Genomic DNA, 56,060 nt, shown 5'->3' on the forward strand with positions numbered 1-56,060 from the left:
CAAGCCGCTCGCGAACGCGATCTCATCCACCTGGGTGCCGCTGATGCGCGTGTACACGGACGCGTTCGTGAACAACAGCATCTACGAGGGAGCCGCGACCTCGTTCATCCTCATCATCATGACGGTCGCGGCCACCGTGCTCGTCAACGTCATCGGCCGGCGCATCGCCCGGAGGGAAACCAAATGACCACGCTCACCCAGGCGACCGGCGCATCCGCTGCCAGGGATGCCGGCCCCCGCCGCACCAGGAGCGGCCTGCACATCGTGCCCACCCTCATCCTGATCGTCGGCGCCCTCTACTGCGTGCTCCCCGTGCTGTGGATCGTGATCGCCGCCACCAAGACCAACGACGAGCTGTTCTCCACCCCGCCGTTCCTGCCGGAGTTCAACGGCGGCTTCTGGACGAACATGCAGGCGCTGTTCGCGTACAACAACGGCATCTTCGGCCGCTGGGCACTCAACTCGGTGATCTACGCGATCGGCGGCGGCATCCTCTCGACGGCGGTCGCCGGGGCCGCAGGGTACGCGCTCGGGAAGTACCGGTTCGCCGGGTCGAAGTGGATCTTCCGCCTGATCGTCGCGGCCGTGCTGCTCCCGCAGATCATGCTCGCGATCCCGCAGTTCCTGCTGCTCGCCAAGTTCGGGATGACCAACAACTACGCGTCGGTGATCCTTCCCCAGCTGGTGTCGCCGTTCGCGATCTACCTCTGCAAGATCTACGCGGAGGCGTCGGTGCCGGACGAGATCATGGAGGCGGCGCGGATCGACGGCGGCAGCGAGTGGCGCATCTTCTGGTCGGTGGGCTCCCGTCTCATGATGCCGGCGCTGGTGACGGTGTTCCTGCTTCAGTTCATCGGCATCTGGAACAACTTCCTGCTGCCGTTCGTGATGATCAACAACGACCAGCTCTACCCGCTGACCCTCGGCCTGTACGGGCTGATGATCACCACGGGAGGGCAGGCGGCGCAGTACTCGATCGTGATCGCCGGCGTGCTGGTGTCGATCGTCCCGCTGGCGATCCTGTTCCTGTCGCTCCAGCGCTACTGGAAGATCGACCTGATCTCGGGCGGGGTGAAGATCTAGCGCGTGCCCTCCAGGTGTGCCGTGCTATGGCGTGGATGCCCGGACGATCACGGTGCCGGCGACGGGTTCGGCGAGGGTCGCATCCTGGTCGTCGGCGAGCGCGAGTTCGAGCGCACGGGCGCCGATGGATGCGAGGGGCAGCGCCACCGTGGTCAGCGACGGTGTGACGTCGCGCACCAGGGGGATGTCGTCGAAGCCGGCGACGGCGATGTCCGTGCCGGGAGCGATGCCGCGGTCGCGCATCGCCGCCATCGCGCCGACGGCCATGACGTCGGTGACGGCGAAGACGCAGACACGGCGGGTTGTGCCGGCCTGGCCGTTCGGCTGGGCGGCGGTGAGGTCGCCTGACGCGAGCAGCGCATCCATCGTCTCGTAGCCGCCGTCGCGCGAGAACGCGCCGTGCACCACGCGCGCGCCGGGCGCGACGTCGAGGAACCCGGTGGTGCGCTCGCGCGCCGTGAGCAGGTCGTCCGGACCGGCGAGCACGACGAAGTCCGTGTATCCACGCTCGGTGAGCGCGGTCGCGAGGGCTGCCGCGCCCTCCCTGTTCTGCACGGGGACCGACCGCAGCCCAGGCACGGCGGCACCGATCAGCGCGACCTTCGCCCCTCCGCGCTCGATCGCGGCGAGTTCCGCCGCCGCGTCGCCGTCCGCGGCACCGAGGCGCCTGCTGCCCGCGACGATGACCGCACGCGGCCGCTGGCCTTTGACCGCGACGAGGGTGGCGCCCTCGCGGGCGGCGTCCGCTTCCGTCGCGGTGATCGTGACGATCAGCCCGCGCTCGTCCGCCACCCGGATGATCCCGGACGCGATGCTCGAGAAGTACGGGTCTGCGATGTCTCCGACGACGACCGCGACGGTATTGGTCGTCCCCCTGGCGACCGCCTGCGCCTGCACATTCGCGCTGTAGCCGAGGGCGGTGGCGGATGCGAGCACCCGCGCCTGCAGCTCGGGGTTGACCTTGCGCGCACTGCCGTTCAAAGCCCTGGATGCGGTGGCGAGCGAGACCCCGGCGTGCGCCGCGACCTGCGTGAGGGTGGCCGCGGTGTCGTTCACGGGTCCACCATACCCGTGCGGTGCCGGCACTATCCGGCGGGTGCGGGGAGCGGTGGGGTGCTCGCGCGGATCACCGGATACGCGGGCACCGTGCGGGTCGGCCCGTCCGTCTCGATGGCGCGGGCGATGGCCTCGGACGCGACCGTGTCGAGGGCGACGTGCACCGTGGTCAGCGGAGGGACCACATCCCGCAGCGTGGTGATGTCGTCGAAACCGGCGACCGCGATGTCGTCCGGGATGCGCAGCCCGCGCGCCCGGAGGCCGGCGATCGCACCGAGCGCCATGTCGTCGGTGATCGCGAAGACCAGCTGCAACCGGCGCAGCTCCGCGTCGTCGAGGCCGAGGACGAGGTCGCGCGCGCCCTCCCAGCTGAACTCCGGAAAGTGAACCGTCGTCTCCGCGCCGTCCGCCGACTCTGTGAAACCCGCCACGAACCCGTCGACGCGCTGCCGCATCGAGAGCAGCGGCGTGCCGCTGCCGAGCACCAGCGCACGCCGGTAGCCCAGGCCGGAGAGCTGGACCGCGAGCTGGCGGGCGCCGTCGTGGTTGTCGAAGGTGACCGTCTCGAACGGCAGGTCGGTGCGGCTGATGAGCACCACCCGGCCTCCTGTCTCCTCGTAGCGCTGCAGCTCGGCGACGAGCTGATCGACAGACGGCGGATCGACGTACCCTGTGCCGGCGAGGATGATCGCCCTCGGCTGCTGCCCACGGAGCTCGCGCACCAGGTCGAGCTCACGGTCCACCTTGCGCTCGGTGACCGCGATCGACACCCGCAGACCGGCGGCCTCCGCCTGCCGCATGATGGCGGCGGCCATCGCGGAGAAGTACGGGTCGGAGATCCCGCTGATCACGAGAGCGACCGTGCGGGACGTGCCGCGCGCCATGTTCTGTGCGGCCAGGTTGGGGGCGTATCCGAGCTCGCGCGCCGCATCCAGCACCCGCTTGCGGTAGCTCTCCGCGACCTTGCGGTCACTGCCGTTGAGCACCCGGGATGCGGTGGGCTGCGACACCCCCGCGTGCCGCGCGACGTCGTCGAGGGTGGCCGGCCTGCGCGGCCCTGCGTCGCTCTGCGTCTCGCTCACCGCCCCAGCCTACCGGGACTCCCGGCTCTCGGGAATGCGCATCCCGAGCCGTGTTCGCGACTAGGCGAGCAGCATCCAGGCGAGGCACGCTCCGCAGCCGACGAGCGACACGAGCGAGTGGATGCGCCAGCCCCGCCTGGCGAGGACGGCGCGGGCGATGAGCCACGCGAGCAGGATGGCGGTGGTGGTGATGGTGAGGGTGAGGGAGGCCGCGGTGGTAGCGGTGGTCGACGCGGTGGCGGTCGACACCGCCGCGGTGGCGACGGCGGTGGCGCCCAGTCCGTGTCCGGCCATCCCGGTTGTCCCCGCCATCCCGGCCATCCCGCCCACTCCTGCCGCGCCGGACGCCCCAGCCCCCACCGCCTGCGCGATCATCACCAGCACCATCGCCCACAGATCGACGACGTGCTCGCGCGCCCACGCCCGCGTGCGCGCCAGCGGCGCATACCCGAACGACAGCGCCGCGAACACGAGCGCCGCCCCCAGCATCGGCGCCGTTCCGTGCCCCGCGAGCGCCGCGGCGCCCATCACCGCCACCATCACGGCGAGCATCGCCCCTTCGCGCACGAACGCCCACGCCGACGCCCACGCCGACGCCGACGCCGACGCCTCGTGCGAAACCTGCGGTGCCCCATCGCGCGACCGCACGCTTCGCACGAGTCGTGCGGTCGCGGGCACCGTCACGCGCGCCAGACGGTCTTCACGTTCGTGAACTCGCGGATGCCGAGCGCCGAGAGTTCACGACCGTATCCGGAGTCCTTCACGCCGCCGAAGGGGAGCTGCGGGAACGACGCCGTGAGGCCGTTGACGAAAACGCCGCCCGCCTCGATGCCGTTCTGGAACAGGTCCCCTTCCGCGTCGTCGTTCGTCCACACGCTGGAGCTCAGGCCGAACTCGCTGTCGTTGGAGCGCTCGATCGCCTCCTCGGCGCTGGACACCTTGTAGAGGCAGGCGACAGGACCGAAGCACTCTTCGCGGTAGATCCGCATCTCCGGCGTCACGCCGGTCAGCACCGTTGCGGGGTAGAACCAGCCAGGGCCGTCAGGCACCTCGCCGCCCGCGAGCACGTTCGCGCCCTTCGCACGTGCGTCCTCGACCAGCGCGTGCGCGTCGCGGCGGCCCTGCTCCGTGGCGAGCGGGCCGAACGACGTCGCAGGGTCGAACGGGTCGCCTGCGATCTGGGCGCGCATCCCGGCCACGAAGGCGTCCTCGAAGGCGTCGTAGACGTCCTCGTGCACGTAGTAGCGCTTGGCGGCGATGCAGCTCTGACCGGAGTTCTGCACGCGCGCGTTCACGCCCGCCGTCGCTGCGGCCGCCACGTCCGCGGACGGCATGACCACGAACACGTCCGTCCCGCCCAGCTCGAGCACCGACTTCTTGATGTTGCGTCCAGCAGCCTCCGCCACCGCGGAACCGGCGCCGACCGATCCGGTGAGAGTGACCGCCCGGATGCGCGGGTCGTCCAGCAGCGGAGCCACGGCGCCGCCCTCGACGAGCAGCGTCTGGAACGCGCCGTCAGGGAAGCCGCCGCGTGCGAACAGCGTGCCGAGGTACAGCGCGCTCTGCGGCACGCTCGACGCGTGCTTCAGGATGCCGGTGTTCCCCGCCATCAGCGCGGGGGCCGCGAAGCGGATGACCTGCCAGAACGGGTAGTTCCACGGCATCACCGCGAGCACCGCGCCGATCGGCTGGTAGCGCACGCTCACCGCCGATGCGCCGACGTCGCCCGGCTGAACGGGGTGCTCGTCCGCCAGGTACTCCTCGGCGTGGTCGGCGTACCAGCGCATCCCTCGGGCGGACTTCGACACCTCGTACTTAGCCGTGCCGATGGTCTTGCCCATCTCGGTGGAGACCAGGGAGGCGACCTCGTCGAGTTCGGCGTCGAGGATGTCGGCGGCCGCGCGCATCCACGTGGCGCGCTGGGCGAACGTGGTGGCTGCGAGCTCGCGGTATGTGTCGTGGGCGGAGGCGACGATGCGCTCGATCTCGGCGGCCGTATGCGGCTCGAAGGTCTTGAGCGTCTCACCCGTGGACGGGTTGATGGTGGCGATGGCCATGCTGACTCCTTTGTTCTGTGGCTGTGGCTGTGGCTGTGGCTGTGGCTGTGGCTGTGGCTCTTGCTGTTGCTCTGGCTGTGGCTCGTGGAATCGAGTCCGGAGTCATACCCCGGTGACCCCGGCGTGTCGCATGAACAACTCCGGGCTCGATCGCTGGTGGACGTGGCGGGCGATGGCGACGCCTCCCGCGACGGGCGCGTCGCCGAGGAGCACGACGGTGAGCTGTGGATGCGCGGCCGCGATCCGCGCGGACAGCGCGGCGAACAGCCGGGGCTGGTGCACGATCACGCTGCCGCTCGTGACGACGGCGCCGCCGACCGCTCCGCGGCGGACGAGCTGCCCGACGAGCCTGGCGAGATGGTCGGCCGCCGCGCCGATCACGTCGACAGCGAGCGCGGACCCCGCGTCGGCGGCGGCGAACACGGCCACGGCCCTCGGCCCCCAGTTCTCCGGGGTCGGGGTGTCGTTGACCGCCCTGGCCAGCGCCGGCGCGGAGGCGACGCCGAACGCGCGCAGCAGCGCGGCCAGCAGGCCGTCGTCCTGTGCGCCGTCGTCGTGCGCCGCGAGGGCTGCGATGGTGGCCTCGCGCACGATCGCGGGAGCCCCTCCGTCGTCGCCGAGCACCCAGCCCCAGCCCCCGGCGAACAGCGGACTCCCGTCGGCGTCCTGGCCGACGGCGATCGACCCCGTCCCCGCGATCACGCCGATCCCCGCATCCAGGCCGGCGGCAGGCACGAGGAGCGCGGCGTCGTTCACGACCAGCGCCGGGTAGCCGAGCGCGGCGAGCGCTTCTTCCAGCTCGCGGCAGTGCTCTGCGGTGTCGCAGCCCTGCGCGCCGACGCCGACGGCGACCACCCGATGGTCGGCGGCGCCTCCCAGCACGCGTTCCATCCGGTCGACGAGCCACCGGGCTGCGCTCTCCGCGGGCGTCGCACTCCAGTCCTCCGCCGGCAGGGACACGTCGGCGATGCGCGTGCCATCCAGCGTCTCGACGCGCACCCCGAGCTTGGTGCCGCCCGCATCCAGTCCGACGACGACGTCCGTCATGCGGCACCGCCGGCGTCCACCGGCACCTTGGTGTCGGCGTTGTGGAAGACGAACTCCTCGATCTCGACACCGCGCACGGCAGCCACGGCCCCGACCAGGATCTGCATCACCAGCGCTTCGAGCACCGCTCGCTGCGACGCACGCAGCTTCGGCAGCTGCACCACGTGCAGCGTCTCCGTGGATGCGACAGGCTCGCCGGAGATCAGGATGACGTGGTGGCCGGCCTCGGAGAGGGTCGTGGCCAGGTCCAGCTCGCGGCTGTCGCCGAAAACGACGTGAACGCCGTCGCCCGCAGACTCCATCGAGCCGTGCAGGTACTGCCGCGTGCTCATGCCGGTCGCGGGGATGCGCGCGACCTCGCGGAACAGCAGCGCCCCGGCCTCCGCGGAACCGACCGCCGGTCCTGCGCCGACGAAGTCGCTCGACCGGACCGTGCGGAACAGCTCGGCCAGGGCGCTCACGCGCCCGGTGAGGTCGGCCTCCACCGCGGCGAACGTCTCGTGCAGCGTGAACCAGCCCTGGTCGATGCGGCCGCCGTCCCAGGCATCGGCGAGCATCCCGAGGGCGGCGACGGTGGCCGTGTATCCGAGCGTGGAGGCGTAGCTGTCGGCGAGGCTGCCGAGCGAGATGGTGGATGCGAGCTGGGCGATCGGCGACGGCTCGGTGTTGACGACGGCGAGGCGGAGCTGCGGCGGCGTCGACTCGAGCACGGCGAGCGTCTCTGCGCTGCGGCCGCTCTGCGAGATGCCGACGATGGGATGCGCGCTCTCCGGGAACGGGATCGGTAAGTCGCCGGCGCCGAGCCGCCACGAGTGGATGCCGCGCGAGCGCAGCTCCCAGACGGGAGCGCACGCAGCGGCGAGACTTGCGCCGATGCCGACGAACACCGGCCCGGGACCCTCCAGCTCTCCCGCCTCCTGGCGCTCGGTGAGCTGCGCCGCGATCAGCGGGATCGCCCTGCCGAGCTCCTCCGCCTGGGTCGCGCGCGCCTCCGCGAAAGTGATGTAGCCGTTCATGCTGGTCCCCTCAGTGCTGTTGTCGTCTCCGCTGTTGTCGTCTCCGCTGTCGGCTCCCCAGAGGCGGTGCGCGCCGCGGGGTCCCAGTCGACCGGGAGCGGTTCGACGGCGGCGGCCGTGCTGGCGATGCGCACCGGCCCTCCCGTCTCGATGGACTCCTCGATCGCGAGCATCACGTCGAGCGCGTGGTACGCGAGCTCCCCGCTCGCCCGCGGCGTGCGGCCGTCCCGGATGGCACGTGCCATCTCCAGCACGCCGACGCCGCGTTCGCGGTGCGCGCCCGGCGGAGGCAGCTCCACCCAGTCGGTCTCTCGATCGTCGCCGGCGAGCAGCCTGGTCGGGCCGTCGAAGCCGCTGACCGGGACCTCGAGCACACCGTCTGAGCCCGTGATCTCGAAGGCCTGCCGCCGAAGTGCGGAGTCGAAACTATAGATGGACGTGCCGACAGCGCCGGAACGGAACCGGGTGAGCACGCTCACGTGCGTGCTGACCTCCACCGGGAACGACTGACCTGCGTCCGGGCCGGAGCCGATCACGCGCTCGGCGCGCGGACGCTGGCCGATCGCCTCGACCGACTCGACCGGCCCGAGGAGCTGGACCATCGTGCTCACGTAGTACGGACCGATGTCGAACAGCGGGCCCGCGCCGCGCGCGAAGAGGAATTGCGGCCGAGGGTGCCAGGAGTCCGGGCCAGGGCCCTGCATCAGAGTGAGCAGCGTCTGCGGGGTGCCGATGGCGCCGTCCGCGAGCAGGCGGTGGGCGTTCTGGATGCCCTCGCCCAGGATGGTGTCCGGCGCGTTCGCGACCACGACACCGGCGGCCTCCGCCGCATCCAGCAGCGCGCTGGCGCTTGCGAGGTCGAGCGTGAGCGGCTTCTCGCCCCAGACGTGCTTGCCTGCCGCGACGGCCTTCAGGCCGACCTCGGCGTGCGCGGCGGGGATGGTCAGGTTGACGACGATCTCGACCTCGGGGAGCGCGAGCAGCGCATCCACTGTCCCGGCGAACGGGATGCCGTACGTCGCGGCCTGCGCCTCCGCCCGGGGAACGTCGAGGTCGGCGATGCCGACGACCAGCACATCCGGGTATGTGGTGAGCGAGCGCAGGTACTCGTCGGAGATATTGCCGGCGCCGATGATCCCGACGCCGGTGGGCCGGCCGGTCACGCGTTCACCAGCCCGAGGAAGTAGCGCGCGTTCTCCTCGATCAGCGGGAAGACGTCGCCTTCGTGCACGACGACCTCGACCACCGGCAGCTCGAGGCTGCTCGCACGGGGGATCACGTCGGCGATGTCGAACGGGTTGGCGTCGTCGTGCTTCACGTGCAGGAAGCGCACGCGGTCGCCGAGGCGAGGGAGGAGCTCTGTCACATCCGCGCCTCCGACCGCGGCCCAGTACGTGTCGAGCTCCAGCACGACGGCCGGGTCGAGCAGGCCGACCAGCAGCTCGTAGGCGGGAACGCCGTCGATGTGCTGCGCGAACTCGAAATCATGGTTGTGGTAGCCGACCCGGATACCGTGCGCTGCCGCTGCGGCCGACGCCTCGTTGATCGCCGCGGCGAGCGCTTCGACGCCATCGCGCGTGGCGATGGACTCCGGGCGCACCCACGGCACGATGACCGTCTCGACGCCCAGGCGCACGGCGGCGGCGAGTACCGCATCCCTGTCCAGCTCGGTGATCTTGGCGTGCGCGGTGGTGGCACGCAGCCCGGCGGCGTCGAGCGCGGCGGCGAGCCCCTCTGTGTCGCTCAGGATGTCGTACGGTTCGGCGTGCGTGAAGCCGAGGGCGGCGAGGCGCGCGAGCGTGGCGGGGAGCGCATCCTGGCCGATGTCGTCGCGGACGCTGTAGAGCTGGACGCCGAGCGGGGTGGTCATCAGTGCTGTCCTTCGTGATCGCTGTTGTCGTGGTGCTCGTGGTGCTCGTGCTGCTCGTGCGTGCCCTCGTGCCCTGCCGCCGCGTGCTCCGGCTCGTGCTGCTCGTGGTGGGCGTGCCCTGCGCCTGGGGCGCAGTGATCGCTCACCGTCGCCGGGATGTCGAGCGTTGGATTCCTGCCGAAGAAGCCGTGCGGCTTCAGCACGAAGCCCGCGGAGTCGACCGGCATGATCGGCCAGTCCTCGATGCGAGGGAAGTGGGTGAGGCCGAAGGTGTGCCAGAGCACGATGTCGGTGTCGTCCACGCTCCGGTCGGCGGCCGTCCAGGCCGGAAGACCTGCCCATCCGGGGTGCATGTTCACGAAGTCGCCCGCCGGGTACAGCTCGTTCGGCTCGTACGGCGTGACCCAGAGGTGCTTGGCCGCGTACGTCGCGCGGGCGTAGATGTCCGATTGCTCGTCCGCGAGCAGCACCGGCTTGCCTTCCGGGAAGAGCACGTAGCCGACGCTTCCGCCGAGCCGGTTCTTCACGCCGGGGTTCGACACCAGCCAGACCCGGTTCTTGGCGTTGTCGGCGAGCCGCTGCGCCTCCGACTCCGTGTGCAGGCGGGTGACCGTCTGCGTGATGCCCGTGCCTGTCGGGTTGCTCTCGCCGCGCGGCACGAGCACCGCCTCCAGCTCGTCCACCGCGTTGTCCTGGCCGTCCACCATCATGTCGAGGCGTGCGCTGAACAGGTGCTGGTGGTACGGGGCGCCGAGGCCGGGCGCGAGCTCCGAGGCGTAGAGGTAGCCATCGCCCGGGTATGCGGAGGTGAACACGACCCCGGTCGCCTTTACCTCCAGCTCGATGCTGCCGTCGAGCGAGAAGTACCAGTAGAAGCCGTAGTCGTAGTTGCCGACCGTGACGAAGAAGGAGACCACCAGTCGGCGGTTGCGGCGGGAGTCGCTCGACCCGTTCCAGTTGTCGAAGTGCTTCCAGAGGATCCCGGTGTCCTCCTCGTGGATGCAGATGGCCTGCGGGATGACGCGGACGTTCCCCGCGTTGTCGGCGAGCGTCGCATCCAGGTAGGTGATGTCGCCGACGCAGTCGCAGCCCAGCTCAAGCGAATTGGCGAAACCGCCGAGCAGATACTCTCCGCAGTCGAAGAAGTTCTGGAACCAGCGCTGCGGGCTCGGGTCGCCGTACGGCACCATCATCTCGGCGATGGATGCGCGGTACACGACCGGCCGCTGCACCCCTGCGTCGTCGATCGAGATGTTGTGGAAGACCAGGCCCTCGCGCTGGTCGAACGACACCTGCAGGTTCCAGCCCGCCCAGGAGAGCACGCCGTCGTCGTCGAGCGTGAAGCTCGGGCCTTCCGGCTGAGTGATCTCGATCGGCTTGAGGCCCTGCCGGTCGGGCCGCCCGACCCACTCGGGGAGGTGGAAGTTGCCGTCCTCCTGCGGGACGGGCAGCTCGACGTAGTCGATCACGTCGAGCACCTCGCGGGTGACGACGTCGACCATCACGGTCACGCCGTCCACCGGGTGCGCCCAGCCGAGATCGTCCGGCGTCTTCTGCACGAAGGTGAAGCAGCGCTGGATGCGGCGGCCCTGTTCGTCCGGCGCGAGCACCCCGGCGGAGAGCGGGTTGACCCGCAGCGTGCTGAGGTCGGTGAGGCCGCGCTTGGCCATCGCGTCGCGCCAGCGCTCGTCCTGGTGCACGATCTCCTCGACCAGGCCGAACTCGGCGAGCACGACCGGCACCTGACCGTCTGCGAGGTCGAGTTCGACGGCGGAGACGATGCGGTCCTCTGCCGGGCAGACGACCACGTCGTGCGACGCGCCGGAGGAGAGGTCGACGAGCATCGCGCGGAAGCGACGCGCCTCCGGAACGGTGCCGGGGGCGAGCAGCGAGCGCTTGTCCTGTTCGAGCAGCCCGAAGTACGAGACGTGCGTGTTCTCGCCGAGCAGGCGTTCACGCACCAGGATGCCGCGGGACGCCTCGATCTCCTCTGCGCGGAGCGAGCCGAGGGCGGCGGCCACGGGGGATGCGGCGCCGGCGGATGCCGGCACGGTGCGGGGGACGGCGGTGTCGGTCACAGGAGCTCCGTTCGGTTGTGGCGGGCGAAGTACGTCCGCAGGCGGTAGCGGTCGCCCGCGTACTGGATGGTGGAGGCGAGGACCGGTCGCTCGGTGCGGCCGCTCACGAGCTGGTGCATGACGAGCGTCGGCGAGCCAGGCGCGACATCCAGCTGCTCGGCGATCTCGGCGGACGCCTCGCGGGCCTCGATCGTGGTCTCCGCGTTCGCGAGCTGATGGCCGGCCTCGGCGAGCGCCTGGTACAGCGAGTGGATGCGGAAGTCGTGGCGCGCAGGATCGGGCAGCAGCGAAGCGGGCACGAGCGACAGGTCGACCGCGATCGCCACCTCGTTGAGCATCCGGACCCTGCCGAGCCGGAACAGCGGTGTGCCGGGAGCGATGGCCAGCTGCTCCGCTTCGTCGATGGTCGCGGCGGTGACCTCGGAGCGCAGCACGCGGCTGGAGGCGACGAGCCCCATCCTGTCCGCCGTCTCGCTGAACGACTCCAGGCTGTTCGGCCACTCGTTGCGGTCCTCCGCCGCCCCCGCCACGTACCAGCCGCGACCGTGCGACGGCGTGAGAACGCCGTCCTCCACCAGGGCCTGCAGCGCCTTGCGCAGGGTGACCCTGCTGATGCCGAGGTTCTGGCAGAGTTCGCGCTCCGGTGGGAGCCGCGATCCGGGGCGCAGCCCCTCCGAGGCGAGCTGCTCGCGCAGCGCGTCCGTGGCCTGCACCCAGAGCGGCTCCGGGTAGTCGACGCGGATGCCCGCATCCCCGAGGCTCAACTGCTGGTTGGCGCTCATCGTTCGAAGCTCACCTTCTCCCACACCCCGGAGGCCATCGACGCGTAGCAGGCGTCGAGGATGCAGTTGACGATGAAGCCGTCGCCGAACGTCTCGATCGGCTCCTCACCGGCGGCGAAGCGGTCGACGAAGTGGCGCATCTCCTGGCTGAAGCCGTACGCGCGCGCCTCCTCGGGCACCGGGTACACCCAGCCGGTCTCCGCATCCGCCTTCTCGACGAGGTAGCCTGCCGGGTTCTCGATGAAGCCCCAGACCGGAGTCTGCGAGGTGTCGGTGACGATGCGGCCTGCGCTGCCGACGAGTTCGTGGCGGAGCTGCATCCCGCCCTTCTCGATCCAGGAGGACTCGATCTGGGCGAGCTGGCCTCCCGCGAACTTGAGCAGGGCGATGGCGGTGTCCTCGCCGGTGGTCTTGTCAGCGTGGGCCATGGTGGCACCCCACGCGAACACCTCGGTGACGGGATTGTCCTTGCCGAAGAAGTGACGGGCGGATTCGACGGTGTGGCAGCCCATGTCGAGGAGTGCGCCGCCTCCTGCGGTCTCCGCGTCCCAGAAGTGCGGGGCGTGCGGGCCGGAGTGCGCTTCGCGGGCGCGCATCGTGAGCACGTCGCCGATCGCTCCTGCGGCCACCATCTGGTGCGCCTTGGCGATGTTCGGCGAGAACACCGAGCTCTCCGCATAGCCGTGCCAGACCCCCGCCTCCGTGACGATCCGCAGGATCTCGGCCGCCTCGGCGCCGGTGCGGGCGAGCGGCTTGGTGCAGACGATGCCCTTGCCCGCCGCGGCAGCGATCCGCACCGCCTCGACGTGCACCTCGTTGGGGAGGGCGATCACCACGAGGTCGACGTCCCGGTTGGCGCAGAGCGCCTCGATCGAGTCGTACTGGTCCGGGATGGGACCCCACTTCTCCGCGAACGCCACGGCGCGGGAGAGGTCGCGCGAATAGTTGGCGACGATCTCCGCGTTGCGCACGTCCTGTAGCGCGTCGGCATAGGTGTCACTGATGAACCCGGAACCGAGCAGACCGACACGAATCACATTTCCTCCTTCAGAAGCGTGTTCCACATAGTAACCAGGTGGTACGCGATTGGTCTACATAATCAGAGTTAATCTTCCAGAAACAAATACCTCTTGCTACCTCTTGGTCTAGCAATGTACTCTCTCGTCAACACACGGTCTGCATCGGGGCATTCGTCACTGCCGGCCACATGAACCACCCACAGCACACCCATCGGGCAATTCAGAGGAGAAGTGAAGTGCAACCACGCAAACCGTTACGGATGCGCGTCGCAGCGGCGATCGCGACCGTGGCCGCCGCCACGCTCATCATCACGGGCTGTTCCGGCTCCGGCGCCAGCAGCTCGTCGAGCTCGCGGTACATCAACGTCTATTCCGGGAGCCCCGGCAACCTCACCGACAACTTCAACCCCTTCGTGAGCGACGTGGCTTACGGGGCGAACGGTGCGGTCCTCGGCGCGGTCTACGAGCCGCTGTTCTACTTCAACTCGGCCAAGAACGAGAAGCCGCAGCCCTGGCTCGGCTCCAAATACTCGGTCAGCCCGGACGGCCTCACGTACTCGATCACGCTCAAGAGCGGCGTGAAGTGGCAGGACGGCAAGCCGTTCACCGCCGCCGATGTCGCATACACGTACAACCTGCTGAAGTCGAAGCCGTCGCTCAACCTCTACGGTCTCAAGATCGCGGACGCGAAGGCCGTCGACGACACGCACGCCACCATCACCCTCACCCAGGCCGACTACCCCAACGAGTACCGCCTGCTCGGCCTGACCTTCATCGTGCCTGAGCACATCTGGAAGTCGATCGCCGACCCGGAGAAGACCACCAACACCAAGCCGATCGGCACCGGAGCGTTCTCGTTCGGCGCGTTCACGCCGCAGTCGGTCACGCTCGTCGCCAACAAGGACTACTACGAGAAGGGCGAGCCGGCCATCCCCGGCATCCGTCTCGTCACCTCCACCGGAAACGCGGCGGCGCTCAACTCCCTCAACGCCGGTCAGATCGACTGGGCGGGCATCGCCCTGCAGGATGTGCAGAAGTCGTTCGTCGACAAGGACCCGAAGCACAACAAGTACACGTCCATCCCCGCCGACATCAAGGCGCTGATGCCCAACCTGACCAAGGCGCCGTTCAACGACGTGGCCTTCCGTCAGGCGCTCAGCCTCTCGATCGACCGCGACTCGATCATCAAGCAGGCCTTCGGCGGCACCGACACCCCCGGCAATCCGACCAGCCTGCTGCAGCCGCGTGACGAGGCGTACATCCCGGATGCGTACAAGGGCAAGACCCTGGACCAGAACATCGACCAGGCGAAGAAGATCCTGACAGGCGCCGGATACACGTACTCCGGTGACAAGCTCATCGGCAAGGACGGCAAGCCGGTGGCGTTCAAGATCACGACCGTGACCGGGTACACGGACACGATCACCGCCAACCAGCTCCTGGTGCAGGACTTCGCCAAGATCGGTGTCACGGCGACGCCGGAGGAGCTGTCGCTCGGCGCGTACTCGACCGCTCGCCAGAACGGGACGTTCGACCTGCTCGACGACCGCATCCCGACCGGGCCCAACCCGTTCCAGCAGTTCAGCGACAGCCTGGACTCCGCCAAGTCCGCTCCGGTCGGCCAGGCGGCGAACGCGAACTTCGTCCGCTTCGACAACCCGGACGTCGACAAGCTGATCGCCGAAGCGGGAAGCACCAACGACCCGGCCAAGCTCACCGCGGCGTACCAGGCCCTCGGCACGTACTTCGCCGAGAACCAGCCGTACATCATCCTGAGCCAGAACGGCGCGGTCACCACCTACCGCGACCAGTACTTCACCGGGATGCCCACCACCGACAACCTGTGGGCGACGCCCTCCAACTGGCTGTCCGGAAACATCGGCTTCATCGCCAAGAAGCTGAAACCAGTCAAGTAACTCGCGTGCGGGAGGCGGCCGGTCCAGGTCGCCTCCCGCCCCGGACACCGGCGGAAAGCACCCCCCATGCGCTATTACCTCAACAAGCTCGGCTTCTATCTGATCGCGGCCTGGATCGCGATCACCCTCAACTTCTTGCTGCCGCGACTCGTCAAAGGCAGCCCTGTCGACGTGATCCTCGCCAAGACGCAGGGCGTCGCCCCCATGCCGCCAGAGGCGCGGCACGCGCTCGAACTGCAGTTCGGCGTCACGCACGACCCGCTGATCGTGCAGTACGTGCACTACCTCGGCAACCTCTTCACCGGCAACTTCGGCCTCTCGGTCAGCTACTACCCGACCCCCGCGATCGACGTCGTGATGCAGGCGCTGCCCTGGACCGTCGGCCTGGTCGGACTCGCCACCGTGATCAGCTACCTGATCGGCATCGTCTTCGGCTCCTGGCTCGGCTGGCGCCGCGGCACCTGGACGGACGCGATCCTCCCCGCTTCGACCTTCTTCTCCGCCATCCCGTACTTCTGGCTCGCGCTCGTGCTCGTCTACGTGTTCGGCTCGATCCTGCACTGGTTCCCGGTGAGCGGAGGGTACGACTTCACCATCACCCCCGGCTTCACGCCCGAGTTCATCGGCTCCGTGCTCCTCTACGGGATGCTCCCCGCCATCACGATCGTGCTCGCCTCGGTCTCCGGACAGCTTCTCGGCACCCGCAACATGATGGTGTCGACGATGGCGGAGGACTACGTGGTCACCGCACGCGCCAAGGGTCTCCGCCCGCGCCGGGTGTTCGGCTCGTACGCGATGCGCAACGCCCTGCTGCCGTCTGTCGCCGGGTTCGCGATGTCACTCGGCTTCATCGTCAACGGCTCCGTCGTCACGGAGAGCGTCTTCGGCTACCCCGGCGTCGGCTTCACCCTGCTGACCGCCGTCCAGAACAACGACTACCCCCTGATGCAGGCCCTGTTCCTCGTCATCACCCTCGCCGTCCTCGGGGCGAACCTCGTCGTGGACCTGGTCTACGGCTTCATCGACCCGCGCACGCGGCTGGCCAACTGACGAGCGACGGACTAGGAGAGCACCATGAGCTTCACGCAACAAGAACTCGCCGACCCCGAGCTGTCCGGCTCAGAGCCGGACCTCGCCGACGATGGAGCGCCCCGCACCGGCTTCTTCCGGGCCGCCGGCCGCAGCACGGGCAGGAGCCGCACATCCCGTGGCTGGAAGTTCTGGGTGGGCATCAGCGTCTGCGCGTTCTTCGCGCTGCTCGCGATCGTCGCCCCGTTCCTCGTGCCCAACCCGAACCAGTCGAGCCCCGTCGGCCTGCAGCCGCCATCGCTCGACCACCTGTTCGGTACCACCAACATCGGCCAGGATGTGCTCGGCCAGGTGATCGCCGGCACCACCGGCTCGGTGGTCATCGGCGTCGTGGCCGGGGCGATCACGGTCGTCCTCTCGATGATCTTCGGCGTCGGCGGCGCGTTCCTCGGCGGGTTCTGGGACAACGCGTCCTCACTCGTCAGCAACGTCTTCCTGGTGATCCCCGGCCTTCCGCTGCTGATCATCGTCACGGACTACGTCGAGTCGCGCGACATCATCGTGATCTCGGTCGTCATCGCCCTCGTCTCCTGGGCGGGAGCGGCGCGCGTCCTCCGGGCGCAGACGCTCTCCGTCCGCTCGCGCGACTATGTGGACGCTGCCCGCGTCGCCAGCGAGTCGAACTGGCGCATCATGCTGCGCGAGATCCTGCCGAACCTCATGCCGATCATCGCGGCGCAGTTCGTGTTCGGCGCCCTCGGCGCGATCCTGGCCGAGGCGGGACTGTCGTTCCTCGGACTCGGAGCGCCAGGCGGCAAGTCGTGGGGAAGCATCCTGTTCTTCGCGCAGAACGCTCAGGCGATCACGCTCGGCGCCTGGTGGTGGTTCGTTCCGCCCGGCCTCTGCATCGCGATCCTGGGTGCGGCGCTCGGCCTCATCAACTTCAGCATCGACGAGCGGATCAACCCGCGCCTGCGCACGGCCGCCATCGTCAAGCACGCACGCAAGGCGAAAGGCGCCAACTGATGACCGACACCGCAGCATCGTCAGCGAGCCCGCTGCTGAGCATCCGCGACCTCACGGTCGACTACCAGACCGCATCCCCCGTCCGGGCCGTGAACGCGGTGTCCCTGGACATCCACCCCGGCGAGATCGTCGGACTGGCCGGTGAGTCCGGCTGCGGCAAGTCGACGCTGGCGTACACGATCACCCGGCTGCTCCAGGCGCCGGCCGAGATCACCGGCGGCTCCATCGAGTGGCAGCGAGAAGACGGAGGAAGCACCGACATCCTCACGCTCGACGGTCCAGCGCTGCGCGCGTTCCGCTGGCAGGAGATCTCGATGGTCTTCCAGGGCGCGATGAACGCCCTCAACCCCGTGCACCGCATCGGCTCGCAGATCGAGGACGTCTTCATCGACCACAAGAGCGGCCTCAGCAAGAAGCAGCGCCGCGAACGCGCGGCCGAGCTGCTGCAGACCGTCGGCATCCCTGCCGACCGGCTGCGCAGCTACCCGCACGAGCTCTCCGGCGGGATGCGCCAGCGCGTCATGATCGCGATGGCTCTCGCCCTCCGCCCCCGCCTGATCATCATGGACGAGCCCACCACCGCCCTCGACGTGGTGGTGCAGCGCAACATCCTCGAGGAGATCAACCGCCTCCGCCACGAGTTCGGCTTCGCTGTGCTCTTCATCACCCACGACCTCGGCCTGCTGCTGGAGATCAGCGACAGGGTCGGGGTGATGCTCTCCGGCCGCCTGGTCGAGCAGGACACCCCTGACGTGCTGCTGGAGAACCCGTCGCACGAGTACACCAGGCACCTGCTGCGCTCGTTCCCCAGCCTCCGCGGCGACGTGCCGCTCACCGGCACCCGCTACATCGACAGGGAAGAAGAGGTCACAGCATGACCACCCTCGAAGCGCTGCACCTGCGCAAGAACTACGACATCCGCGGCACCGGCCTGCGCAACAAGGTCCTCAAGGCGGTCGACGACGTCTCGATCGTGGTGCGGCCTGGCGAGTCCGTCGCGCTGGTCGGCGAGAGCGGCAGCGGCAAGTCCACCATCGCGAAGATGCTGATCAGGCTCGTGGAGCCGACCGCAGGAGACATCACGCTCGACGGCGAGGCCATCGGGAAGGGGCGCAGGGCGACCAAGCAGTACCGCTCGCGCGTGCAGATGGTGTTCCAGGACCCGTTCTCGTCGCTGAACCCGTCGCTTCCGATCCGGCACCAGCTCGCCAGGCCCCTGCGCATCCACGGGATCGTGAAGAACCGGGCGGAGGAGGAGCGCGAGCTGCGGCGCCTGCTCGACTCGGTGAACCTCGGCCCTGCCGACGCGATGCTCGCCAAGTACCCGCACGAACTCTCCGGCGGCCAGCGGCAGCGCATCGCCATCGCGCGGGCGCTCGCCCCTCGGCCGGAGGTGCTGATCGCCGACGAGCCGGTGTCGATGCTGGACGTGTCGATCCGCCTGGAGATCCTGCAGCTCCTCGACGACCTCAAGAAGGAGCGCAACCTCGCCGTGCTGTACATCACGCACGACCTCGCGACGGCGCGACACTTCTCGTCGCAGATCGTGGTGATGCGCAACGGCCGCGTTGTGGAGCGCGGCGGATCGAGCGAGGTCATCCTGAACCCGGTGCATCCGTACACCCAGCTGCTCGTGCGGGCCGCGCCCGACCCGAAGTCGGAGCCGTTCGTGGTCGACCCTGAGCGCTACCTGGATGCGCCGCATGTGCTCGTGACGGAGAGCGACCCAGGGCCGAGCGCCGACGGGGCGCACTGGGCGCGCTCGTGGGAGGGCGATGCCGCGGTGACGGCGCTGCTGGGGACGCTGACGCCGGCGTGACGCCGCGTGCCCCCGCTCAGCGGGAGCGTGCGAAGAACGTCCGGAGGCGGTATCGGTCGCCCGCGTAGGTGATCGTCGACACGAACAGGGGACGCTCCGAGCGGTCGACCGCGACCTGACGCATCACCAGCACCGGCTTGCCCTCCACGAGATCCAGGTGCTCCGCGACGGTCGCATCCGCCTCGCGCGCCTCGATCGTCGCGTCCGCCCGCAGCGGTTCGATGCCCGCCTCCGCCAGCTTCTCGTAGAGGGAGTCCTCTGCGAAGTCGGCCTCGGTGAGGGACGGCGCCATCTGCGCGGGGATGCGCGTGACGTCGAGCGCGATCGGCACATTGTCGAGCAGGCGCACGCGCTCCAGGTGGAACAGCGGCGTTCCCGGCGCGATGGACAGCTCCTCCGCCTGGTCGAGCGTGGCAGGCCGCGTCTCCGCGCGCAGCACGAGAGAACCGGCGGACAGCCCCATCCTGGCGGCCGTCTCCGTGAACGATTCGAGACTGTTCGGGAACTCGGTCCCCGACGTGCCGGCAGCACGCGCGGTCTCCGCCACGTACCAGCCGCGGCCGTGGGATGCGCTGAGCACGCCGTCCTCGACCAGCTTGGTGAGCGCCTTCCGCAGTGTGACGCGCGAGATGCTGAGCTGCTGGCAGAGCTCGCGCTCCGGCGGCAGGCGCATCCCCGGCTTGAGGATGCCCGCGGCGATCTCCCTGTTGATCAGGTTGACGGCCTGGATCCAGAGCGGCTCAGGGTAGTCGGGACGGATGACGGCGACTGCTGCCGCCGTGTCCTCGGCTTCATCGATCACAGGCGACACCCTCCGCTGGCCCAACGCACGCCTCATTCATACCACTCGTGGACTTTCAGAAATTGCTTAACCAATGGCAGACCAAAGGTGTACATTCTCGGTAAACGCTTTCCCACATCGATACGAGTGAACGCAACGAAGGGAACACCCGTGACCCGCACCTCCAGCCAAGCCGGCGCAGCAGCAGCCGGTTCCGCATCCACGCCTCGCCTCAAGCGCGCCCTCGGCACACCGGCCCTCCTGTTGTTCGGGCTCGCGTACATGCTGCCGCTCGCCGTCTTCACGACGTACGGCCTCGTCACGGACACGACGGGCGGCCACCTCGCTGGCGCATACCTCGTGACGACGATCGCCATGCTCTTCACCGCGTACAGCTACGCCAACATGGTGCGTGCGTACCCTGTCGCCGGGTCGGCGTACACGTACACGCAGCGGTCGTTCGGTCGCCACCTCGGCTTCCTCACCGGCTGGACGCTCCTGCTCGACTACCTCGCCCTCCCGCTGCTCAACTACCTGGTGATCGGCATCTACCTCAATGCGGCGTTCCCCGTCGTGCCCGCGTGGGCCTTCGTCGTGGCGTCGGTGGTGCTCGTGACCGTGCTGAACGTGATCGGGATCAACCTGGTCTCCGGAGCGAACCTCGCCCTGGTGGGCGTGCAGATCGTCTTCATCGTGGTGTTCGTCGTCACCGGCATCGCCTACCTCACCGGCGCAGCGCAGGTCCCCGACCTCCTCTCGCCGTTCTTCTCCGCAGACACCCCGCTCTCCTCCATCGCGGCAGGCTCGGCCATCCTCGCCCTCGCCTTCCTCGGCTTCGACGCGGTGTCCACCCTGTCCGAGGAGGCCAAGGACGCCAGGAAGTCCATCCCGAGGGCGATCCTGCTGTGCACGCTCGCCGGCGGCCTGCTCTTCATCGTCACCGCATACGTGGCCGGGCTGGTCTTCCCCGACTACAAGAACTTCACCGACCTCGACTCCGCACCACTGGATGTGATGACCCGCATCGGAGGAACGGCGCTGTTCACCTTCTTCACGGCGGCATACATCGCCGGCAGCTTCGCCTCGGCGATGACGTCCCAGGCGAGCGTGGCCCGCATCCTGTACGCGATGGGACGCGACGGCCAGCTCCCCCGCCGCGTGTTCGGGGTGGTGCATGCCCGCTTCAAGACGCCGTGGCTCGCGGTGATCGTCGTCGGCGTCGTCGGGCTCGGCGGAGCACTGTTCCTCCCGCTCGACATCGCCGCGTCCGTGATCTCGTTCGGCGCGCTCGTCGCGTTCAGCTTCGTGAACCTCGCGGTGATCAAGCACTACGTCATCGACCGCAAGGAGCGCGGCACGCGAGCTGTGCTCGCATACATCGTCGCCCCGGCGATCGGCTTCGTGCTCACGGTCTGGCTGTGGACCAGCCTCTCGACCACGACCTTCATCGCCGGCGGCATCTGGGTGCTGGTGGGCGTGCTGATCCTCGCGATCATCACCGGCGGATTCCGCCGCAAGCCGCCGGTGATGGACTTCTCCGAAGAGGACCCGGCGCCGCTGCTCGATGAATCGGCGCCCGCAGCAGCCCCCGCTCCGGCCCCGTAGTCAGCGCTGCGCGCAGACGGCCAGCAGGAACCACGCCGAGTGCGGGATCCACTGCTCGGCCCAGCGCCACTCGTTGCCGTCCGATGCGTCGGCGGGGAGGAACGCGATGTCGTCCTCGTCCGTCCAGCCGCCGGTGATCCCGTTGACGATGCCGCCAGGACTGTTCTGGTAGACGCCGGAGTATTCGACGGTGTTGCGGCCTCGCCCCTGGATCATGCACGAGTCGAACGGGTTCAGGCCGCCGACCCACGATGTGAGGTCGGCGGCCAGGCGGCGCAGCCGCTCACGGGTGGCGTCGTCGCACTCGGGGACGATGGATGCTCGGCTCGCCGCATACGCGACGGACGAGATCCCGGCGTTCTCACCCTGCCACCAGTAGCCGGTCTCGTTCTCGTGCGGGAAGAAGAAGGCGTCCCGAGGTTCCCCGCCCACCGGCTGGACCCGCTGCCGCAGGTAGCCGAACGGGTTGGGGACCGCATCCACTCGGGCGATGGTGCCGCGGATGAGGTCGATGGCGGTGGCGCGGGCGGCGGCTGCGGTCGCGTCCGTGGCCGTTGTCGTGGCGGCGGCGCCTGCTCGCTGTTCGATCACGTCGGCGTAGCGGAGGAGGGCGACCACCGGCAGGCCGGACTCCGCCGCGTGGAAGTACGGGCGCCCATCCACATCGCCCACCAGGTAGGCAGCGCCGCTTCCGTCGCGGCGCACGCGGGCGGTCAACGCGTCGGCGCGACGGGCGGCCGCGTCCAGGAACGCGCCGGCGTCCGCGCCGCGCGCCGCGGCGGCGTCCGCCAGCTCGGCCGCGGCGAGCAGGGCGCAGTAGTCGTCGAGCGCCGACTCCTGGCCGTCGAACAGGTACTCCGCGTTGTGCGCCTCGAGGTGCTCGAAGCCGCGCACGGCCGAGGCGAAATAGGTGTCGGCGTCGACGTCGCCTGACGCATCCTGGGTCGACGCCAGCGCGAGCGCGGCGATGGCGAGCCCTCCGCCGTGGCGGTACGCCGCCTGCCACCGCTGGGTACGGACGCTATCTTGCAGGGGCGCGTTGATCACACGCTCGTCGAGGTCCTTGGTGAGCGCGTCGAAGATGCCGGTGTAGAAATAGCCATCGTCGGACTGGAACCGCACGAGGAAGTCGGCCCCGAACAGGCCCTCGTCGCGGAGGCGCGGGTACTGGCTGGTCTCAAAGGCCTGGTGCGCCTCGCGCAACTCCCGCCCAGCGGTCAGCAGCGCCCACGCGCACAGCGGGATCTGCTGCGGGCTCATCATGCGCGTGTACGTCAGGTGGCTGAGGAACTTGCTGTAGTCGCCGGACGCATCCAGCCAGCCGCCGCGCGCGTCGACGGTGCGGCCGGAGTCGTCGCCGTAGAAGCGCGCCGCTGCGTCTTTGCGGTCGATCTCGCCGCTCGACCGCTGCGACCGGAAGTACGCGGTGACGTCGGAGACCACCAGCGACGGGATGCGGTGCTCGGCCACCACGAACGGCGCACTGCGCACCTCGACGCCGTCGACCGTCGCGACGGCGCGGTAGCTGCCCTGCTGCGTGAGCTCGGAGAAGTCGAACCTGGCGTATGCGGCGGATCGCCAGCCGGGGACCTGCTCCGGCGTGGATGCGGTGGGGAACGCATCCACTGTGGCCCGCTCGTCGCCCTGAGCGGAGACGATGCGCAGCCGCTCGACCACGGCACCGGCAGGGGCCGCCACGATCGCGGCCTTCGGCGCGGCGCTGTCGTAGCCGAGATGGTTCACGAGCACGACTGGGCTCGATCCGACCGCTTCCATGACGCCTCCCGGCCGCTAGACACGCGCTGTACCACGCAGTACCAATAACGTACCATCGAGCATGGAAGCTGCCGCACGGCTCGTGCAAAACATGCGGTCGCGACCGCGTCGAGCGCATGTTCGGCACGAGCCGACCCGCGCCGGTCGGCACGAGTCGTGCGCGCCGTGCGCGCCGCGCGTGCCGGTCAGGCGCGGAAGTAGTACCCCGCCGCGAGGTCGTCGAGGAGGCCGGGATGCGTCGGCGTCCAGCCGAGCAACTCCTGCGTGATCGCGCTCGACGCCGGGACGTCGACGCCGAAGAAGCGGGCAAGCCAGCCGAAGTGCTCCGGTGCGTCCTCCGGCGAGACGGAGACCACGGGCAGGTCCAGCCCCGCTCCGATGGCCGCGGCGATGTCGCGGGCCGGCACGCCCTCCTCTCCGACCGCGTGCACCACGCTGCCCGCCGGGGCGCCGTCGAGCGCGAGACGCACCAGGTGCGCGGCGTCGAGGCGGTGCACCGCCGGCCAGCGGTTCGCTCCGTCGCCGATGTAGCCGGCGACGCCCGTGCGCCGGGCGATGTCGACGAGCGCGGCCGTGAAGCCGTGATCGCCGTCGCCGTGCACGGTCGGGGCGAAACGCAGGCTCACCGGGCGGACGCCGCGCTCTGCATAGCTCAGCGCGAGCGGCTCTGCACCCCCGCGCGGCGCATCCGGACCGTCGTACGGCGACACGTCGCGTTCCGTCGCCAGGCGGCCCGGCGCGAGCAGGGCGACGCCGGAGGCGAACAGGAACGGCCGATCGGAGCCTTCGAGCTCGCCGGCGAGCGTCTCGATGGCGGCGCGCTCCGTGCGGCCGGCGCCCTGGTAGTCGGAGAAATCGTGGTTGAACGCGAGGTGGACGACCGCGTCGGCCTCGGCGGCGCCGGAACGCAGACTGTCGAGGTCGTCGAGTCCGCCGCGGCGCACATCGGCCCCCGCGGCCTCGATGGCGGCGGCCGACGCGTCCGAGCGGGCGAGGCCGACGACGTGGTGGCCGGCGTCGAGGAGTTCGGGGACGACAGCGGAGCCGATCCAACCGGATGCTCCTGTGACGAAAACGCGCATGAGATGCCTTCTTCCGGTCCTGCGATCAGCGCAGGACCATTGATGTCAGTGCCTGTCATCACACGATAGCACTTCATGTCAGCGACTGTCATCAGTAGACTCGACTCCGTGGCACGATGGGAACCGGATGCGCGCGGGCGCCTCGCCGTCGCCGCGCTCGAGCTGTACGCGGAGCGCGGCTACGACCGGACGACGGTCGCGGACATCGCCGAACGCGCCGGGGTGACGGAGCGCACGTTCTTCCGCCAGTTCGCCGACAAGCGCGAGGCGCTGTTCGACGGGTCGAACGCGCTTCAGAACGCTGTCGTGCAGAACATCGCTGACGCGAGCGACGGTTCGCCCGTCGACATCGCGGCGGAGGCCATCGCGCGCGCAGCGACGATGCTGGACGAGCGCCGCCCGTACGCGCAGCTGCGCGCACAGGTCATCGCCGCCAACGCCAGCCTGCAGGAGCGCGAGCTGCTCAAGATGGCGACGCTCGGCACCGCGGCAGCCGACGCGCTGCGGGCGCGCGGCGTCGCCGACCCGGCCGCAACGCTCGCCGCGGAGACGGCCGTCACCGTTTTCAAGGTCGGCTTCGAGCACTGGATCGCCGCCGACCTCGCCACTCCCGGCATCGCCGACAGCGTCCGCGCCGCCCTCGCCTCCCTGAAATCCCTCACCGCTTGAGCCCGAGAGGGCGATCAGGCCTCGACGGGCGCGAACTCCTGCACGAACTCCAGGGCGATGTCTGCGACCTCGCGCCAGCCGCTGTCGATCGTGAGCGAGTGACCACGGTTGGGGACCGTCGCCAGGCGCGTGACGCCCTCGTTGCGCGACTGGATCTTGTAGCTCGCATCCACGATCGCCGTCGGCACGGTGTTGTCGCCCTCGCCCGAGATCAGCAGGAGCGGGCCGCGCTCGGGGTTCTTCGAGTCGACCTTCGTCTCCGCGAACGGGTTGAAGTTGGCCGTCGCCGCCTGGAACAGCGGCACCCCGGAGGTGGGCACGTGATAGGTCTCGTAGAGTTCGTGCGCCTCGGCCTCGTCCACGTGGTTCGCCCAGCCGTAGCGGAACTGCTCGAAGGTGAGCGACACCGCCTTGCCGATGTTGGTCGGGTTGGTGAGCACGGGCGCAGCGGACTTCAGCGATGACGCCGGGAGCTGCAGCACCCCCTGGAACGGCGCGTTGTCGATGGACACCGTCACTGCTGCGACACCTTCGCCCGCGATCTTCTGAGCGATCAGACCGCCGAACGAGTGGCCGATCACCGCTGGCTCGTGCTCGAGGGCGTCGATCGCCTCGAGGTAGTGCTCTGTGACCTGTTTGACCATCTTCTTGGCGAAGACCTCAGGGTCGCGCCGCGCCTCCTCGACGCTGTCCGGGTCGTCCGGCCAGCCGGGTGCGATCGTCGAGTACCCCTGGGCCTCGAACAGCGCCCTCCACTTGTCCCAACTGCTCGACAGCAGCCACAGCCCGTGGACGAACACCACCGGCCGCTTCCCGCTCTCGTTCGCTTTCGCGACTTCGTCCTGTTCCCATTGCGTCAAAGTGCTCATCAAACACCCCTGCTCTCGGGTCGGCGCCCGGCGGCGCGGACTGGTCTGAGCGTAGCGACCGACGCACCGTCACGGGAAGAGCGGAGGCGACTACTTCTTCTTCCGTTTCTCCTGCTGCAATGTGGACTTCGCCCCGTGCTCGACCAGCACGGCGATGTAGTCCCTGAGACGCGCGTTCTTGAAGGAGTCGTAGTTCTCCTCGACCAGCTTCTCGATGTGCTTGCCTGACGCATCCGGGTACTTCTTCTTGAGCCGGGTGATCACGTCGTCGATCGCTGCGCGTTCGGTCTTCTTCTCGGGCATGTTCGAAGCGTGGCGTGAGCAGGTGACCAAAAGCTGTGAATCCCGTGGCACACTGGGCGCGTGCGCACCGGCGACCTGCTCCTCCGACGCGGCGCCGCCGTCGACGGCCGCGCCATGCTGCGCACCCTGGTGGCAGAGCTGGCGGCCGTCGCGCCCGAGGACGTGCGGATCGTGGCGCGCTGCCCCGATTGCGGCGGGGAGCACGGCCGCCCCGTCGTGATGGCTCCGGATGCAGCGACGGAGGTCCGCGTCTCGCTCGCGCACAGCGGTGACATCACCGTGGCGGCTGCGCTGGTGGGCGGCTCGGTGGGGGTGGATGCGGAACAGCGCACGCCAGGGGAGAGCACGGCGATGACGGACGCCGGCGACTCCGCGCCCGCCCCGCACACCGCAGACGAGCTGCGCCAGTGGACCCGCATCGAGGCCGTGCTGAAGGCAGACGGCCGCGGCCTGCGTGTCGACCCTGCCACCGTCGTGTTCGAACAGACCGACGACCTGCTCCTCGCCGCCGTGCCTGGCGATCCGCGCCGCTACCTGGTGCGGGATGCGCACCTCGGCGACGACCTGTTCGTCACCGTCGCGCTCGAACGGTGACGCCGGTCGCCGGGAGGGCAGGGAGCGCGACGCCGTCCAGCCAGGCGTCGAAGAACGCATCCAGGTCGGCCCCTGTCGCCTCGGCGGCGAAGGCGCGGAAGTCGTCCGTCGTCACCGTGGCGTACCGGTAGCGCTCCGTCCAGCCGCGCAGCAGTGCGAAGAACCGTTCGTCGCCGACCGTGAGGCGCAGCGCGTGGAGCGTCAGCGCTCCGCGCTTGTACACGCGGTCGTCGAACATGCCGGCCGCTCCTGGGTCGCTGAGCACAATGTTCTGCGGAAGCCGGAGCAGCCCGGCGTGGAACCGGCGGGCCAGGGTGTCTGCGTGCTCCCTGCCCGCCCGCTCCGACCACAGCCACTCCGCATAGCAGGCGAACCCCTCGTTGAGCCAGATGTGCTTCCACGCCGCCAGCCCGACGCTGTTGCCGAACCACTGGTGCGCGAGCTCGTGCGCGATGAGTCGCTCCGAGCCTCCCGCTCCGTCCGCATGGTTGGCGCCGAAGATCGCCGCGGCCTGCGCTTCCAGCGGGATCTCGAGGTCGTCGGCGGTGACCACCACCGTGTACGCGTCGAATGGGTACGGCCCGAACGCGTCGGAGAAGTAGGACAGCATCTCCGGCAGCGGCGCGAAGTCCGCCGCGACGCGCTGCTCCAGCTCGGCCGGGTACGCGAAGCCGACCGTCGCGGCGGCCGTCTCTCGCTCGACCAGCTGATACCGCCCCACCTGCACCGTGGCGAGGTAGGTGGCCGTGGGAACGTCGCAGGCGTACGTCCAGGTCGCGCGGCCGGACGACACCGTGCGCTCGACCAGCTCGCCCGTCGCGACGACGGCGTACGTCTGCTCCGCCGACACCCGGATGCGGTACCGCGCCCTGTCGGACGGGTGGTCGTTGCAGGGGAACCAGGTCGGCGCTCCCGACGGCTGGGCGGCCACGATCACGCCGTCCGTCAGCTCCTCCCAGCCGACGAGGCCCCACGGGCTGCGGCGCGGCGCGGGAGTTCCGGCGTACTCGACGTCCACCGTGAACGTCTGCCCGGCCGCGATCGGCCGCTCCGGGGTGACGACCAGCTTCGACGCCGCCTGCCTGAACCTGGTGCGACGGCCGCCGTCGACGGTGACCTTGCCCGCCTTCAGGCGCACCAGGTCGAGGCTGAACGATGTCAGCTCCTGGCTCGCCGTCGCGGTGATGACGGCGCGTGCATCCAGCCGGTTGGTCGCCACGCGGTATCGCAGGTCGAGATCGTAGAGGTCGACGCCGTATCCGCCGTTGCCGGAGTGCGGCAGGTAGTCGTCGCCGACGCCGCGCGAGCCCGCTGTCGCGGAGGTCATGACACGGTGGCGTGGTAGTCGGCGACCTTGACCTCGCGCCACGGGCCGATCGGGTTGCCGCTCCAGCGGCTGCGATCCGGCACGAGCTCCCCGCGCATCACGAGCGACGCGGGCCCGACCGTCGCGTGCGCTCCGATCCTGGCCGCTGGGAGGATGACGCTGTGCGGCCCGAGGGTGCCGCCGGTCTCCAAGGTCACCGTGTCCATGCTCATGATTCGATCATGGAACAGGTGCGTTTGCACCACGCAGCCCCGATTCACCGTGGATGCGTCGCCCAGCCGCACCAGGTCGGCCTCGGGCAGCCAGTAGCTCTCGCACCACACCCCGCGCCCGATCCGCGCGCCGAGGCTGCGCAGCCACCAGACCAGCGCGGGCGTGCCGGACGCCGCCTGCGCGAACCACGGTGCAGCGACCATCTCGACGAACGCATCCGACACCTCGCTGCGCCACACGAACGACGACCACAGGGGATGCTCGGCCACCCGGATGCGCTGCACGAGCATCCACTTGGCGGCCGTGCTGACCGCGGCGGCCACGGCTCCGAACGCCAGCATCACGACACCGCTCAGCAGCACGGCCGCCCACACGCCCCACGCTTCGGCGAGCGCCGTCAGCGTGAACAGCACGCCGAGCCCGATGGCGCAGGTGACGAACACGGGGACGATGCGGCACAGCTCCCACAGCGTGCGCGCGACGCGCAGCCACGGAGACGGGCTGTACGTGCGGTTCACGTCGCCGCTTGCGGCGGTGCGCCGCAGCCGCACCGGCGGGGAGCCGAGCCAGGACGACCCTGGCTTGGACTTGCGCGGCGCCGCGGACAGCACGGCCACCAGGCCGTCCTTCGGCACGCGGTGGCCCGCGGCGGCCATGCCGGAGTTGCCGAGGAACGCTCGCGCCCCGATGTCCGAGCGGGCGACCCTCACCCGGCCGCCGCCCAGCTCGTACGACGCGACCAGGGTGTCATCGGCGAGGAACGCGCCGTCTCTCACCCGCGTCATCGCCGGGATCAGCAGCACCGTGGATGCTTCGACGTCCCGCCCGATCTCCGCCCCGAGCATCCGGAGCCAGACGGGCGTGAACAGCGAGGCATAGAGCGGGAACAGCAGCGTGCGGGCGAGGTCGAGCACGCGCTCAGTGGCCCAGACCGCCCAGCCGACCGCGCTGCGGACGGGGTGGACGCCCTCCTTCAGCACCAGGCCGAGCAGCCGCACGATCGCCAGGATGAGCCCGGCGAGCACCACGCCAGCCACCAGCGTCGAGGGCACGAGAGCGGCAGCGGCGCGCAGCGCGGCCTCCCCGATGGATGCGGACCCCGCGATCCCCAGGGCAACGATCACGCCGCCTGCCGCGAACGCCACGATCGGCAGCAGAGCGACCACCACGCCGCCGACCGCGTATGCGACCAGCCAGCGCTTGCGCAGCGGGGGGCGCTCCGCCTCCCACCACGGCTCGCTCGCTCCGACGCGCACCGCGGGCGAACCAGCCCAGCGCTCACCGGAGCGCACGCGGCCGAAGACCGACGAACCAGGGTCGATCTGCGCGTTCTTGCCGATGCGCGTGCCGGGCAGCAGCGTGCTCCGCGCACCGACCGTGCTGTTCGCTCCGATCCGCACCGCGCCGATGCGCAGCAGGTCGCCGTCGATCCAGTAGCCGGAGAGGTCCACCTCCGGTTCGATCGCCGCACCCTCGCCGACGCGGAGCATCCCGGTGACGGGAGGGAGGGCGTGCAGGTCGACGTTCGGGCCGATGCGTGCGCCGAGCGCGCGGGCGTAGTACGAGATCCAGGGCGCTCCGGCTAGGCTGACCGCTCCCACCTGGTGCGCGACCTGCTCGGCCAGCCACAGTCGAAGGTGCACGCCGCCGCCGCGCGGGTAGTCTCCAGCGCGCACACCGGTGAGCAGCAGCCTGGCGCAGACCACCGAGATGGCCATGCGGCCGAACGGGGTCGCGAAGACGAGCAGCCCGACGATGAGGAGCCAGAGCGGCGTCGCCGGGAGGAACCCGAACCCGTCGAAGCCGCGCAGGATGGCGGCCGCGGTGAGCGCGTAGAGCAGCCAGCGCACACCGCTGAGCACGAACAGCGGGACGCCGAGCACGGTCTGCAGCCACTGCATCCTGGCCGGGGTGGGCGGGACAGCATGGGTGGATGCGGTCGCCTCGTGCGCTCCGGTGGCGCGGGAGGCGAGCTCCGCGGCCATCGCGCCGAGCCGGGGATGCGCGTAGATGTCCGCGACCGTGAACTCCGGGTCGCGCTGCCGGATGCGCGTGACCAGCTGGGCGGCCGCGAGCGAGCCACCGCCCAGGTCGAAGAAGTTGTCGTCCTCGCCGGAGACCGGGAGGCCGAGGACGGCCTGCCAGTCGGCGGCGAGCGCGACCACGGCGGGATCGGCGGCGGAGCCGGCGGAGTCGCCTGATGCGCCGGGGGAACCGGGTGCGCCGCCCGAGCCGCGCGCACCGCCGGCGCCATCGGCCGCCCCGAGGTTCGACGGCAGCGGCCACGGCAGGGCAGCCTTGTCCACCTTGCCAGAGGTGCGCGTCGGCAGCTCGCCGAGCACCGCGAGCAGCGGCACCAGAGCGGAGGGCAGCTCCTCGCGCAACCGCGCGAGCGCGGCGGCCCTGTCGAACGCCGCGGGATCGACGGCAGAGAGGTAGCCGACCAGGACCTGATTGCCCGCCTCGGTCGTCCGCACGGCGACGGCAGCAGCGGAGACGCCTGGCAGCTGCTGCAGGGCCGATTCGATCTCTCCCAGTTCGATCCGCCTGCCGCCGACCTTCACCTGGTCGTCGGCGCGACCCTGGAACAGCAGCCCTGCCCTGTCGAATCGGACGAGGTCGCCGCTGCGGTACGCCCGCTCCCAGCCGAGCGTCGGGAACGGCGCGTACTTCTCCGCGTCCTTCGCGGGGTCGAGGTAGCGGGCGAGGCCGACACCGCCGATGATGAGCTCGCCGACCTCGCCGTCGCCGACCGGCTGCCCGTCCGCATCCACCACGGCAAGATCCCAGCCGTCCAGGGGCAGGCCGATCCGCACCGGCTCCCCCGGACGCAGCAGCGATCCGCACGCGACGACGGTGGCCTCTGTCGGCCCGTAGGTGTTCCACACCTCGCGCCCGTCGACCGCGAGCCTGTCCACGAGTTCCGGCGGGCACGCCTCCCCGCCGAAGATCAGGAGCCGCACGTTCTCCAGGGACTCGGCCGGCCAGAGGGCGGCGAGCGTCGGGACGGTCGAGACGATCGTGATGCCGCGCGTCGTCAGCCACGGCCCCAGGTCCATGCCGCTGCGCACCAGCGACCGCGGCGCCGGCACCAGGCAGGCGCCATGCCGCCAGGCCAGCCACATCTCCTCGCAGGAGGCGTCGAACGCGACGGACAGTCCGGCGAGCACCCGATCGCCAGGGCCGATCGGCTCGTCCTGCAGGAACAGCCCGGCCTCCGCATCCACGAAGGCGGCGGCGGACCGGTGGCTGACGGCGACGCCCTTCGGCGTCCCCGTGGAGCCGGAGGTGAAGATGATCCAGGCGTCGTCGGCGGGCGTCGGGGCGGAGATGATGGGGGTGGTGGCGGTGCTGGGATGCGCGGGGGCTCCCTCGAAGAGGTGGGCAGGTGCGTCCGCGTCGTCGTCCGTCTGCGCGTCGGCTACGTCGTTGGCGTCGTCCGGGTCGGCGGGGACGTACTCCGCGTCTCCGGTGATGATGCCGCGCACAGCCGCCTCGCCGAAGACCAGCTCGGCGCGCTCCTCCGGATCGTCCGCATCCACGGGCACGTACGCCGCTCCCGCCGCGATCACGGCCAGGATCGAGATGTAGAGCTCGCGCGTCCCCGACGCCAGCCGGATGCCCACCCGGTCGCCGCGACGCACTCCGGCCAGGGTCAGCCGGGCGGCCACCCGCACCACAGCCGCCATCAGCTCGCGATAGCTGAGCGCTCCGCGCCCGTCCTCCAGCGCTGACGCATCCGGATGCGCGGCCGCTGTCGCGCGCAGGACATCCAGCAGCGTGCGGGGCTCGGCAGCGAACGCGCCGCGCGCCAGGATGCCCGTGCGAGCTTCGGTCACGTGTCACTCCATCCGGAAAGGTGAGGAGACCAGAAACTAGCCGCCCGGAGTAGCCGGGAGGTGAACGACGATCAGCTCACCCCCGACAGCGCCTCCACCAGGCGGACCTTCGTCATCGAGGAGTACCCCACGATGCTGCGGCTGCGCGCCCGCCGTCTCAGCTCGACGACGGTCAGTTCGGAGAGCACCTCGGCGGCCGGGACGGGAGTGACGGTGGTGGATGCGGGAGTCGGCGCGGTGGTGCGCTTGGCGGCGGGCTTCCGTGCGTCGGGCTTCTGTGCGACGGGCTGCTTGGCGGCGGGCTTCTGTGCGACGGGCTTCTGTGCGGGAGCGCTCGCGGGGGCGGCGGCCTTGCGGGCAGCCTTCGCGGGGGCGGCCTTCGCGGGGGCGGCCTTCGACACGGGCTTGCTCGCCGACACGGGCTTGCTCACCGCACCGGGCTTGCTCACCGCGGGCGCCTTCACAGCGGCCTTCTTGCTGGACGGCGTCTTCGCCGCGGCCTTTTTGCCAGCGGGCTCTTTCGCCGTCGCCTTCTTGCCCGTGCCCTTCTGCGCCGGTTTTCCTGCGGACTTCCGCAGGCGCTCGAACTCGTTCGCGAGCTCGTCGACCTTCTTGCGGGCCTTCTTGTCGACCTTCTTGGCCGCGCGTTTCGCGTCGGCGAGCGCCTCCTCTGCTTTCTTGAGAGCGTCGGTCGCGGTCTTCTGGAGCTTGGACTGTTTCGGCATTGCGGGCCTCCTTGGCGGATTTCCTGCTCGGCAGGGTCAGTTTTGCACAGCGGCCGCGCGATTCGGAGATGAAATGTCGCCCACTCTTTGCCTGCGCGTCACACTCGGCGCGTAGCGTGCGGCCAACGGACCAGGAGGTGGACCATGACGTACACAGAGGCATTCGACATCGTCGACGCCGGAGAAGGACGCTGGGACATCCAGCTCCGCGAGACCCTGCTCGTCGCCGGTCAGGTGTGGCGCACCGCCGCCGGCTTCCTGCTCTGGGATTGGGCGGACCGCCAGCTCGGTACCTTCCCCAGCCTCGCCGACGCGCTCCGCACCCTCTGGGCGACGCAGTCCCGCGAGCGCCTCGTCTGACCCGCTGACCTGCGCAGCGCGGAACGTCCGTCAACGCGCTCTCCGCCCAGGGTTCATCCGTCGTTCACCCTGACCGGTGCGGATCGGCGTACTCAGGAGCGTGGGTGCAGTCGCGCCCACCTCCGCCCCGAGAGGACCGACATCATGGACATGCTCCTGACCGTCATCGTCGTCATCGTCGTCGCGCTGATCTTCGACTTCACGAACGGCTTCCACGACACAGCGAACGCGATGGCCACATCCGTCGCCACCGGTGCGCTGAGACCGAGGGTCGCCGTCCTCATCTCGGCGGTCCTCAACCTGGTGGGCGCGTTCCTCTCCACCGAGGTCGCCCAGACCATCTCCAGCGGCATCATCAACGAGGGCAGCTCCGGCGTGGACATCACGCCGACGATGATCTTCGCCGGCCTGGTCGGCGCCGTGCTCTGGAACCTCGCCACCTGGTATCTGGGGCTCCCGTCGAGTTCGACGCACGCACTCCTCGGCGGCCTCATCGGTGCCGCGATCATCGGGTCGGGATTCGACGCCGTCAACTTCAGCGCCGTCCTGACCAAGGTGGTGGTGCCGGCGTTTCTGTCGCCGGTCGTCGCCGGGGCGGTCGCGCTCGTCGCCACCGTCTGCGCCTACCGGATCACCCAGAACGCCCGCACCCGCGGCGCGGAGGCCGGATTCCGGCACGGTCAGACCATCTCGGCGTCGCTCGTGTCGCTCGCCCACGGCACGAACGACGCGCAGAAGACGATGGGGGTCATCACGCTCACCCTCATCGCTGCCGGGTACCAGGGCGCGGACACTCCCCCGCAGTTCTGGGTGATCGCATCCTGCGGGCTCGCGATCGCCCTCGGCACCTACCTCGGCGGCTGGCGCATCATGCGCACCGTCGGCAAGCGCATCACCGACGTGAAGGCGCCTCAGGGCTTCGCGGCGGAGACCAGCTCGGCAGCGACCATCCTCGTGTCATCGCACCTCGGGTTCGCCCTGTCGACGACCCAGGTGACCTCCGGTGCCGTCGTCGGGAGCGGCCTCGGAAAGAAGCTCGCCTCGGTGCGCTGGGGGGTGGTCGGACGGATCGCCACCGCCTGGGTCGTCACGCTTCCCGCCGCCGCGCTGGTCGGCGGTCTGGCCGCCTGGGCGGCATCGACCAGCATCGTCGGCCTCATCGCGGTCGCCGTCGTGGCGACGGCCTGCGGGGCCGGTCTCTTCGTGCTCGCACGTCGGCACCCGGTCACCAGGGAGAACGTGAACGAGGAACCGGCGACGGATCAGGACGACGACCGACGCACCGTGTCGACCACGGTCGCGTCGAAGGAGGGATGACCATGTTCACGCTTGCACGCACCGCCGCCTCCCCGGGGGCCGGCCAGTTCCTCGGGGTCGACTGGGGCTCGTTCGTCGTCGTCTTCCTCGTCGCACTCGTGGCCACGACGGTCATCGTGGTCTTCTACTCGGTCGGCCTGCGCCTGCTCGCGGTCGGCTCACCGGCGGACGGGTCGGACGAGCGCGGGCGACGGGATGCCCCACCGCTCTCCTCGGCGTCCGTCGCGCGCCCGAGACCGGCCGTCGCCACGGTCGGTGCTGTGCTGTGCTTCGCGGTCGGCGTCGCGGCCGTGCTCTACGGCCTGTGGCTGATCGTGCCCCAGTTCCACTGACCGGGAGCGCTCGGCGCGGGTCGGCTCGGTCGGCAGCGGTCACTCGCGGGCCGGGACGCCGGCCACCAGCTCAGCGAACGCGTCGGCGGCGTCGGCGAACCGGGCGAGACTCGCGGCCTGCCCGAGCCAGAGCGATTGCAGCTCCCCGATGCCGCGGCTGCCTGCTTCGGCACGGAAGCGCCCTGTCAGCCAGTTCTGCACGGGGAACGGCGCGATCCTCCCCTCATCCTCGATCTGCCGGACGGCCCTGTTGAGCGCACCCCGCGCCAGCCGGCCGCTCATCGCCCGCGTCAGCACGGTGCGATCGGCGGGAGTCTCGCCGATGGCTCTACGGTGCGCGTCCGTCGCCGCCGACTGACGCGTCGCCAGGAACGCCGTGCCCACCTGCACCCCGCTCGCCCCCAGCGCGAAGGCCGCCGCGACTCCCCGCCTGTCCGCGATGCCGCCGGCCGCAATCACCGGCACGTCCACCGCATCCACCACCTGCGGGATCAGCGCGAACGACCCGACCAGCGACTCCTCCGCCTGGCGCAGGAACGACACTCGGTGGCCTGCCGCCTCCATCCCGGTCGCCACGACAGCATCCACCCCGCCCTCGGCGAGGGCGACGGCCTCATCGACGGTGGTCGCGGTGCCGACTACGGCGATCCCGCGCTGGTGCGCGGCCTCGACCACCTCCGCGGGCGGCACGCCGAACACGAAACTGAGGGCGGCAGGGGATGCGGCGAGCGCCGCCTCCACCTGCTCGTCGAACGACGGTAGATAACGGTCAGGGCGGGCCGGCACAGCAAGGCCGAGCTCGTCGAAGATCGGGCGGAGGGCATCCACTGCCTGGTCGAAGGCGACGTCCGCAGCGTCTGCCGCCTCGCCGGGCTCCTCGAGGGGCAGCCACAGATTCAGCGCGAACGGCCGCGCGGTCTTCGCCCGGAGTTCGGCCGCCGTCTGCTGGATGCGCGCGGCGTCGTACCCGTAGAGGCCATAGCCGCCGAGGCCGCCGAGCTCGCTCACCGTCGCCGTCAGCTCCACCGAGGAGAGTCCCCCGAACGGCCCGAGGAACACGGGGACGTCGATCCCGAGCTTCCCGCTGAGCGACCCGCGCTCCCCGCTCGTCGGTCCTGCGTTCATCGACGCTCCTCCCGCTTTCGACTCGTCCCTCCATCATCGTCCACCGTGCCGTGGATGCGAGACGCACGGCCGTGTCCACACGCTTCTCCCCAACTCGCGCGCCCCGCATAAACGAGATGCCAGTAGCTGCACCACGAATCACGGTATGGCAGCAGTTACTGGTATCTCGTCAGGGCACGGGAAGGACAGCGCGGCACGGCCTGAGTCGGCGGTCGCGTCAGCGCGCCGTCCAGCCCCCGTCCACGAGCAGCGTCTGCCCCGAGATCAGCGACGCCCCCTCCGATGCGAGGAACACCACAGCGTCCGCGACCTCTCGCGGCTCGCCGATGCGATGCAGGGCGGCGATCCGGTCGATCACATCCGCCTCGAACGCGGGGTCGGCCAGCATCTCCTCCGTGCCGTCGGTACGCACGAAGGTCGGGGCGACGCAGTTCACGCGCACGCCGTGCCCACCCCACTCCACGGCGAAGCTCTTGGTGAGCTGAGACACGGCCGCCTTGCTCAGGCAGTAGACCGCCTCCCCCGGCAGCGCCACGGCGCCGGCCTGCGAGCCGATGTTCACGATCGAGCCTCCGCCGTTCGCGATCAGGTGCGCGCCGACATACTGGCTGAGGAAGAACGTCGACTTGACGTTGAGGTCGATCAGCGCGTCGAACACGTCGACCGTGTACGCCTCGATCGGACGGTCCGGCACGCCGCCTCCCGCGTTGTTGACCAGGATGTCGAGCCCGCCGAACTCCTCGATGGCCCTGTCGACGGCCGCATAGCTCTGCGCGAGATCGGTCACATCCATCCGCACGGGAAGCGCCCGCCTGCCGAAGCCTTCGATCTCGGCCACCAGCTCGCCCACCGCATTCTCGTCGCGCACCCCCAGCGCCACATCCGCCCCGGCCTGCGCGCAGGCGACCGCGATCGCCCGCCCGAGCCCGCGCGCGGCACCCGTCACCAGGACCCGACGGCCCTCCAGCACTGTGTTCATTGTGTTTCCTCCGACCAGACCGCGATTGCCGTCCTCGAAAGTCAACCACCTCGGCGGGCGGCCGGTGGCGGCCTCACGCGATCACCCGGATCGCGTGCCACCCATCACACCCCCAGCACCACCAGCCGCTGCGTCGCCCGCGTCATCGCCACGTACCGGTCCACCGCGCCCTCGATCCCGTCGCCGAACCGCTCGGGGTCGAGCAGTACCACGAGGTCGAACTCGAGGCCCTTCGACAGTTCCGGCGTCAGGTACCGGATGCGCGGCGACGGTGTGAACAGTCCGGCGCCGTCCCTGGGCGCTGCCGCCGCCCCGATCACGCACGCGATGCCCTCGCCTTCCTCGTGCTCGGCGAGCCACGCATCCAGGATCGGCTGCAGGTCGACCACCTGGCCGTAGGTCACCGGAACACCGCTGCTCCGGATGGAGGTGGGTACGTTCGCGTCGGGCAGCACGGCGCGGATGACAGGCTCCGCTTCCGTCATCACCTCTTCCGGGGTGCGGTAGTTGATCGTGAGGGAAGCGAGTTCGGCGTGCGGCAGGCCGATCCTGTCGAGGCGTTCCTGCCAGGTCTCGGTGAAGCCGTGCCTGGCCTGCGCGCGGTCGCCGACGATCGTGAGGCTGTGGGACGGGCAGCGGCGCAGCAGCATGTGCCACTCCGCGTCGGACAGTTCCTGCGCCTCGTCCACGATGACGTGCGCGAACGGACCGGCCAGCAGGTCGGGGTCCGCACTGGGCAGAGCGGCCTCGTCGATGAGGCTGTTCTGCGCGTCCGGTCTGCGCAGCATCGACATCACAAGCATTTCGGAGTCGTCGGAGGCGATGAGGTCGTCGATGACTTTCGCCAGCTGCTCCTTCTCCGCCGCGATGGTCGCCGCCCGCCTCCTGGCACGCCGGGACGCCTCAGGGTCGCCGATGCGCTGGCGGGCGGCATCGAGGAACGGGAGGTCGGAGAGCGTCCAGGCCCGCGCATCCACCCGGTGCAGCAGCGCGGCCTGCTCCTGGGTCAGCCACGGCGCGCACACCCGGAGGTAGGCGGGCACCGACCACAGGTCGCCGACCACGCCCACCGGGTCGAGCACCGGCCACGCCTTCGTGAACGTCCTGGTCAGCTCCTCGTTCTGCAGCAGCGCCCTGCGCACCTGGTGCGGGGGCACCTCCTCGTCGTCGAACCCGTCGGTGAGGATGTCGAGCAGCGCCTCCCACACCTGGTCGCGCGCCTCGTTGTGCGGCGTGCCTTGGTCGGCAGCGTCGAACGCCTCCGCCCACTCGGCCGGGCTCAGCAGGAGGTCGGCCCACGGCGTCTCCACCGTCAGAGCAGTGGATGGGGGAGTCTCGTGGTACCGGACCGCCGCCTCCACCGCATCCACCAGCGCGCCGGACGACTTGAGCGCCGCCACCCGCGGATCGCTCTCCGCCACGGCCGCGGCGCCCTCCACCACCAGGTCGCGGATGGTGCAGCTCTGCACGCTCTCCTCGCCGAGGCTCGGCAGGACGTCGTCGACGTAGGCGAGGTAGCCTTGGCTCGGTCCGACGAACAGCACGCCGTCGTCGCCGCGGGAGATGCGCGGGTCGGCGTACAGCAGGTAGGCCGCCCTGTGCAGGGCGACGACGGTCTTGCCCGTGCCAGGTCCGCCGTCGACAACCAGGGCGCCACGCGAGCCTGCCCGGATGATCGCATCCTGATCGGACTGGATGGTGCTGAGCACGTCGCGCATCCTCGGCGACCTGCTGCTGCCGAGGCTGGCGATGAACGCCGACTGGTCGTCGAGCGCCGCGTCGTTCTGCAGACCGTCCTCGGTGAAGACCTCGTCCCAGTAGTCGCTGACCCTGCCGCGGGTCCACCGGTAGCGACGACGACTGGCGAGGCCCTGGGGATGCGCGTGCGTCGCCGCGAAGAACGGCTCGGCCGCCGGGGCGCGCCAGTCGATGAGCAGCCTGCGCCCATCCCTGTCCGACAGGCTCAGGCGCCCGATGTACACCGGCTCCGACCCGTCGTCCGGGACGATCCTGCCGAGGCAGAGGTCGAGGGTGAAGCGGCGCAGTGCCCGCAGCCGCGCGGTGAGCCTGTGGATCTCGATGTCGCGATCGAGGGCGGCCTGCCCCTCGCCGACCGGGGCGAGTCGCTCGTCCGTCAGGCGGCGTTCCAGTTCGGCGATCTGCTCGGCGAGGCTCACGGCGATGGCGGCGAACTGCTCGTCGTCGCGGGCGATCAGGTGGGCGTCGCGCTTGGCTGCGAGACGCTCCGGAAGGGCGAAGGCAGAGGAGAGGAGAGTCACGATGGACGATTCTCCGCCCGACCAGGGGGCTTGTGGCAAGCCCCCTGGTGTGCTATATATTAGAAGTGGCGGAGGGAGTTTTCCCTCCGTTTCGTTCGTTAACGGGCGGCTTGCTGCCCCGCGGATTGCTGCGCCGCGAACTGCCTGGCGTAGAAGCGCTCTGTCTCCTCCACCTCGTACCAGGGCACCTCGTGGTGGCCGCCCTGCGTCGTGTGCAGCGACTTGTCCGCCGAGCCGAACGCATCGAACAGCGCGAGGCCGGATGCGCGGTCGAGCTCCGCATCGCCCCACGGCAGGATGAAGTGCAGCGGGATGGTGACCCGCTTCGCCGCCTCCGTGAGAGCCGGATAGACGAGGACACCGCCGAAGACGGCTGCGGTGATCCTGGGGTCGACGGACGCCAGTGCGATGCCGATCGCGGAGGCGAGCGTCAGCCCACCGAACCCGACCGGCCCGTGCGCGCCGATCTCGGGGAGCGTCTGCAGGGCATCCAATGCTGCCTGCCACTCGGGCACGGCGCGCTCGACGAGCGAGGCGTTGAACTCGGCGACGATGGGCGCGATGGAGTCGCCGTCCGCGCGCGCCCGGAACATCGCGGCGACCCAGCGCTCGTCTTCCGGCGAGCGCGTCCTGTCGCCGTGACCCGGCGCGTCGAGACTCGCGACACGGAAGCCGTAGGTCTCGACCAGGTGGACGGCGCGCGCCACGAGGCCGTCCGCCTTCTTGTGCAGGCCGCCGCCGTGCCCCATCAGCACGAGGGGCGCCGGGGCGGACGTGGATGTGCCTGCTATGGATGCGTCGGCCGGGGTCCAGAGGACGCCGGGGACGGGACCATCACCGGACGCCGCATCCAGTGCGAAGGTGCGCTCCACGACGGAGCCGGACGTTGGGGCGAGGGTTTCAGAGCTGAATTTCATGGGCGTTGCCTTTCGGGAGCCGTGTTCGGTGCTCCCGGCGACGCCTGCGTCGGCCGCCCTATCGTGAAGTGGAGGGGGAGCACCACATGGAAACTGCGTTCATGGGTCTCACCTCCTCAGTGCGTGTCACGGACTCAGGGACCATAGCAGGCACCGCAGGCCCATGTCGAGCATCCGGGTCGAGCATCCCGGGTCGGGGCCGCTCAGTCGAGCAGGTCCGCGACCGCCGGGGCGAGATGCTCCGAGAACGTCGCCGTGAAGTGGTTGGCATCCCGGTACATGATCAGGTTGTACGAAATCACCGGACAGACTGTGGCGGTGCAGAGCAGGGTGGTCGGGTCGATCAGCGTCGCACCTGCCTCGGCGGCGATTCGCGAGCTCAGCTCCTGGAGATCGGCGGAAACGGCCTTTTCCCGAGGCATAGCGCACGCGCTCACATCGAAAACGTGCTCGGGAAGACAGTCGCCTGGAGCGCTGGGCAGAACCGGCTCAGGTCCGAACACCATGACAGGGGCAGCCTTGCCGAGCTCCGCCAGTGTTGAAACGGCAGCGGGCTCCCACTGCTCGGCGAAATTATCGCGGAGGCTCACTTTGGCGCGGTAGCCGGCCGCGTAGTTGTCGACGACGATGAGGTCAGGGTGAAGAGACGCGACTGCATCCACTGCTTCGGCCTGCCAGCGATCACACTCCGGCCACGCGTCGGCTGTCGCGCCGACACTGACGCGCACATCGACGATCGGACAACCGTTCTTGCCGACGATGTAGAGTCGCCAACCCTTCTGCTTGGCGGCGGCGTCGAAGGCAGGCCACCACATTCCCGCGTGGGAGTCACCGGCCAGAACCACCGTCTTGACGCCGCCTGGATCGCCGCCGCTACACACCTGCAGGGTGGCCGCGTAGCAACCGTTTGTGAAGACGGGTGCTAGGTCATCCTCGAGACCCTCGATCGACGGCTTGGCGTTCGACGGCACCCCCTTTGGCAGAAACCCGGGGCCAGAGTCGAAACTGGCGGTTTCTGGAGCGACGGGTGCCGCTTTCCCTGAGTCCAATGGGATGGCGGCGGCGATCCCGGCCGCTCCCGCCGAGAACACGAGTGCGGCGGCGAGGCCCGTCGCGACGACGGTGCGCGCCCTGGCCGCTCTTCTGATGCGTCCGTATCCCTGTTCGATGAAGCGGTAGCTTCCCGCCGCGAGCAGGAAGGCGAGCGCGACGAGCCCAAGCCGGACCGCGACGGCGTCGCCGAACACCATCATTCCGATGACGAGCACCGGCCAATGCCACAGGTAGAGCGAATAGGAGATGTCGCCGACATATCGGCTGATCGGGTTTCCGAGGAACCACGGCAGCGGCGCGCGTCCCCCGGTTCCCGATGCGATGACGAGCGCGGCGCCGACCGTCGGGACCAACGCGGCCCATCCCGGGAACGGCGTGACGACCGAGAACCTCAGCGCTGATGCGAGGATCGCCGCGCCGCCAACCAACAAAAGTGTGGTGCGGAACCACTGAGGCATGTGCGTCAGACGCCCATCGCGCTCAGCGCCCCCGACCGTGAGCGCCGGCCGCGGACGGGTGAACCAGGCGAGCGCACCGCCGATCGCGAGCTCCCACGCACGGGTCGCAAGCGAGTAGTACGCCATCGGGCTGCCAGACGACGTAAGCAGCACGCTGGTGACCAGCGAGCCCACCAGCACGACGACAAGCAATCCGAGGGCGCCTCTCCGCTTCCAGATCAGTGACGCACCGATCAAGAGCACAGGCCACAACAGGTAGTACTGCTCTTCGACAGAGAGCGACCAGAAGTGCAGGAACGGGCTCGGCGCCGTCGTCGTGAAGTACCCATCCGGGTCCATCCCGAAGTTGACGTTCGCCAGCGAGAGCGTCGCCCAGGCCGCATCTCTGAGCACCTGGACAAACCGCAACGGACCGTAAACCATCGCCGCGGCGATCAAAGTCACCAGGGTCACAGTGAGCGCGGCCGGCAGGAGGCGCCGCATTCGTCGCGCATAGAAATGACCGAGCCGGATTCTCCCGGTTCCGTCGAGCTCTCTCAGCAAGAGCCCGGTGATGAGGAAGCCGGAGATCACGAAGAAGACATCGACACCGACGAAGCCGCCTCTGACGACCCCCGGGAAGGCGTGATAGACGACGACGAGAGCGACGGCCACGGCGCGGAGGCCTTGGATGTCGCCTCGGCGGGGGCGCGCAGGTGTCGTCGTCATGGGAACGCGGGTTAGTTTATCGGTTGGCTTCCCCAATGCAGAACGCGCACACGCAGGCCGAGCGCACCCGACTCGCCCCCGAGCGTCACAGGCTGCTTACGCCCTCGCCCACGAGGATGGCGCCGATGATGAGCAGCACCCCGGCGATCAGCACCGAGTTGTTGCGGACCAGCCAGCCGCGCGCGCTGTCGAGCGGCCCGCGGACCCGCTGCTCCGCGACGAGGAACGCCACGATCACGACGAGGAGCGCCAGGCAGGCGACGAGCGCGTAGAGCACGGCGATCAGGATCGTGGGGCCCACGGCGAGGTCGGCGCTCGCGATGGTGAGCCCTGCACCGAAACCGAACGCGAGCTCTTTGACATTCGCCGCCGACAGCAGCAGGCCGAGCCGGGCGGCGGAGGGGACGGTGGAGTTCTCGATCGAGGCCATCCAGCCGGGCATGTCCACATCGTCACCGCGCTTCGGGCGTTTCAGCACCTTGACGACTGCCCAGACCATCAGCGCAAGCCCGACCAGGATGCGCAGCACGGCGAGCGGCAACGAGGAGTCGTCGAACTCCGGAAGGAACTCTGCCGCGAACGCGACGACGCCGGCGACCACCGCCACCACCAGGAAGCGGCTGACCAGGAACGCGACAGACGCAGCGCGCGCGTGCGGGGAGCGGAACAGCAGGAGCACGACGATCAGCGGGAGCGGACTGGTCGCGACAGCGACGGCATACGGGATGAGGTCGCCGAGCACCTGGGTCATGATCACGATCATGGCAGGAGCGGGCGGAAGCATCCATACCGGGGATGCCGGCCGCGCGATGGCGCCTGCGATCACGTGCGCTCGTCAGGCGCTCTCGTCGCCGAACCGCTCCGCAGCGTCGCGCCCCGCACGGGTCGCCCGTTGGAGGAAGTCGCCGATCAGCTCGAGTTGTTCCGTGTCGTAGCCCGCGCAGAGGTCGTCCATCCTGGCGTTCATGCCCGCATAGAGCCGGAACATGTCTCTGCTGCGGTCTGGCAGGGCGCGGAGCAGCACAGAGCGGCGGTCGGCCGGATCACGGTCGCGGGCGATCCAGCCACCCTTCTCGAGGCGGTCGAGGATGCCGGTGAGGGTCGCGGGGTGCAGCCCGGCCAGCCGGGCCAGGGCGCTCGGGCTGAGGGGGCCGTCGTTCGAGATGAGGTCGAGGCAGTCGAGGTCGGTGTCGCGCAGTTCGGCGGCGACGCCCACTTGGTGGTTGAGCGTCGAGAGCTGCACCCTGAGGTCTCTGAGGGACTGCTTCACTGCTGCGGCCGCGCGGCGCTGGAGTCGCCGATCGGGCACCGAGGATGGTCCTGAAGTCATATGGTATCTTTTCCGTATTATATGGTTTTCTAACCCAAGAGTAGCGGAGTCCGTATGCGTATCGTCGTTTTCGGGGCCAACGGCCCGACTGGTCGCCTTCTCGTCGAGCAGGCTCTGGCGGAGGGGCACACCGTGACCGCTGTCACCCGCGACCCGGCGCGATTCCCGCTGGAGCATCCGGCTCTCACCGTTGCAGAGGCCGAGGTGCACGATGCCGCCGCGGTCGCCTCCGTGATCGCGGGCGCCGACGCGGCCCTGTCCGCCCTCGGCGTCCCATACGGCCGGCAGCCGATCACCGTGTACTCCGACGGCGCGACCAACATCCTCGCCGGGATGCGCGCCACGGGCGTCCGGCGCTTCGCCTGCGTGAGCTCCAGCGCCCTCGACCCCGCAGCAGGGCCGCACGGCGGCTTCTTCTTCGAGCGGGTGCTGCAGCCGGTGATCGTCAACGTGTTCGGCAAGCAGCTCTACGCCGACATGCGCCGGATGGAGGCCATCGTCTCGGCGAGCGAGGTCGACTGGACCATCGTGCGCCCGTCCGGACTGTTCGATGCGCCGGGCGTGAGCGAATACGACTACGCAGAGCGCTACACGCCAGGGGCGTTCACCTCCCGCGCCGACCTGGCGAACGTGCTGCTCCGGCAGGCGACAGAGGACGATTACGCCAGGAAGATCGTCGCAGTCTCGACCTCGGCAGGGGCACCGACCGTGCGCGAACTCATCGTCAAGGAGGCTCTGGGGAAGAAGTGACGCGGCCGGGTTCCGCGACCGGCTTCGCCTACCCCCGGTACTCGGGGTTCTCGAAGTCGAACCGCGTCCCCGCCGCCCACTCCTCCGGCTGGTTGCCGTGAGCAGGGAACCCGCCCGGTGCTGTGAGCATGGCAGCCAGGTGAATCAGGTTCCAGGTGGCGAACGTGATCTTGCGGTTGGTGAAGTCGTTCTCGAACCCGGCGCGCGTTCCGTCGTCGAGCTCGTCGCCGTAGCTGGGGCCAGGGCCGACCTCGCCGATCCATCCCGCGTCCGCCTCTGGCGGGATGCTGTACCCGATGTGCTGCAGGCTGTAGAGGACATTGGATGCGCAGTGCTTGATGCCGTCCTCGTTGCCGGTGATGATGCATCCACCTGCCCTGCCGTAGAAGCCGGCCTGCCCGCGGTCGTTCAGCTCGCCGGAGTGGGCGTAGAGCCGTTCGATGATCTTCTTGGTCTCGCTGCTGTTGTCCCCCAGCCAGATCGGCCCGGCGATCACGAGGATGTCAGCGGCCTGCACGCGCGGGAGCAGGTCGGGCCAGGCGTCCTCCTCCCAGCCGTACTCGCGCATGTCCGGGTACACGCCGGACGCGATGGGATAGTCGACCGCGCGGAACTGATCGACCTTCACCCCCTGCTTCGCCATGATGCCCGCGCTGACGTCGATCAGCCGCTGCGTATGGCTGACCCCTGGCGAACGGGTGAGCGTGGTGTTGATGAACAGCGCACTGAGGGCGGAGAAGTCGGTGGGGATCGCATCCATGCGCCGGACGGTAGACGCGATGCGCGGGTGTGGCTAGCTCTGCTTCCCGAGCGCAGCACCCCTGCCGAGCGCAGCACCCCTGCCTAGCGCAGCACCCCGCCTAGCGCAGCACCCCGAGCGAGCGGGCCGTCGACACCGCCGCCGTTCGGGATGCGACCCCGAGCTTCGAGAAGACGTGCACCAGGTGCGACTTGACCGTGGTGTCCGTCACGAAGAGGCGGCGAGCGATCTCGGCGTTCGAAGCGCCGTCCGCGACGAGCTGCAGCACCTCGATCTCGCGGGCAGACAGGCTCACCCTCGGCGAGCGCAGGCGTTCCATCAGGCGGCCAGCGATGGCGGGGGCGAGCGCGCTCTCTCCGGCGGCCGCGCTGCGGATGGCGGCGATCAGATCGCCGGGCGGCGCGTCTTTGAGGAGGTAGCCGCTCGCCCCAGCCTCCACCGCGCCGAGGATGTCGCCGTCGGTGTCGTAGTTGGTGAGCACCAGCACGTATGGCGCCGCATCCAGAGCCCTGATGCGCCTGGTCGCGTCCGCGCCGCTCTCGCCCTCCGCGAACTGCAGGTCCATCAGCACGAGTTCCGGAGCTGTGGACTCCGCCAGTGCGACGGCCTCGTCGGGCGTTCCCGCCTCGCCGATCACCTGGATGTCGTCCTCGCCGTCCAGTAGCGCCCTGATACCCGCGCGGACGACGGGATGGTCGTCCGCGATCACGACCCGGATCACGACGCATCCAATCGGATCGTGACCGTCAGGGTCGTGCCGTCGCCCGGAGCAGTGTCGACGCTGAGGTCGCCGCCGAGCTGTTCGACCCGCTCCGCGATGGCCCGCAGCCCGAACGAGTCGGAGCCCGCGGCGCGAGCGCCGACCAGTTCCGGTTCGAAGCTGAACCCGTCGCCGTCGTCGGACACGGTGAGCGTGACCTCGGTGTCCGTCGCGTCGAGCACGATCCTGGCGTGCGTCGCGTGCGCGTGCTGACGCACGTTCGCCAAGGCGCCCTGCGCGATCCGCAGGAGCGCGGTCTGCACGGTCATCGGCAGGTGGCCCGTCTGCGACGCCTGCACCTCGACGCGCAGCGCGCCGTCCGCGGCCGTCTGCTGCTCGGCGAGGCGGGTGAGCGCCTGCGCGAGGCCGTCGTCGAGCAGCGGGGATGCGAGCTCCCTGATGAAGCGGCGGGTGTCTGCGAGTGCTTCCGCCGCGGTCTCCCGCGCGAGCCGCACATGCTCGGCGCCCGGCCGGTCCCCGTCGGCGCGCTCCGCCGCGTGCAGCAGCAACTGGATGCTCGACAGGCCCTGCGCGACCGTGTCGTGAATCTCGCGGGCCAGCCGGGAACGCTCCGCGAGCATCCCCTGCTCCCGTTCGCTCTCTGCCAGCCGGTCCCTGGTGGCGACCAGCTCGGCGAGCAGCGCCTCCCGCTCGGCGGCCTCGCGGGCGAGCGCCCGGTAGCCGAGGCCGATCAGCAGTGCGACGGCCGCGCCGACGACGGGGCCGATCACGCCACCGATGGTGAAGCCGCTGTGCATCCCGAGAGCGACGATCGCCACGACGGTCGCCGCGACGACAGCCGTCGGACCGAGCAGGCCGGGGAGGACGTGCAGGTAGAGGAAGAACATCGGGAAGACGAGGTACGCCGCCTCGGGGACGAGCACGATCAGCCCGATCCAGATCACCGAGAGCCCGGCGATCCAGCACGCGGCCGCGATCCTTCTGCTCCGCTCCGGCACGAACCGCATCAGCGCGACCAGCGCGTACACGACGGCGAACGCCGCGGTGAGCGCGAGCGACGGCGCGAGCGAGGGGCCGCCGACCACGAACACCCTGGCCAGCACCAGCGTCAGCAGGCCGACCACGAGCAGGTGGAGGCCCGTGCGCAGCCCGACAAAGACGGGAGTGAGCGTGTTGTGCGGCATGACGCTCCCAGCGTATGCACTCGGCGAAGCGGGGGCATCCATCGAAAGTTCGAGCGCAGCATCCACAGGGCTGGCGATGACCGGAGACGACGAGGAAAGGAGGCTGGAAGACGTGCCGGGATGTTCCTCCTCCCGGCCGGAAAGGAATCATCGTGTTCGTCGCATGGCGGGACCTCCGTTTCGCACGGGGCCGCTTCATCCTGATCGGAGCCGTCGTCGCGCTCATCACCGTGCTCGTCGGGTTTCTCGCCGGGCTGACCGGGGGTCTGGCGTTCCAGAACGTGTCCGCCGTGCTCGACCTGCCCGGCAACCGGCTGGTGCTGCAGCAGACGGACGGGAAGGCGAGCTTCTCGGAGTCGGAGCTGTCGGAGAACACCGTGGATGCGTGGCGCAGCGCGCCTGGGGTGGACGCGGCGCTGCCGGTGAGCATCCTGCAGAGCCGCGCACAGGCGGACGGGAAGACGGCGGGGGTCGCGGTGTTCGGGATGCCGAGCGGTGACGATTCCGCGCTCGGCCGGATGACCCCGCACAGCGCCGACGAGATCGGTCTGTCGACGGGCGCCGCCGCCGACCTGGATGCACGCGTCGGCGACCGGGTGAGCATCGCGGGGACCGCATACCGGGTCGCGTCGGTCGGCGGCGACCTCTGGTACAGCCACACTCCCGCGATCGCGATGACCACCGGGGCCGCCCGGGACACCGCTGAGCGGATGGGCGGCAGCGGCGCGGCCACTGTCCTGGCCGTGAGCGGCGACCCGGACTGGGATGCGGTCGCGAAGTCGACGGGCACGGTGGCGTTCGCGCCCCTCGCGAGCCTCACCGCGCTGGAGACCTTCAAGTCGGAGATCGGCTCGCTCGCGCTCATGGTGGTGATGCTGTTCGGCATCTCGGCGCTGGTGGTCGGCGCGTTCTTCACGGTGTGGACCATGCAGCGCTCTGGCGACATCGCCGTGCTGAAAGCACTCGGCGCGACGACGGGCTCGCTGGTGCGGGACGCGCTCGGGCAGGCGCTGGTGGTCCTCGTCGTCGGGATCGGGATCGGCCTCGCGGCGGTCGTCGGCCTCGGTGCGCTCGCGGGCGGCGCCTTGCCGTTCCTCATCAGCCCGCTCACCACGATCGTGCCTGCCCTGGCGATGGCCGTCCTCGGTCTCGCCGGCGCGGCCGTCGCCCTTCGGACCGTCACGTCGGCGGACCCCCTCACCGCACTCGGGAGCAACAGATGATCACCCTCGACAACGTCACCCTCACCTTTCCAGACGGCGCATCCCGCGTCACGGCAGTGGATGCTGTCACCCTGCACGGCCGCGCCGGCCGCGTCACCGGGATCACCGGCCCGTCCGGCTCCGGCAAGTCGAGCATCCTGGCCATCGCAGGAACGCTCATCCGCCCGGACTCCGGCCGCGTGATCATCGACGGCGTGGATGCGGCCGGCCTGTCCCGTGACGAGGCGACGGCTCTCCGCCGCTCCCGCATCGGCATCGTGTTCCAGCAGTCGAACCTGCTGCCGTCCCTCACCGCCCGCGAACAGCTGCAGGTGATGGGCGAGCTCGGCGACCGCGGCGCACGCGGACCCCGCGGGGTGCGGCGTGCGGTGCGCGGACGGGTGGACGAGCTGCTCGATGCCGTCGGGCTCAGCGACCAGGCCGACCGGCGCCCGGCGCAGCTCTCCGGTGGGCAGCGGCAGCGCGTCTCGATCGCGCGCGCCCTGGTGCGGGAGCCACGGGTGCTGCTCGTGGACGAGCCGACCAGCGCCCTCGACCAGGAGCGCGGTGCGGCGATCATGGAGCTGATCGGGCGGCTCAGCAGGGAGCTGGACACGGCGACCCTGCTGGTGACCCACGACCTGGCGCACAGCGCGGCGCTCGACGAACTGGTGACGGTGGTGGACGGCAGGGTGGTGGACGGCGCGGTGGTGCACGGCGCAGTCGTGGACGGCGCGCTAGGGAACCGTTAGCGTCCGCTGGGCGGCCGTCAGGGTTCCGTAATGGCCGCCCCACCCCGTTGCCGCGCGGCGTAGAACTCTTTCGTGACCAACACGAATCAGGCGGGCCTCTCATGACCCTGACGCACATCATCCCCACGCTCAGGGCCTCGGTGCCCAACCCCATCAGCAGGGACCTCTGGCCGGAGTTCACCACCACGACCATCGCGGACGTGACCGTCGCCGGTGTCTCGCTGGTCCGGCTCGCCGAGTGGTGCGGGACGCCGTGCGTCCACACCGCGGCCGCCGTCGTCCCCGGCACGGGCGGGATGCCGTCTGCGACCGAGCTCGCGTCCGTGGTCGTCGCACGGGTGGTGCGGGTGAGCAGAGGGATGGCCGGCGCTCTCGACGTGTGGATCGACGCGCGGCTCGACGACACCGCGCTCGTCAGCGAGACGCGGATGATCGGGCGGGTGTCGACCGCGGCGGACGTCGAGGTGCGGCTGCGCACGATCGGCGCGGCCGGCGACAGCGCCGACCGACTCGTCGTGCCGCAACTGGTCCGGGATGTGCGTGCAGGAGACCTGCTCGCCATCCCGTGCAGAGGGGCGGCACTACTGCGGGAGGTCGACCCGGAACGTCGTCACCTCGCCAGGGACGAGAGCGCGGGGGAGGCTCCCTGGGCGGGGCTCTGCGGCCGCTGACCGGTGGAAGCCGCCGCGCAGCCGCCGCGAAAAAGGAAGGCGGCGGGTTGCCGGCCGTTGGCGCCAGACGCAACCCGCCGATGAAAGAGACTCTATCCGTTCGAATCCATGACGCCGACGACACCGGCGGCGGCGAGCCGTTCGCGAACCGTGTCCAGCGGGATGGCGTGGGCCACGTGGCCGTCGGCGTGCGACTGTGTCGTGGCGGTGAGGATCGAGTTCACCAGGGCTTCCTCGACCGCATCCATCGTCGCCTGGAACAGCGGTGAGAGCACGGCGTCGTCTGGCGGAGTGCTGTGCCCCACCGAGAACGCGATCGCATAGTCGCCGCTGCCCTGGGCGAAGTCGGCTCCGACGCCGCGCATCGCGAAGACCGCGCGCCTGGCGCAGCGCGCGAGCTGACGGGCGTCGAGCGGAGCGTCGGTCGCGACGACGATCATGCACGAGTTGCCGACGGTCTGCGCGGTCGGGCCCGGGACGAGCTCGCTCGACCGCATCGGCACCCCGGCGATCGAGAGCGTGCCGCTGAAGTTGGACTGGACGATCGCTCCGACGGTGTACGCGCCATCCCCGACGGTCACCGTCCTGGACGACGTTCCGATCCCGCCCTTGAATCCGAGCGCGACGGTCCCCGACCCCGCACCGACGCTCCCCTCGGCGACAGGTCCGGCGGAAGCGGCAGCCAGCGACGCCTCGACTTCGGGTGCGCCGACCGGACGGGAACGGATGTCGGAGAGGAACCCGTCGTTGGTCTCGCCCACGACAGGGTTCAGCGTCGTGACCGTCTCGTAGCCTGGCTCCGACAGCATGTGGCCGAGCAGGGCGTCCGCGACGCGGTACGCCGAGAGCGTGCTGGTGAGCAGGATGGGCGTCTCGATGGCGCCGAGCTCCTGGAGCTGGGTCGCTCCGATGAGCTTGCCGTAGCCGTTCCCGACGGCGAGCCCGGCGGGAATCCAGCGCCGTCCGGCACCGATGACCTCCGGGACGACGGCGGTCACGCCGGTGTTGAGTCGCTCGGTGTGCACTGTCGCGTGGCCCACCAGCACGCCTGGCACGTCCGTGATCGCGTTGTGGCGCCCACGCGGATACCCGCCGAGGGTGACTCCGAGGTCTTCGAGGCGCGCTCGTGCCGTGGAGTCCATCACCGCACCCTCTCCAGGAAGTTCCTGGTCCGATCATTCTCCGGATCGGTCAGGATGCGCTCCGGCTCGCCGCGTTCGACGACCCGGCCGCCGTCGAAGAACGCGATCGAGTCGGCCACCTCCCTGGCGAAGCCGATCTCGTGGGTGACCACGATCATCGTCATGCCGCCCCGCGCGAGGGATCGCATGGTCTCGAGCACCTCATCCACCAGCTCGGGGTCGAGTGCGCTCGTGGGCTCGTCGAACAGCATCAGGGCGGGGTCCATCGCCAGCGCGCGGGCGATGGCGACACGCTGCTGCTGGCCGCCGGAGAGCTGGTGCGGCCGTTTGAGCGCGTGCTCGGCCAGGCCGACCCGGGCGAGCTCTCGTTCCGCACGCTCGTGCGCTTCGCGCTTCGGCAGGTGCTTCACGTGGATGAGGCTGGCTGCCACGTTCTCGATCGCATCGAGGTGCGCATAGAGGTTGAACCGCTGAAACACCATGCCGATGGAAGCGCGGAAGCGTGCGAAATCGCGATCGCGCCACGGCCGATAGCGGCCGTTCTCCAGTGCGTAGCCGACCTGTTCGCCGCCGACGACGAGGCTGCCGCCGTCGACGGTCTCCAGGGCGTTGATCGTGCGAAGGAACGTGGACTTCCCCGAGCCGGACGGCCCGATGATGCAGCTGACCTCACCCGGCATCACGGTGAAGTCGACGCCGTGCAGCACCTCGTGCGCTCCGAACGACTTGGCGAGGCCGCGAGCCTCCACGAGCGCGTCCGTCATGACGCCGCCTCCTCGTCTGTGCGCTGCGCCGCTCGCCGCCGCTGGGCGGGAACAGCACCCGTCGCCATCCGGATGAGCTGCTGGCTGAACCCGCTGCCGCGCACCAGGCGCACCCTGTCGCGGCCGAACCGCTTCTCGAGCAGCGATTGCAGGTACGTGGCGACCGCGGTCATGAACATGTACCAGATGCTCACCACGATGAGCAGTTCGATGATGAGGTTGTTCTGTTTGTAGATGCTGCTCGCGTTGGTCATCAGATCGTTGCCTGCCACCACCACGATGAGCGAGGTCGTCTTCAGCATCGAGATGAACTCGTTCCCGGTCGGCGGGATGATGATGCGCAGAGCCTGCGGCAGCACGATGAGCCGCATCGCGGTCGCCTGCGTCATCCCTCCGGCGAGCGCCGCCTCCGTCTGCCCCCTGTCCACCGCCTGGATACCAGCGCGAACCGTCTCGGCGAAGTACGCCGCGAGGTTCAGCCCGAGTCCGAGCAGAGCCGCGACCGAGCCGCTGATCACCTGGTTGGTGTCCCAGCGCAAGCCGATCTGCGTAAACGGGATCTGCAGGGTCAGGTATGGCAGCAGGAAGGCGAGATTGAACCAGAAGATGAGCTGCACGAGCACCGGCGTGCCGCGGAAGAACCAGATGTAGCCTTCCGCGATCCAGCGCAGCACGGGGTTCTTCGACAGTTTCATGATCGCGAAGATCACGCCGAGGACGAGCCCGAGGAGCGTCGCTGCCACGCTGACCCAGAGCGTCACCACAACTCCGCTCAGGATGTTCGGCGAGAACAGGTACTGCCAGACGTAGTTCCAGCGGATGTGCGGATTCAGAATGACGATCGAGATCGCCCAACCGACCAGAGCGATGGCGAGCGCTCCGACGACCCACCGCCCGGCGTGCCAGCGCGGGACGATGGGGACCGCGGTGCCGTCCGCCAGGGGGATGGGCTCATGGCGCACGCTCATCCGCGTCGCACCCTTCGCCCGCCTGCCAGGGAGGTCATCATTTGCCGCCGTTGATCGTCGCCGACTCGATGGCCATGCCGCCGACGTGGTACGCGTCGAGGATCTTGCCGTAGCTGCCGTCGTCCATGATGGCCTGAAGCGCCTTCTGCACGAGGGCGGCGAAGTCCGCGTCGGAGTTGTCGACCCCGATGCCCCACAGCGACTCGTCTCCCTCGATCTTCACGGCAGCCACCTTGTTGGCCGGATCGGCGGCGCGATCCTCCGCCACCGGGTAGTCCGTGATCGTCGCGACGGCGCGACCGCTCTGCACCGCCAGGTTCGCCTCGCTGTCCCCCTCGAACTTCAGGATGTCGTACGCGGGTGAGCCCGCCGCCGCGCAGCGTGCCGAGTACTGCTCAGCCAGCGCCGCGGACGAGCCGGAGGCGACCACCGCGACGGTCTTGCCGCAGAGATCCTGCGGCTCCGCGATGTGCTGCGGGTTGCCTGCGACCACGAGGAAGGCGTTCCCCGCCTTGACGTAGTCGACGAACGTGGTGGTCTTCTGCCGCTCCGCGTTGTCCGTCATCGAGGAGATCAGAGCGTCGTAGCGACCGGAGATCAGGCCGGGGATCATCGAGTTGAATTCCTGGTCCTGGATGGTCATGCCGGTGCCCAGCTTGCGTGTGATCGCCTGCGCGATGGCGGCGTCGACGCCGATCACGTCCTTGCCGTCTGCGCCCCATTTCTCCATCGGAGGGTAGCCGACAGAGGTCGTCCACTTGATGCCGTTCGTGCGCAGCTCGTCGCTGAGCTTCGCGGTGAGGCCCGCATCGGCGGTGACGGCCTCGATGACAGCCTTGGCCGGCTCGTCGGCGGGCACCGGCATGGCAGCAGCGGCGGGACCCGCGTTCGTCCCATCGGCCTCCGCGAGGCTCTGGGCGCCGCAGCCGGCGGTTCCCAGGGCGATCACTCCGGCGATGGCGACGACGAGCGGCAAGCGGGTGAAAGGTGCGGTTCGCATGAGCGTCTCTCTCTGTGAGTCGGGTGGGGACGGTTCAGCCGAGGCCGAACGCCGCCAGCCCGTCGACAACGGTGGCGACGGGACGAATATCGCCGAGCTCTGCCGGCTCGACGGAGAACGGATCGCGATCCAGCGCGACGAAATCGGCACGCATCCCGACGGCAAGCCGACCGACGCTGCGATCGAGGCCTGCCGCGTATGCGGGACCCGCGGTGTACGCGGCCAGCGCCTCTTCGACGCCGAGCGGCCGCACGCCGGTCTCCGCGCCACCCGGCGAGTCCTTCGTGCCGCGAAGCACGGCCGCGCGGACACCGAGCATCGGTGCGGACGGCTCCACCGGGGCGTCGGAACCGAAGGCGACGACCGCGCCCGCGTCGCGGAGGGCTGACCAGGCGTAGCCGGCGAGCTCCCTCCCGCGCAGAAGGCTCGACACGAGCGGGAGGTCGCTCTCCCAGTGCGTCGGCTGCTGCGACGCGATGACGCCGAGGCGTGCGAATCGCGTGACGTCTGCGAGTTGGAGGTGCTGCGCGTGCTCGATCCGCAGCCGGAGTCCGGCGCGGACGGCTGCATCGTGCGCTCGCTCGTACGCGTCGAGGACGATCCGGTTGGCCAGGTCGCCGATCGCGTGGGTCGCCACCGCGATCCCGCCGGAGACCGCGCGGTCGACCAGCAGGGAGAGCCCGGCCTCGTCGAGGACTTCGATGCCGTGGTTCCCCGGCTCGCCCGCGAAGTCGGCGCCCATGTGCGCTGTGTGCGATCCGAGGGCGCCGTCGGAGAAGAGCTTCACCGGGCCGTTCGTGAACCAGGCGTCGCCGTCCCCGGTCCTCCTGCCCTCAGCGAGTGCGAGGTCGAGCGCCTGCGCGGGCGTGCCCTTGTGCACCCTGACCCGCAGGAGGCCGTTCGCTTTCAGGCGGAGGAAGGCCTCGCGCGCGTCCTCGCCGTCGAGATCGGTGACGTGCGTCACGCCCTCGCTGAGGAGCTGTGACTGCGCCAGGTCGAGAAGAGCGACGAGGTCGACGGGAGACTCCCGCTCGGCGCGCTCGATCATCGCGTCCGCTGCCGTCTCGCGCAGGATGCCGTTCGGTTCGCCTGCGGCGTCCCGCTCGATGCGTCCGCCGGCAGGATCGCCGGACGCGGCGTCCATCCCGAGACGTCGGAGGGCTTCGCTGTTAGCCCACACGGAGTGCCCGTCGACGCTCGACAGGCAGAGCGGCCTGTCCGGCGCGATCCGGTCGAGCGCATCCCGGGTGGGCGCCCCGTCTGCCCAGCGGTTGGCGTCCCAGCGGCCGCCGGTCAGCCAGCCACGGCCCGGATGCGTTGTCAGATGCTGCCGGATGCGCTCCTCCGCCTCGTGCGCCGAGTCGATCCCGCGCAGGTCGAGGGCGTCCAGGCTGCGCGCCAGGCTCGCGGTGTGGATGTGCGCGTCGTGGAAACCAGGGATGACCGCCTCACCGGGAAGGTCGCAGACCGCCGTCCCCGCCGGCGCAGCATCGGCCACTTCCTCCGCGCGGCCGATCGCGACGATCACGCCGTCCGAGACGAGCATCGCTTCCGCCGTGCTCCGCCGACCGTCGAGAAGGTGGATCGTGCGGTGTCGGTACAGCGTCGTGACCATCAGCGTTCCTTAGGATGGGGGCGTGCGGGGTGCGCGTCCTGCCAGGCTATCGACGCAGAATTCCGCCAACCAGGGGCGGTGGGCAGCAGTCTGCGTCGCTGAGACAAAGGAATGCTTATGGTCAATCCGGTGCACCTCCGGACGTTGCTCGAGGTCGTCCGCCTCGGCTCCTTCGCCGCAGCCGCGAACAGACTGGGCTACACGGCCTCTGCGGTGTCCCAGCAGATGGCGGCGCTCGAACACGACACGGGCGCCCGGCTGTTCGAGCGGACGGCGAAGAGCGTCCGCCCCACCGAGGCCGCCATCGTCATGGCCGGTCACGCCACGACGGTGCTCGCCGACATCGACCGGCTGCTGGAATCGGCGGGGAGCGCTGATCGTTCGCGGGCCGAGCTGCGGGTCAGCCTCTACCCCAGCCTCGCGCGCACTGTGCTCCCCCGCCTGCTGCGATCGCCGGAATGGCTCGCCTCCGACATCGCGCTCCGGCTGAGCGTGCGTGATCCGTCGCCCGCGATCCAGGCGATGCGACGGGGCGAGGAGACAGACGTCACGCTCGTCTACTGGGTCGGTGACAGCGGACTGACCTGGCCGCGCTCCGCCCGTCCTGTCCGCATCGGAGACGACCCGATGCGCTTCGTCGTCCCGACCGCGTGGCGGCTTCACGGGCAGCGTCCTATCGCGGTGGATCAGCTCGCCGGGCGTCCGTGGATCCTGCACCACCCCGGGTCCAGCGACGCCGCCGTCATCGACGCGTTCTTCGACGAGCACGGTCTGCGTCCGCGCGTGGTGGCGCGCTGCGACGACTTCGCCGTGACGCTCGACATCGTGGCAACCGGATACGCGGCAACGCTGATGCCCGAGGTGGCGCTCGGCGAGCTGCCCGCCGGGGTCGAGGTGCTGGAGGTGCAGGATGCGCGGCTGAGCCGCGAGGTGTTCGCGCTGGTCTCCCCTGCCGCGCCCGCCGACTCGACGGCGCTGTTCCTTCGTTTCCTGAACGACCTGCTCGACGA

At 69.9% G+C, this 56,060-nt stretch carries 52 protein-coding genes (2 of these 52 running past the window's edge); 18 read left to right on the forward strand and 34 right to left on the reverse strand.

The genetic code is table 11. The features are described from left to right. Positions 1 to 187, forward strand: partial view of a carbohydrate ABC transporter permease gene (locus tag ACIRCZ_RS10380; protein WP_082581539.1) — the 3' portion only. 800 nt of this gene lie to the left of the window's left edge; only the last 187 of its 987 coding nucleotides appear in the window; the start codon falls outside the window, past its left edge; the stop codon is at positions 185 to 187. Next, positions 184 to 1,083 carry a carbohydrate ABC transporter permease gene (locus ACIRCZ_RS10385; RefSeq protein WP_402852642.1) on the forward strand — a complete coding sequence of 300 codons (900 nt, stop codon included), beginning with the start codon at positions 184 to 186 and terminating at the stop codon, positions 1,081 to 1,083. The genes ACIRCZ_RS10380 and ACIRCZ_RS10385 overlap by 4 nt, the downstream gene beginning before the upstream one ends. A 24-nt stretch (positions 1,084 to 1,107) precedes the next feature. Here the strand turns inward: ACIRCZ_RS10385 and ACIRCZ_RS10390 are convergent, their stop codons facing one another. The 11 genes from ACIRCZ_RS10390 to ACIRCZ_RS10440 all read right to left on the reverse strand — a co-directional run bounded on the left by ACIRCZ_RS10390 (position 1,108) and on the right by ACIRCZ_RS10440 (position 13,108). Continuing rightward, a complete protein-coding gene (locus ACIRCZ_RS10390) occupies positions 1,108 to 2,139 on the reverse strand; it encodes a LacI family DNA-binding transcriptional regulator (RefSeq protein WP_402852645.1) in 1,032 nt (343 codons plus the stop codon). A gap of 29 nt (positions 2,140 to 2,168) precedes the next feature. Next, positions 2,169 to 3,221: a LacI family DNA-binding transcriptional regulator gene (locus ACIRCZ_RS10395; protein WP_402852647.1), complete on the reverse strand. Its 1,053-nt coding sequence runs from the start codon at positions 3,219 to 3,221 to the stop codon at positions 2,169 to 2,171. 60 nt (positions 3,222 to 3,281) lie between these two features. Beyond that, entirely contained in the window at positions 3,282 to 3,905 is a 624-nt protein-coding gene (locus ACIRCZ_RS10400) for a hypothetical protein (protein ID WP_402852650.1), read from the reverse strand. After that, positions 3,902 to 5,278, reverse strand: coding sequence for an aldehyde dehydrogenase AldH (gene aldh, locus ACIRCZ_RS10405; RefSeq protein WP_402852653.1), 1,377 nt, complete (start codon positions 5,276 to 5,278; stop codon positions 3,902 to 3,904). The genes ACIRCZ_RS10400 and aldh overlap by 4 nt, the downstream gene beginning before the upstream one ends. A gap of 102 nt (positions 5,279 to 5,380) precedes the next feature. Next, a complete protein-coding gene (locus tag ACIRCZ_RS10410; RefSeq protein WP_402852656.1) occupies positions 5,381 to 6,325 on the reverse strand; it encodes a BadF/BadG/BcrA/BcrD ATPase family protein in 945 nt (314 codons plus the stop codon). Beyond that, positions 6,322 to 7,341 carry an SIS domain-containing protein gene (locus ACIRCZ_RS10415; RefSeq protein ID WP_402852658.1) on the reverse strand — a complete coding sequence of 340 codons (1,020 nt, stop codon included), beginning with the start codon at positions 7,339 to 7,341 and terminating at the stop codon, positions 6,322 to 6,324. The genes ACIRCZ_RS10410 and ACIRCZ_RS10415 overlap by 4 nt, the downstream gene beginning before the upstream one ends. After that, on the reverse strand, positions 7,338 to 8,504 hold the full coding sequence (locus tag ACIRCZ_RS10420) for a Gfo/Idh/MocA family protein (RefSeq protein WP_402852661.1): 1,167 nt from the start codon (positions 8,502 to 8,504) through the stop codon (positions 7,338 to 7,340). The genes ACIRCZ_RS10415 and ACIRCZ_RS10420 overlap by 4 nt, the downstream gene beginning before the upstream one ends. Then, a complete protein-coding gene (locus ACIRCZ_RS10425; protein WP_402852664.1) occupies positions 8,501 to 9,211 on the reverse strand; it encodes a sugar phosphate isomerase/epimerase family protein in 711 nt (236 codons plus the stop codon). Before ACIRCZ_RS10425 ends, ACIRCZ_RS10420 begins: the two co-directional genes overlap by 4 nt. Further along, positions 9,211 to 11,289: a primary-amine oxidase gene (locus ACIRCZ_RS10430; RefSeq protein WP_402852667.1), complete on the reverse strand. Its 2,079-nt coding sequence runs from the start codon at positions 11,287 to 11,289 to the stop codon at positions 9,211 to 9,213. The genes ACIRCZ_RS10425 and ACIRCZ_RS10430 overlap by 1 nt, the downstream gene beginning before the upstream one ends. Further along, positions 11,286 to 12,071, reverse strand: a complete 786-nt coding sequence (locus ACIRCZ_RS10435) for a GntR family transcriptional regulator (protein ID WP_402852670.1) — start codon at positions 12,069 to 12,071, stop codon at positions 11,286 to 11,288. Before ACIRCZ_RS10435 ends, ACIRCZ_RS10430 begins: the two co-directional genes overlap by 4 nt. Next, positions 12,068 to 13,108 carry a Gfo/Idh/MocA family protein gene (locus ACIRCZ_RS10440; RefSeq protein ID WP_402852673.1) on the reverse strand — a complete coding sequence of 347 codons (1,041 nt, stop codon included), beginning with the start codon at positions 13,106 to 13,108 and terminating at the stop codon, positions 12,068 to 12,070. Before ACIRCZ_RS10440 ends, ACIRCZ_RS10435 begins: the two co-directional genes overlap by 4 nt. A gap of 218 nt (positions 13,109 to 13,326) precedes the next feature. Here ACIRCZ_RS10440 and ACIRCZ_RS10445 point away from each other — a divergent pair, with 218 nt between their 5' ends. The 5 genes from ACIRCZ_RS10445 to ACIRCZ_RS10465 all read left to right on the forward strand — a co-directional run bounded on the left by ACIRCZ_RS10445 (position 13,327) and on the right by ACIRCZ_RS10465 (position 18,880). Continuing rightward, positions 13,327 to 15,006 carry an ABC transporter substrate-binding protein gene (locus tag ACIRCZ_RS10445; protein ID WP_402852676.1) on the forward strand — a complete coding sequence of 560 codons (1,680 nt, stop codon included), beginning with the start codon at positions 13,327 to 13,329 and terminating at the stop codon, positions 15,004 to 15,006. A 66-nt stretch (positions 15,007 to 15,072) separates the two neighbouring features. Continuing rightward, positions 15,073 to 16,056, forward strand: coding sequence for an ABC transporter permease (locus ACIRCZ_RS10450; protein ID WP_055897742.1), 984 nt, complete (start codon positions 15,073 to 15,075; stop codon positions 16,054 to 16,056). A gap of 24 nt (positions 16,057 to 16,080) precedes the next feature. Beyond that, a complete protein-coding gene (locus tag ACIRCZ_RS10455) occupies positions 16,081 to 17,061 on the forward strand; it encodes an ABC transporter permease (RefSeq protein WP_055897738.1) in 981 nt (326 codons plus the stop codon). Continuing rightward, positions 17,061 to 17,939 carry an ABC transporter ATP-binding protein gene (locus ACIRCZ_RS10460; protein ID WP_055897734.1) on the forward strand — a complete coding sequence of 293 codons (879 nt, stop codon included), beginning with the start codon at positions 17,061 to 17,063 and terminating at the stop codon, positions 17,937 to 17,939. The genes ACIRCZ_RS10455 and ACIRCZ_RS10460 overlap by 1 nt, the downstream gene beginning before the upstream one ends. Beyond that, a complete protein-coding gene (locus tag ACIRCZ_RS10465) occupies positions 17,936 to 18,880 on the forward strand; it encodes an ABC transporter ATP-binding protein (protein WP_055897731.1) in 945 nt (314 codons plus the stop codon). The genes ACIRCZ_RS10460 and ACIRCZ_RS10465 overlap by 4 nt, the downstream gene beginning before the upstream one ends. Before the next feature lie 16 nt (positions 18,881 to 18,896). On the opposite strand, the gene ACIRCZ_RS10470 is transcribed toward ACIRCZ_RS10465, so the two are convergent. Then, positions 18,897 to 19,682, reverse strand: a complete 786-nt coding sequence (locus ACIRCZ_RS10470; RefSeq protein WP_055897728.1) for a GntR family transcriptional regulator — start codon at positions 19,680 to 19,682, stop codon at positions 18,897 to 18,899. 150 nt (positions 19,683 to 19,832) lie between these two features. Here ACIRCZ_RS10470 and ACIRCZ_RS10475 point away from each other — a divergent pair, with 150 nt between their 5' ends. Next, entirely contained in the window at positions 19,833 to 21,266 is a 1,434-nt protein-coding gene (locus ACIRCZ_RS10475) for an APC family permease (protein WP_055897725.1), read from the forward strand. On the opposite strand, the gene ACIRCZ_RS10480 is transcribed toward ACIRCZ_RS10475, so the two are convergent. Then, positions 21,267 to 23,042, reverse strand: a complete 1,776-nt coding sequence (locus tag ACIRCZ_RS10480; RefSeq protein ID WP_055897722.1) for a cellulase N-terminal Ig-like domain-containing protein — start codon at positions 23,040 to 23,042, stop codon at positions 21,267 to 21,269. A 185-nt stretch (positions 23,043 to 23,227) separates the two neighbouring features. Further along, the gene (locus ACIRCZ_RS10485; RefSeq protein ID WP_055897719.1) at positions 23,228 to 24,124 is read right to left on the reverse strand and encodes an SDR family oxidoreductase; all 897 of its coding nucleotides are present in this window, start codon (positions 24,122 to 24,124) and stop codon (positions 23,228 to 23,230) included. A 108-nt stretch (positions 24,125 to 24,232) separates the two neighbouring features. Here ACIRCZ_RS10485 and ACIRCZ_RS10490 point away from each other — a divergent pair, with 108 nt between their 5' ends. After that, on the forward strand, positions 24,233 to 24,793 hold the full coding sequence (locus ACIRCZ_RS10490; RefSeq protein WP_055898933.1) for a TetR/AcrR family transcriptional regulator: 561 nt from the start codon (positions 24,233 to 24,235) through the stop codon (positions 24,791 to 24,793). 14 nt (positions 24,794 to 24,807) lie between these two features. Here ACIRCZ_RS10490 and ACIRCZ_RS10495 read toward each other — a convergent pair whose 3' ends face one another. Both ACIRCZ_RS10495 and ACIRCZ_RS10500 read right to left on the reverse strand, forming a co-directional pair. Further along, complete coding sequence (locus ACIRCZ_RS10495; RefSeq protein ID WP_055897716.1) at positions 24,808 to 25,662, reverse strand: alpha/beta hydrolase; 855 nt, start codon at positions 25,660 to 25,662, stop codon at positions 24,808 to 24,810. Positions 25,663 to 25,752: 90 nt separating this feature from the next. Next, positions 25,753 to 25,965 carry a three-helix bundle dimerization domain-containing protein gene (locus ACIRCZ_RS10500; RefSeq protein WP_055897713.1) on the reverse strand — a complete coding sequence of 71 codons (213 nt, stop codon included), beginning with the start codon at positions 25,963 to 25,965 and terminating at the stop codon, positions 25,753 to 25,755. Between the two features lie 60 nt (positions 25,966 to 26,025). Here ACIRCZ_RS10500 and ACIRCZ_RS10505 point away from each other — a divergent pair, with 60 nt between their 5' ends. Next, positions 26,026 to 26,559, forward strand: coding sequence for a 4'-phosphopantetheinyl transferase superfamily protein (locus tag ACIRCZ_RS10505; RefSeq protein ID WP_055897710.1), 534 nt, complete (start codon positions 26,026 to 26,028; stop codon positions 26,557 to 26,559). Here ACIRCZ_RS10505 and ACIRCZ_RS10510 read toward each other — a convergent pair. The 3 genes from ACIRCZ_RS10510 to ACIRCZ_RS10520 form a co-directional block, all read right to left on the reverse strand. Next, positions 26,537 to 27,886, reverse strand: coding sequence for a M1 family metallopeptidase (locus ACIRCZ_RS10510; RefSeq protein WP_055897708.1), 1,350 nt, complete (start codon positions 27,884 to 27,886; stop codon positions 26,537 to 26,539). The two genes, ACIRCZ_RS10505 and ACIRCZ_RS10510, sit on opposite strands and share 23 nt — an antisense overlap. Continuing rightward, positions 27,883 to 31,938 (reverse strand): Pls/PosA family non-ribosomal peptide synthetase, encoded by a 4,056-nt coding sequence (locus ACIRCZ_RS10515; RefSeq protein ID WP_402852689.1) that lies wholly within the window; start codon positions 31,936 to 31,938, stop codon positions 27,883 to 27,885. The genes ACIRCZ_RS10510 and ACIRCZ_RS10515 overlap by 4 nt, the downstream gene beginning before the upstream one ends. A gap of 71 nt (positions 31,939 to 32,009) precedes the next feature. Beyond that, on the reverse strand, positions 32,010 to 32,663 hold the full coding sequence (locus tag ACIRCZ_RS10520; RefSeq protein ID WP_402852692.1) for a hypothetical protein: 654 nt from the start codon (positions 32,661 to 32,663) through the stop codon (positions 32,010 to 32,012). Between the two features lie 144 nt (positions 32,664 to 32,807). On the opposite strand from ACIRCZ_RS10520, the gene ACIRCZ_RS10525 reads away from it, so the two are divergent. The 3 genes from ACIRCZ_RS10525 (at position 32,808) to ACIRCZ_RS10535 (ending at position 34,672) form a co-directional block, all read left to right on the forward strand. Beyond that, positions 32,808 to 33,023 carry a hypothetical protein gene (locus tag ACIRCZ_RS10525; RefSeq protein ID WP_055897700.1) on the forward strand — a complete coding sequence of 72 codons (216 nt, stop codon included), beginning with the start codon at positions 32,808 to 32,810 and terminating at the stop codon, positions 33,021 to 33,023. Between the two features lie 144 nt (positions 33,024 to 33,167). Next, positions 33,168 to 34,340, forward strand: a complete 1,173-nt coding sequence (locus tag ACIRCZ_RS10530; RefSeq protein ID WP_402852695.1) for an anion permease — start codon at positions 33,168 to 33,170, stop codon at positions 34,338 to 34,340. Then, on the forward strand, positions 34,337 to 34,672 hold the full coding sequence (locus ACIRCZ_RS10535) for a hypothetical protein (protein WP_402852698.1): 336 nt from the start codon (positions 34,337 to 34,339) through the stop codon (positions 34,670 to 34,672). The genes ACIRCZ_RS10530 and ACIRCZ_RS10535 overlap by 4 nt, the downstream gene beginning before the upstream one ends. A 39-nt stretch (positions 34,673 to 34,711) precedes the next feature. On the opposite strand, the gene ACIRCZ_RS10540 is transcribed toward ACIRCZ_RS10535, so the two are convergent. From ACIRCZ_RS10540 to ACIRCZ_RS10570, 7 genes are all read right to left on the reverse strand, one after another. Further along, the gene (locus ACIRCZ_RS10540) at positions 34,712 to 35,797 is read right to left on the reverse strand and encodes an NAD(P)H-dependent flavin oxidoreductase (RefSeq protein WP_402852701.1); all 1,086 of its coding nucleotides are present in this window, start codon (positions 35,795 to 35,797) and stop codon (positions 34,712 to 34,714) included. A 217-nt stretch (positions 35,798 to 36,014) separates the two neighbouring features. Then, positions 36,015 to 36,776: an SDR family NAD(P)-dependent oxidoreductase gene (locus ACIRCZ_RS10545; protein WP_402852704.1), complete on the reverse strand. Its 762-nt coding sequence runs from the start codon at positions 36,774 to 36,776 to the stop codon at positions 36,015 to 36,017. A gap of 104 nt (positions 36,777 to 36,880) precedes the next feature. Further along, entirely contained in the window at positions 36,881 to 39,058 is a 2,178-nt protein-coding gene (gene helR / locus ACIRCZ_RS10550) for an RNA polymerase recycling motor ATPase HelR (protein ID WP_402853609.1), read from the reverse strand. A 95-nt stretch (positions 39,059 to 39,153) separates the two neighbouring features. After that, positions 39,154 to 39,972, reverse strand: coding sequence for an alpha/beta hydrolase (locus tag ACIRCZ_RS10555; RefSeq protein ID WP_402852707.1), 819 nt, complete (start codon positions 39,970 to 39,972; stop codon positions 39,154 to 39,156). Positions 39,973 to 40,175: 203 nt separating this feature from the next. Further along, entirely contained in the window at positions 40,176 to 42,191 is a 2,016-nt protein-coding gene (locus ACIRCZ_RS10560; protein ID WP_402852710.1) for an acyltransferase family protein, read from the reverse strand. Between the two features lie 85 nt (positions 42,192 to 42,276). After that, positions 42,277 to 43,017 (reverse strand): GAP family protein, encoded by a 741-nt coding sequence (locus ACIRCZ_RS10565; RefSeq protein WP_402852713.1) that lies wholly within the window; start codon positions 43,015 to 43,017, stop codon positions 42,277 to 42,279. 9 nt (positions 43,018 to 43,026) lie between these two features. Further along, on the reverse strand, positions 43,027 to 43,521 hold the full coding sequence (locus tag ACIRCZ_RS10570) for a MarR family transcriptional regulator (protein ID WP_055897685.1): 495 nt from the start codon (positions 43,519 to 43,521) through the stop codon (positions 43,027 to 43,029). Positions 43,522 to 43,575: 54 nt separating this feature from the next. Here ACIRCZ_RS10570 and ACIRCZ_RS10575 point away from each other — a divergent pair, with 54 nt between their 5' ends. Further along, the gene (locus ACIRCZ_RS10575) at positions 43,576 to 44,271 is read left to right on the forward strand and encodes an NAD(P)-dependent oxidoreductase (protein WP_402852716.1); all 696 of its coding nucleotides are present in this window, start codon (positions 43,576 to 43,578) and stop codon (positions 44,269 to 44,271) included. Between the two features lie 28 nt (positions 44,272 to 44,299). Here ACIRCZ_RS10575 and ACIRCZ_RS10580 read toward each other — a convergent pair whose 3' ends face one another. From ACIRCZ_RS10580 to ACIRCZ_RS10590, 3 genes are all read right to left on the reverse strand, one after another. Beyond that, positions 44,300 to 45,031 (reverse strand): flavodoxin family protein, encoded by a 732-nt coding sequence (locus ACIRCZ_RS10580; RefSeq protein ID WP_402852719.1) that lies wholly within the window; start codon positions 45,029 to 45,031, stop codon positions 44,300 to 44,302. A 100-nt stretch (positions 45,032 to 45,131) separates the two neighbouring features. Then, positions 45,132 to 45,752: a response regulator gene (locus tag ACIRCZ_RS10585; protein WP_402852722.1), complete on the reverse strand. Its 621-nt coding sequence runs from the start codon at positions 45,750 to 45,752 to the stop codon at positions 45,132 to 45,134. Next, complete coding sequence (locus ACIRCZ_RS10590; protein WP_402852725.1) at positions 45,749 to 46,936, reverse strand: sensor histidine kinase; 1,188 nt, start codon at positions 46,934 to 46,936, stop codon at positions 45,749 to 45,751. The genes ACIRCZ_RS10585 and ACIRCZ_RS10590 overlap by 4 nt, the downstream gene beginning before the upstream one ends. Before the next feature lie 152 nt (positions 46,937 to 47,088). Between ACIRCZ_RS10590 and ACIRCZ_RS10595 the strand changes: the two genes are divergently transcribed. The 3 genes from ACIRCZ_RS10595 to ACIRCZ_RS10605 all read left to right on the forward strand — a co-directional run bounded on the left by ACIRCZ_RS10595 (position 47,089) and on the right by ACIRCZ_RS10605 (position 49,561). Next, entirely contained in the window at positions 47,089 to 48,159 is a 1,071-nt protein-coding gene (locus ACIRCZ_RS10595) for an ABC transporter permease (RefSeq protein WP_402852728.1), read from the forward strand. Next, complete coding sequence (locus tag ACIRCZ_RS10600) at positions 48,156 to 48,890, forward strand: ABC transporter ATP-binding protein (protein WP_402852731.1); 735 nt, start codon at positions 48,156 to 48,158, stop codon at positions 48,888 to 48,890. Before ACIRCZ_RS10595 ends, ACIRCZ_RS10600 begins: the two co-directional genes overlap by 4 nt. Before the next feature lie 101 nt (positions 48,891 to 48,991). Then, complete coding sequence (locus ACIRCZ_RS10605) at positions 48,992 to 49,561, forward strand: hypothetical protein (protein ID WP_055897665.1); 570 nt, start codon at positions 48,992 to 48,994, stop codon at positions 49,559 to 49,561. Between the two features lie 92 nt (positions 49,562 to 49,653). On the opposite strand, the gene ACIRCZ_RS10610 is transcribed toward ACIRCZ_RS10605, so the two are convergent. Genes ACIRCZ_RS10610 through ACIRCZ_RS10630 form a run of 5 tightly spaced genes read right to left on the reverse strand, consistent with a single transcriptional unit; the run spans position 49,654 to position 55,050 of the window. Further along, entirely contained in the window at positions 49,654 to 50,703 is a 1,050-nt protein-coding gene (locus ACIRCZ_RS10610) for a P1 family peptidase (RefSeq protein ID WP_402852734.1), read from the reverse strand. Continuing rightward, on the reverse strand, positions 50,703 to 51,467 hold the full coding sequence (locus tag ACIRCZ_RS10615; protein ID WP_055897658.1) for an amino acid ABC transporter ATP-binding protein: 765 nt from the start codon (positions 51,465 to 51,467) through the stop codon (positions 50,703 to 50,705). Before ACIRCZ_RS10615 ends, ACIRCZ_RS10610 begins: the two co-directional genes overlap by 1 nt. Continuing rightward, entirely contained in the window at positions 51,464 to 52,435 is a 972-nt protein-coding gene (locus ACIRCZ_RS10620; protein ID WP_055897655.1) for an amino acid ABC transporter permease, read from the reverse strand. The genes ACIRCZ_RS10615 and ACIRCZ_RS10620 overlap by 4 nt, the downstream gene beginning before the upstream one ends. A gap of 37 nt (positions 52,436 to 52,472) precedes the next feature. Continuing rightward, a complete protein-coding gene (locus ACIRCZ_RS10625) occupies positions 52,473 to 53,435 on the reverse strand; it encodes a transporter substrate-binding domain-containing protein (RefSeq protein ID WP_402852739.1) in 963 nt (320 codons plus the stop codon). A 34-nt stretch (positions 53,436 to 53,469) separates the two neighbouring features. After that, positions 53,470 to 55,050, reverse strand: a complete 1,581-nt coding sequence (locus tag ACIRCZ_RS10630) for an amidohydrolase (protein WP_402852742.1) — start codon at positions 55,048 to 55,050, stop codon at positions 53,470 to 53,472. A gap of 117 nt (positions 55,051 to 55,167) precedes the next feature. On the opposite strand from ACIRCZ_RS10630, the gene ACIRCZ_RS10635 reads away from it, so the two are divergent. Next, a protein-coding gene (locus tag ACIRCZ_RS10635) for a LysR family transcriptional regulator (protein WP_402852745.1) crosses the window boundary here: on the forward strand, positions 55,168 to 56,060 show its 5' portion. 37 nt of this gene lie beyond the right edge of the window; 893 of the gene's 930 nt are visible here — the first part of the coding sequence; the start codon lies at positions 55,168 to 55,170; its stop codon lies off the right edge, out of view.

Source organism: Leifsonia sp. NPDC102414 (genome assembly GCF_044765685.1).
Classification (GTDB): Bacteria; Actinomycetota; Actinomycetes; order Actinomycetales; family Microbacteriaceae; genus Leifsonia.

Bases quoted from the DNA above. Each gene is read 5' to 3' on its own strand.
- ACIRCZ_RS10465 (WP_055897731.1), top strand. From the start codon at position 17,936: ATGACCACCCTCGAAGCGCTGCACCTGCGCAAGAACTACGACATCCGC.
- ACIRCZ_RS10485 (WP_055897719.1), bottom strand. From the start codon at position 24,124: ATGCGCGTTTTCGTCACAGGAGCATCCGGTTGGATCGGCTCCGCTGTC.
- ACIRCZ_RS10630 (WP_402852742.1), bottom strand. From the start codon at position 55,050: ATGGTCACGACGCTGTACCGACACCGCACGATCCACCTTCTCGACGGT.
- ACIRCZ_RS10415 (WP_402852658.1), bottom strand. From the start codon at position 7,341: ATGAACGGCTACATCACTTTCGCGGAGGCGCGCGCGACCCAGGCGGAG.
- ACIRCZ_RS10385 (WP_402852642.1), top strand. From the start codon at position 184: ATGACCACGCTCACCCAGGCGACCGGCGCATCCGCTGCCAGGGATGCC.
- ACIRCZ_RS10590 (WP_402852725.1), bottom strand. From the start codon at position 46,936: ATGCCGCACAACACGCTCACTCCCGTCTTTGTCGGGCTGCGCACGGGC.
- ACIRCZ_RS10425 (WP_402852664.1), bottom strand. From the start codon at position 9,211: ATGACCACCCCGCTCGGCGTCCAGCTCTACAGCGTCCGCGACGACATC.
- ACIRCZ_RS10510 (WP_055897708.1), bottom strand. From the start codon at position 27,886: ATGACCTCCGCGACAGCGGGCTCGCGCGGCGTCGGCGACGACTACCTG.
- ACIRCZ_RS10540 (WP_402852701.1), bottom strand. From the start codon at position 35,797: ATGAACGCAGGACCGACGAGCGGGGAGCGCGGGTCGCTCAGCGGGAAG.
- ACIRCZ_RS10600 (WP_402852731.1), top strand. From the start codon at position 48,156: ATGATCACCCTCGACAACGTCACCCTCACCTTTCCAGACGGCGCATCC.
- aldh (WP_402852653.1), bottom strand. From the start codon at position 5,278: ATGGCCATCGCCACCATCAACCCGTCCACGGGTGAGACGCTCAAGACC.
- ACIRCZ_RS10625 (WP_402852739.1), bottom strand. From the start codon at position 53,435: ATGCGAACCGCACCTTTCACCCGCTTGCCGCTCGTCGTCGCCATCGCC.
- ACIRCZ_RS10545 (WP_402852704.1), bottom strand. From the start codon at position 36,776: ATGAACACAGTGCTGGAGGGCCGTCGGGTCCTGGTGACGGGTGCCGCG.
- ACIRCZ_RS10435 (WP_402852670.1), bottom strand. From the start codon at position 12,071: ATGAGCGCCAACCAGCAGTTGAGCCTCGGGGATGCGGGCATCCGCGTC.
- ACIRCZ_RS10525 (WP_055897700.1), top strand. From the start codon at position 32,808: ATGACGTACACAGAGGCATTCGACATCGTCGACGCCGGAGAAGGACGC.
- ACIRCZ_RS10480 (WP_055897722.1), bottom strand. From the start codon at position 23,042: ATGGAAGCGGTCGGATCGAGCCCAGTCGTGCTCGTGAACCATCTCGGC.
- ACIRCZ_RS10555 (WP_402852707.1), bottom strand. From the start codon at position 39,972: ATGAAATTCAGCTCTGAAACCCTCGCCCCAACGTCCGGCTCCGTCGTG.
- ACIRCZ_RS10580 (WP_402852719.1), bottom strand. From the start codon at position 45,031: ATGGATGCGATCCCCACCGACTTCTCCGCCCTCAGTGCGCTGTTCATC.
- ACIRCZ_RS10610 (WP_402852734.1), bottom strand. From the start codon at position 50,703: ATGGACTCCACGGCACGAGCGCGCCTCGAAGACCTCGGAGTCACCCTC.
- ACIRCZ_RS10495 (WP_055897716.1), bottom strand. From the start codon at position 25,662: ATGAGCACTTTGACGCAATGGGAACAGGACGAAGTCGCGAAAGCGAAC.
- ACIRCZ_RS10460 (WP_055897734.1), top strand. From the start codon at position 17,061: ATGACCGACACCGCAGCATCGTCAGCGAGCCCGCTGCTGAGCATCCGC.
- ACIRCZ_RS10530 (WP_402852695.1), top strand. From the start codon at position 33,168: ATGGACATGCTCCTGACCGTCATCGTCGTCATCGTCGTCGCGCTGATC.
- ACIRCZ_RS10500 (WP_055897713.1), bottom strand. From the start codon at position 25,965: ATGCCCGAGAAGAAGACCGAACGCGCAGCGATCGACGACGTGATCACC.
- ACIRCZ_RS10620 (WP_055897655.1), bottom strand. From the start codon at position 52,435: ATGAGCGTGCGCCATGAGCCCATCCCCCTGGCGGACGGCACCGCGGTC.
- ACIRCZ_RS10450 (WP_055897742.1), top strand. From the start codon at position 15,073: ATGCGCTATTACCTCAACAAGCTCGGCTTCTATCTGATCGCGGCCTGG.
- ACIRCZ_RS10605 (WP_055897665.1), top strand. From the start codon at position 48,992: ATGACCCTGACGCACATCATCCCCACGCTCAGGGCCTCGGTGCCCAAC.
- ACIRCZ_RS10535 (WP_402852698.1), top strand. From the start codon at position 34,337: ATGACCATGTTCACGCTTGCACGCACCGCCGCCTCCCCGGGGGCCGGC.
- ACIRCZ_RS10560 (WP_402852710.1), bottom strand. From the start codon at position 42,191: ATGACGACGACACCTGCGCGCCCCCGCCGAGGCGACATCCAAGGCCTC.
- ACIRCZ_RS10570 (WP_055897685.1), bottom strand. From the start codon at position 43,521: ATGACTTCAGGACCATCCTCGGTGCCCGATCGGCGACTCCAGCGCCGC.
- ACIRCZ_RS10410 (WP_402852656.1), bottom strand. From the start codon at position 6,325: ATGACGGACGTCGTCGTCGGACTGGATGCGGGCGGCACCAAGCTCGGG.
- ACIRCZ_RS10455 (WP_055897738.1), top strand. From the start codon at position 16,081: ATGAGCTTCACGCAACAAGAACTCGCCGACCCCGAGCTGTCCGGCTCA.
- ACIRCZ_RS10520 (WP_402852692.1), bottom strand. From the start codon at position 32,663: ATGCCGAAACAGTCCAAGCTCCAGAAGACCGCGACCGACGCTCTCAAG.
- ACIRCZ_RS10575 (WP_402852716.1), top strand. From the start codon at position 43,576: ATGCGTATCGTCGTTTTCGGGGCCAACGGCCCGACTGGTCGCCTTCTC.
- ACIRCZ_RS10615 (WP_055897658.1), bottom strand. From the start codon at position 51,467: ATGACGGACGCGCTCGTGGAGGCTCGCGGCCTCGCCAAGTCGTTCGGA.